Genomic DNA, 56,530 nt, shown 5'->3' on the forward strand with positions numbered 1-56,530 from the left:
GCCGCCGCCGACCACCACGGTCGAGCCGACCACCACCCCGCCGCCGGTCACCACGACGACGCCGCCCAAGACCACCCCGCCGGTCACCACCACCCCGGCGAAGCCCACGACCACCAAGCCCGACCGGTGGCCGTGGCCGGGCCAGGGCGGGGGCGACCTACCATCATTGCCAGTGACTCCCGGCGCGAATTCCGGCGGCGCGAATTCCGGCGGAGCGGTGAGTCCCGGCAGTAACCGCAGTCCGGTGTACGCACAGGACCCCTATTCATCCTCAGTCGCGCAGCAAGGATTGCCATGACGACCCCGAAGAACCTCTCCTCCCGCTACGAGCTGGGCGAGATCATCGGGTTCGGTGGCATGTCCGAGGTCCACAAGGCCCGGGATCTGCGGCTGGGCCGGGATGTGGCGATCAAGGTGCTGCGCGCCGACCTGGCCCGCGACCCCACGTTCTACCTGCGCTTCAAGCGTGAGGCGCAGAACGCGGCCGCCCTCAACCATCCGGCCATCGTCGCGGTGTACGACACCGGCGAGGCCGAGATCGACGGCGGGCCGCTGCCCTACATCGTGATGGAGTACGTCGACGGCGACACCCTGCGCGACCTCGTGCGCGGCAAGGGACCGCTGCCGCCGCGGCGCGCCATGGAGGTCGTCGCCGACGTGTGCGCGGCGCTGGACTTCTCGCACCGCAACGGCATCGTGCACCGGGACATGAAGCCCGCCAACATCATGATCAACCGGGCCGGCGCGGTGAAGGTGATGGACTTCGGCATCGCCCGCGCCATCGCCGACAGCTCCAACCCCATGACCCAGACGGCCGCCGTCATCGGCACCGCCCAGTACCTCTCCCCCGAGCAGGCCCGCGGCGAGCAGGTGGACGCGCGGTCGGACGTGTACTCCGTGGGCTGCGTGCTCTACGAGATCCTCACCGGCGAACCGCCTTTCACCGGCGATTCCCCGGTCGCGGTCGCCTACCAGCACGTCCGGGAGGATCCGCGGCTGCCGTCGCAGGTGCATCCCGGGGTGCCGCGCGAGCTCGACTCGGTGATCCTCAAGGCGATGAGCAAGAACCCGGCCAACCGGTATCAGACCGCCGCCGAGATGCGCGCCGACCTGATCCGGGTGCTGGGCGGGCAGAAGCCCACCGCCCCCATGGTCATGACCGACGAGGACCGTACCGGCTTCCTCGACGACGACCTGCCGCCGCCGCGCAGCTACCGCACCGTCGAACGCCGCGACGACACCACCGAACAGGAGATCGTCGAGGCCAACCCGCGCCGGCGCACCGCGCTCATCGGCATCCTCGGGGTGGCCGCGGTCGCGGTGGTCGGCATCCTGCTGTGGATGCTGGTCGGCCCCGGGTCACGGGCCGATCAGGTCACCGTGCCCGACGTCGCCAACCAGAACTACCAACTGGCGCAACGCGATCTGGAGAAGGCCGGTTTCACGGTCGCCATCCAGCAGAAGAACGACCCGAAGGTGGCATTGAACAATGTCATCGCCACCCAGCCGCTGGGCGGATCGCGGGTCGGCAAGGGCAGCACCATCACCCTGCAGGTGTCCGCGGGACCGCAGCAGGTGACGGTGCCGAAGCTGGCCGGGCTCACCCGGCAGCAGGCCGAGCAGACCCTGAATTCGCAAGGGCTGCGGATGAATCCCGACGTGAAGCGCGAGGCCTCCAGCGCCGACGACAAGGACAAGGTCGTCTCGTCGACCCCGGACGCGGGCCAGAAGGTCGACACCGACGGACAGGTCACCATCACCCTCGGTTCGGGTCCGGACAAGGTGGTCGTCCCCAATGTGGTCGGGCAGTCGATCGAGGTCGCGCAGTCCACGCTGGGCGACACCGCGCTGTTCAAGGTCGTGGTCCAGGAGGTGCCGAACAACCAGCCCAAGGGCACGGTCATCGCCACCAACCCGTCCGCGGGCACCCAGGCCGACAAGGGCTCCACGGTGACCGTGCAGGTGTCGAGCGGCGATCAGATCACCATGCCCGACCTGCGCGGCCTCACCCCGGCGCAGGCCGTGGACATGCTGCGCAAGAGCGGCTGGAACGGGCAGGTCAGCCAGAACACCATGAGCACGCTGAACGCGGGCGAGGTCGGGCGAATCCTGGCCCAGCAGCCGACCGCGGGCTCGTCGCTGGGCAAGTCCCAGACGGTGACCATCACGACCGGGGTGCTGTCGCTCGGCCCGCCGTGATTCGGATTCCATTGTGAGAACAGGGGTTCGCGGACGATCCGCGAACCCCTGTCTTGTTTCATGTGAAACCTCGCGCGGGCGAAACCTACAGCCGCAGATGCCGGTTCATCGACATGGCCTCCTCGGCCAGATCGGGCAGTTCGACCACCTCGACGCCGTGCTCGCGCAGCCGCTCCACCCCGACGCAGTTGTCCACGAAGGTGCCGGGTTCCCGCCAGGCGATCACCACGCGCCGGATCCCGGCCCGCAGAATCCGATCCGTGCAGGGCAGCCGATCCTGGCTCGCGCGCTGCGAACACGGCTCGAGGGTGCTGTACAGGGTGGCGTGCCGCAGCCGCGGATCGTCCGCGGCCAGCTTGTTCAGCGCCGACTCCTCGGCGTGCACCTTGTCGTCGGTCTCCCGCGACCACCCGTGCTCGATCTCCACCCCGTCCGCGCCCACGATCACCGCGCCCACCGCGAACGCGGTGTCGCTGTGCGGGCACAACCGCGCCAGACCGATGGCGTGCCGCATCCAACCGCGATCCAGCCGTGCCTCATCCGACATCGGAATCCTCCTTCGGCAGGTAGTGCAGCAGGGCGATATCCCCGATCCGGGCCACATCGGCCAGCTGCATGCGGTGACCGGTCCCGCCCGGGAAGGCGGCGGGTCCGAGGAAGCGCGGGGCGGCCGGGTCGCCGACCACCAAGGGCGCCACGGCCATCCAGATCTCGTCGACCAATCCGGCGGACAGGAAGGCGGTGTGGATGGATCCGCCGCCCTCGACCATCAGGCTCTCGACACCATGTTTGCCCAGGTCGTCGAGCAGGGCCGCGAAGTCGATCGCCGCGCCCAGGGAGATCACCTCGGCCAGACCGGCGAGCCGGTCGCCGAGGCGGGCGGCCCCGGAATCGGTGGTGTAGACCAGTCTTTCGCCGCCGCTCTGCCAGAAGCGCAGCTCCGGGTCGAGCTCGCCGCGCGCGGTGACGATCACCCGCACCGGATAGTCGGGCTTGCCCGCGGCGACCCGCTGCAGGCGGCGGTCCGAACTGTTCACGAGCAGCCGGGGATTGTCGCGGCGCAGGGTTTCCGCGCCGATCAGGATGGCGTCGGATTCGGCGCGCAGGGCGTCGACCCGATCGAAATCGGCGGCGTTGGACAGCAACAGGCGATCCGGGCTCGCGTCGTCGATGTAGCCGTCGACGCTGACGGCCACCGACAGCATGACCCGCGGCCTCACGCCGTATAACCGTTCATGACGCTGTCTCCATGTGGCATGAGCGGGGGGCCTGCGTGGTTACGCAGGCTGCCTCCTCCGGCCCCTGACCGCTCATGCCAGGGCCGCGACCTCCGCCTCCAAGGTCTGCACCAGCCCCTCCGCCGGCCGCTCGCCGCACACGCCCAGCCAGTTGGCGAGCATGCGGTGCCCGCCCTGGGTGAGCACGGATTCGGGGTGGAACTGCACACCGTGGATGGGCAGATCGCGATGCCGCAGAGCCATGACGATGCCGGATTCGGTGCGGCCCAGCACCTCCAGCTCCGGCGGTATGGTCTCCTCGAGGACGGTCAGGGAGTGGTAGCGGGTGGCGGTGAAGGGATCCGGTAGCCCGGCAAGCACGCCCGCGCCGATGTGGAAGACGCTGCTGGTCTTGCCGTGCAGCAGTTCGGGAGCGCGGGTCACGGTGGCGCCGAAGGCTTCTCCGATGGCCTGGTGTCCCAGGCACACGCCGAGCAGCGGGGTGGCGTGCTTCGCGGCGGCGTGCACCAGCGAGATGGAGGCGCCGGCGCGGTCGGGGGTGCCGGGCCCGGGGCTGATCAGCACGCCGTCGAAGTCCTGCACAACCTTGTCCACATCCGCGAGCTGCGGGTCGTCATTGCGCCAGACCTCGGCGTCCACACCCAGCTGTCCGAGATACTGAACCAGGTTGAACACGAAGCTGTCGTAGTTGTCGACGACCAGTACACGCATGATTCGAGAGTAGTTGGCGCGGCCGCCGCCGTCGCACGCAATACCGCCGAACCGTGTCGCCACAATCGCCCGCGCCCTCCCCAACGACACTTTCCCCAGGGTTCCCGGGATAATGTCTACGCAGACAGAACGCCGAAAACGAGGACGTCATGCCGAAGTCGAAGGTCCGGAAGAAGACCGATTACACGATCAACCCGGCCAGCCGCACCCCGGTGCGGGTGAAGACGGCTGGTCCGTCGCCGGTCTGGTACGTCTCCATCATGCTGGGCTTCATGCTCGCCGGTCTGGTGTGGCTGCTCGTCTACTACCTGGCCAACGAGCAGATCCACTGGATGAGCGATCTGGGCGCGTGGAACTTCCTGATCGGATTCGGCCTGATGGTGGTCGGTCTGATCATGACCATGCGCTGGCGCTGAATGCCCCGCACGGGTGGCCCGTTCCGCCGGGAATGTGGCTTACACCATTGTCATTCATGCACACCTGTGGATGAGCCTGTGGACAACTCGAGGAAAGAGTGGGGACAGTGAGCGCCACCGGCCCCGACTCCCGACTGTCCTGGTCCACACCCCCGGCCGCGCTCGTGGCCTGCGGCATCGGCGGCCTGGTGCTGGCCGTGGCCGCGATCGTGTCGACGGACGGCCCCGGCCGCCTGCTCATCGGTGTGGCCGCGGTGGGACTGCTCGGCCTGACCGCCCTGGGCGTGCGGCAACGGCCGCGGCTCGCGGTCGAACCCGGTGACCCTGTGCATATCGTGGTGCGCGGCCTGACCGGGCCGCAGCGCTACACACCCGAGCAGATCCTGCGGGTCCGGGTTGTGCACTACCGGCGACTGGGCCGGCGGATGCCCATGCTGGAGATGGATGTGGACAACTCCGGTGAGGAACGGCTGCTGATCTTCGGCCGCTGGGATCTGGGCACGCGCCCCGAGGATGTCCTCGAGGTGCTGCGCGCGCATCTGTCGCGTTAGAGGGTGGGCGCGGCCAGCACGGTGACCAGCACCGCGGCCACCGCCACCGCCGCGACCGCCGCCCAGCCGACGGTGAGCGCCTTCCGGGCGTCCCGGATCCCGATCCAGCGCGGCAGATACAGGATTCCCGTGGTGGCGAGCGTGCCGGCGAGCAGCCCGCCCAGGTGCCCCCACACCGAGATGCCGGGCACCGAGAAGGTGATCACCAGGTTGATCCCCAGCAGCACCGCGATCTGGGTGAGGTTCTGGCGGATGCGCAGCATGATCACCGCGACCGTGCCGAAGATCCCGAAGATCGCGCCCGAGGCGCCCGCGGTGGGGGTCAGGGGACCTGACATCGCCGTGACCGCGGCCGAACCGCCCAGCAGGGACGTGAAGTAGACCGCCACGAAGCGGGTCCGGCCCAGCGCCACCTCGCAGTACGGGCCCAGCACGTAGAGCGCGAACATATTGGCCAGCAGGTGGATCGGCCCGTAGTGCAGGAAGCCCGAGCCGAGCACCCGCGCCCAGCCGCCGTCGTAGCCGACGAAGCCCGGCACCAGCACCCAGTCGTAGAACAGCCGGGAACGCTGGTTGTCCATCAGGCTGTGCGCCTGCAGCGCGGTGACCGCGAAGACGATCACATTGACGGTGATCAGCGTGTAGGTGACGTACGGCTGCGAGATCCGTGACAGCGTCGTCCCGGCCGCGTTGCGGACCGGTCGGACGTCGTCACGGCCTTGCTGGACGCATTCCACGCAGTGCTGCCCGACCGCGGCCGCGGTCAGGCATTCGGGGCAGGCCGGACGCCCGCACCGGGTGCAGGCCAGACCGGTGGGCCGGTCGGGGTGGCGGTAGCAGGCCGGGGCGGGCGGCTGGGGCTGCATGGGAAGTCCTCTTCGAAGGCCGTTCGAGGGCCGTTTCTCAGGCGATGGTGATGGTGTTGATCACCACGTCGTCCTTGGGGCGGTCGCCGCGGTCGGTCGAGATGGTGGCTATGGCGTCGACGACCTTGCGGGAATCGGGGTCCACGACCTCGCCGAAGATGGTGTGGCGGCGGTTCAGGTGCGGCTGCGCGCCCACCGTGATGAAGAACTGGGAGCCGTTGGTGCCGGGCCCGGCATTGGCCATGGCGAGCAGGTAGCCGCGATCGAAGCGGAGGTCCGGATGGAATTCGTCCTTGAACTCGTAGCCGGGGCCGCCGCGGCCGGTGCCGGTGGGGTCCCCGCCCTGGATCATGAAGCCGTCGATCACCCGGTGGAAGATCGAGCCGTCGTAGAACGGCCCGGAGTCGGTGCCCGCGGCGTTCTTGGTGCTGTACGCCTTGGAGCCGTCGGCCAGGCCGACGAAATTGCGGACGGTGGCGGGGGCGTGGTTACCGAAGAGCGAGATCTTGATGTCGCCGTGGTTCGTGTGCAACGTCGCCACTGCGGTCTGATTCGGTGAGGTCACGCCGCCAGGATAGGTGCAGGGCGCGCGGCCGGGCCGAAGCGGCACACGCGAAGCCCTCGAAACCGCCGCGATATGTGATTCCCTGCCCGGATTCGGGCACAGAAGTGGCGGAAACGGTCCCGGCATGGCATGTTCGGTCGAGTGAATGACGGGGATCCGGTCGATCTGGTCCGCCATGTGGCGGCCTCCACCGGCCTGCCGCCCGCCGTCGCGGCCCGTGTGGTCGCCGATGTCGTCGGATACTTCGACGAGACCGCCGAGCAGTTCGTGCGCCGCAGACATGCCGAATTGCAGAGCCGTCAGGTCCGCAATGCCGAGATCTGGCAGCGCCTGGCGGCCGAGCTCGCGCAGCGCCGGGTCGCCGCCCCCGACTTCACCGAACGGCAACTGCGTCGCATCGTCTACGGGTGAGGAGTCCGTCCCTCAATGTGTGGAATCGTCGGTTATATCGGGCATCGTGAGGCCGTCCCGGTCCTGTTGGAAGGCCTGCACCGGCTCGAATACCGCGGCTACGACTCCGCGGGCCTGGCCGTGCCGCACCGCGGCCGCCTACGGGTCACCAAGACCCAGGGCCGGGTCCAGGACCTACGCAACAAGGCCGACGCCGAAGCCGCCCGGCTGCGCGGCAATGTGGGCATCGCCCACACCCGCTGGGCGACCCACGGCGAACCCTCCGACGCCAACGCGCACCCGCACACCGACGTCTCCGGCCGGATCGCGGTCGTGCACAACGGCATCGTCGAGAACGCCGAGGTGCTGCGCGCCGCGCTGACCGCCGAGGGCGTGGAATTCGTCTCCGACACCGACACCGAGGCCATCGCGCATCTGGTCGCCGCCGCCCTGGAGGAGTCCGAGACCCTGGAGGACGCGGTCCGCACCGCCATGCGCCGAGTCGAGGGCACCTACGGCCTGCTGGTGCTCGACGCCCGCCGCCCCGACGAACTGGTGGTGGCCCGCAACGGCTCCCCCATCGTGCTCGGTGTCGGCGACGGCGAGATGTTCGTGGCCTCCGACGTGGCCGCGCTGGTGCATCACACCCAGCGCGTGGTGTTCCTCGACGACGGCGAGCTGGCCACCGTGCGCGCCGACGAATTCCGCACCAGCACACTGGGTCTCGAGGCCCGGCGCACCGACAAGATCCCCACCACCATCGATATGGCGGCCGAGGACTACGCGCTGGGCGGGTACCCCGACTTCATGCGCAAGGAGATGGCCGAACAGCCCGACGCCGTCCGCCGGGCGCTGCGCGGCCGCCTCGACGAGCGTTTCGCCACCGCCCACCTGGGCGGCCTCAATATGGACGCGCGCGAACTGCGCGGCATCAGCAAGGTGGTGTTCCTGGGCTGCGGCTCCGCCTATTACGCGGGCCAGCTGGGCGCGCAGCTGGTCGAGGAGCTGGCCCGGATCCCGGCCGTCGCCGAGCCCGCCTCGGAGTTCCGCTACCGCAATCCGGTGGTGGACCCGGACGCGCTGTACGTGGCGATCAGCCAGTCCGGCGAGACCCTGGATACCCTTGCCGCCGTTCAGGAATTGCAGCGCAAGGGCGGCCGCGTCATCGGCGCGGTGAACGTGGTCGGCAGCGCCATCGCGCGGGAGTGCGGTGCGGGCGTGTTCCTGCACGCGGGCCCGGAGGTCTCGGTGGCCTCGACCAAGGCGCTCACCAATATGACCGTGTCCTTCGCCATGCTGGGCCTGTTGCTGGGCCGGGTGCGGGACCTGTCGGCCGCGGCCGGCGAACGCATCGTGTCCGGTCTGCGCGCGCTGCCCGACGCCATCGACGCCGTGCTGGCCGAGGAGGAGACGGTCGCCGATATCGCGTCCCGATTCGCCAAGGCGCGCAGCATGTTCTTCATCGGCCGGGTGCGTGCGTGGCCGGTGGCGCGCGAGGGCGCGCAGAAGCTGAAGGAGATCTCCTACATCCACGCCGAGGCGTACCAGGGTTCCGAACTCAAGCACGGGCCGCTGGCGCTGATCGACCCGGAGATGCCCTCCATCGTGCTGGTGCCCGGCGACGAGTTGCTGGCCAAGAACATCACCACCATCGAGCAGATCAAGGCGCGTGGCGGCCCGGTCATCGCGGTCACCAACACCGATCTGCCGGACGGGCTGGCGGATTCGGTGATCCGGGTTCCGGCGGTGTGCCCGGAACTGGACCCGATCATCCTCACGATTCCGTTGCAGTTACTGGCCTATCACACGGCCATGGCGCTGGGCCGGGACGTGGACAAGCCGCGCAACCTGGCCAAGAGCGTTACCGTCGAGTAACCGATCGGCGGCCCCGTCCGTGCACGAATTGTCTTGCTGTGCCAGCATGGTCGGATGGAGCTGGGGAGCGTTCGTAACAAGGTCATCGTGGCCGCCCTCGTCGCGATCGCGGGCGGTGTCATCGCGTTCTTCGTGAACAAGCGTCCGCAACCGGAGGCTCCGGCCGCCGAACCACCGCGCCTGGGCTACTCGCGCAACGGTTCGGCGCCCTCGCCGGACCTCGTCAACCACTGAAGCCCGCGGTGAGTCGCCGAACCACTCAGCGACTCACCGAGCGCTTGTACTGCTTCAGGGCGAGCGGCACGAAGATCGCCAGGATCACGACGATCCACATCAGGGTCGTCGCGACCGGATGCCGCATGGGCCAGACATCCGCGCTCGGTCCCATCGGCGAGGTGTTGCCGAACAGATCGCGCGTCGCCTGGGTCACGGCCGACACCGGATTCCATTCCGCCACAACGCGTAACACCGTCGGCAGGTTCGCGGTCGGCACGAAGGTGTTGGCGATGAACGTGAGCGGGAAGATCACCATGAAGCTGGCGTTGTTGTAGACCTCCGGCGCGCGCACCAGCAGGCCGACCACCGCCATGATCCACGACACCGCGTACGCGAACAGCAGCAACAGCACGTACGCCAGCACCGCGTCGAGGAACGAGCCGCGGATCCGCCAGCCCACCAGCAGACCGGTCAGCGACATCACCACCAGGCTCACCACATTGATGACCACGTCGGAGAGCGTGCGCCCGATCAGCACCGCCGACGGGGCCATGGGCAGCGACCGGAAGCGGTCGATGATGCCCTTCTGCATGTCCTCCGCCAGGCTCAGACCGGTGAACGTCGCGCCGAACACCACGGTCTGGGCGAAGATGCCGGCGATCAGGAACTCGCGATAGGACGTGCCCGGCAACTGGATCGACGAGCCGAAGACGTAGGCGAACAAGAGCACGAACATGATCGGCGACAGCGTCGAGAAGATCAGCACGTCCGGCACCCGCCGGATCTTGATCACATTGCGTTTGGTGATGGTGATGCTGTCGGTCACCACCATGGCCAGTCGCTGTGCGAGCGAAGGCTTTCCGGCGACGGCGAGCGCGGCGCTCATCGGGCGCCCTCCTTCTCCTCGGCGGATCGATTGCCGTTGATCAGTTCCTCGGCCTGGTGTCCGGTCAGGGACAGGAACACATCGTCGAGCGAGGGCCGGCGCAGCCCCACGTCGTGGATCTGCACCTCGTGCTCGGTCAGCTGCCCGATCGCGTCCACCAGCGCCTGCGAGCCGTCCTCGACCGGCACGATGATCCGCCGCAGCCCCGGCTCGAGCCGAATCTCGCCGTGCGCCAAGCCTTCCAGCGCCTGCCGCGCCACCGCGAGATTGTCGGCGTGATCGACGACCAGCTCGATCCGGTCGCCGCCCACCATCGCCTTGAGCTCGTCGGAGGTGCCCTCCGCGATCACCCGGCCGTGGTCGATGACGGCGATGGAGTCGGCCAGCCGGTCCGCCTCCTCCAGGTACTGGGTGGTCAGCAGCAGCGTGGTGCCGCCCGCCACCAGTTCCTCGATGACATCCCAGAGGTCCAGGCGCGCACGGGGATCCAGGCCGGTGGTGGGTTCGTCCAGGAACAGCACGGGCGGATTCGCGACCAGCGCGCCCGCCAGGTCCAGGCGGCGGCGCATACCGCCGGAGTAACCCTTGACCGGACGGTCGGCGGCATCGGCGAGGCGGAACCGGTCCAGCAGTTCGCGCGCTCGCTCCTTACTGCGCCGCACCCCCATGTGGTACAGCCGGCCCACCATCTCGAGATTCTCGAAGCCGGTGAGGTATTCGTCGACCGCCGCGTACTGGCCGGAGGTGCCGATGCGGGAGCGCAGCAGCTGCGGGTCCTTCAGGACGTCCACCCCGGCGACGACCGCGTGGCCGGCGTCGGGGATGAGCAGCGTGGTGAGCACGCGCACGGCGGTGGTCTTGCCGGCGCCGTTGGGGCCGAGCAGGGCGGTCACGGTGCCTTCGGGGACCGAGAGGTCGAGGCCGTCGAGGGCGACCAGATGGCCGTACCTCTTGACCAGCCCCTCGGCGACAATGGCGTCGGGCATGATTCTCCTGTTCCGAACTGCACGGATGCGGTCGAACACGATCGTCGGCGTCTGGCCAGTATGCCCGGATCGACGGAGTGAGTCATCCGAGTTTCACCAGTGCCGGCACGGGCGGCGGCCGGGATCGCGAGTCGTCAACTACTCGAACGTAATTCGGCGAAGGACGCATTTCGGTCACGCGGCCGAGCCCGCTGCCGAGAACCGCGCTTATTCCTCGAAAAAATCTTTGAACGCGATGCCCCGATAGCCACACAATCCGAATTCGTCGCGTAGGATCGTTCCCGTCGGCCCCTCCCCCCCGGGCCGACCTTACGCGGGCCTCGGCTAACTCCCCCCCTTCGCCGAGGCCCGCCCCCATTCCCGGAGCACGTCCTCGACAGGGATCACTCAGACCAGCGGTCGAATCTCATTGCGGCGCAGCACATGCCCGTACAGCCGGTTGATGCCCTTCACCCGCACCGTGGCCAGATGCCGCAGCGTGAAATCCAGATCCGCCTCGATGGCCGCGGCCGCCCCGTCGTCCACCAGCACCGTGCCCGGCCGGGCCACACCGGTGAGCCGCGCCGCGGTGTTGACCGTCGACCCGTAGAGATCGCCGAAGCGCTGCAACACCTCCCCGTAGGCCAGACCCACCCGCAGCTCCTGGGTGACGCCGTGCGAGGCGATGGCGGCCTCCTGCACCGCGAGCGCGATCCGCGCACCGTCGGTGGCCGTCGCCGCCGCGAACATGACCTCGTCGCCCACGTTCTTGATCACCCAGCCGCCATTGGCGACGATGGCGTTGCTGGTGGCCGTCTCGAAGGCCTCCAGCAGCGCCGACAGCTCATCGGCCTCCAGGTGGCGGGTCAGGCGGGTGTAACCGACCATGTCGGCGAATCCGACGGCCAGCACGCGAACCGTGTCCCCCGCCGCCGCTCCCCCGTCCAGCGACCGCGCCAGCGCGGCGTCCAGGTGCCTGCGGAAGGCGTAGCGCTGCAAGGTCTCGAATTCGGTGACCACCTCGTCGGTGGCGATGCGCGCGGCTTCCTTCGGATCGGTGTCCGGCTGCTCGCGCGTGATGGTCGTGATCCGGTCCAGGATCTCCTCGGTCACCAGATCGACCTGCCACTCCGCCAGCCGCGCCATGGACCGCCCCAGCGTCCGCGCGGCCGTGGTCTGGCGGTGCGTGTCGGCGGTGGCCAGCACGTGCAACTTGGCGAAGGTCTGGGCGGCCTCGATATCGGAGTCGCTGTATTCCACGGCTTCGTCGTCCGGATCGGCCGGGAAGCCCAACGCCACCCACAGGCGGCGGGTGACATTGTTGGGCAACCCGGTCAGATCCGCGACCTGATGCCGGTTGTACCGGCGCGGGCCGCTCAACAGATATGGCTCGACCACGGACTGCACCAGCTCGGAGATCTCAGTGGACGCCATCTCTCGACCTTACGGCGTGAATCGGATGGAAAACCGCCGCTTGTTCCGTGTCACAGCCAAATTCGAGGCGGTCAGCGCGTGGTGACCTCATGCCACAGGTCGGCGTCATTGCGCTGACGCAGTTTGCTGATCCCGAAAACGACGGCGGCGGCGATCACAATGGTGAGCACGATTTTCATGAATCCCACAGTACTGCAACGACAGAAGCCGCAGACCGAAGCGGTCTGCGGCTTGCGGGAGTGGAGCCTAGGGGAATCGAACCCCTAACCCCTGCCTTGCAAAGGCAGTGCTCTGCCAATTGAGCTAAGGCCCCTGGGAAGGCAGTTCGTTCTTTACCTGTGGGTGGGCCTAGGAGGACTTGAACCTCCGACCTCTTCGTTATCAGCGAAGCGCTCTAACCGCCTGAGCTATAGGCCCTTAGTGGGTGTTCGAAGTGTGTGACTCGAACGAGGCAGAAGATTACCGTACGTCGGCACCGATAACCAAAACGGCCGGTCAGCGGCTTGCGGAAGCAAGGCTGACCGGCCGTCGCAGGCGGATCGAAACAGCGGTTTCCTAGTCCGGATCGGACAGGGTGACCTGGACGCCGCCGACCAGATCGGTGCACTGGTTGTAGACGAACACCCCGACCGTGGACAGCGCGGTCAGCAGCACCACATTGATCAGGCCGATCACACCGGCGTAGCCGAAGACCGTGCCCGCGTCGATGAGCGCCGAGCTGGAGTTGTCCGAGACCATGTCGGTGAAGGTGGAGTTCAGGCGCTCCCAGACGCCCATGCCCTCCAGCACCAGGTACAGCAGGCCGACCGCCAGCATCCACACGAAGAACATGGCCACGCTGATCACCAGCGAGACCTTCAGCGTGGACCACGGGTCGATGTGGCGCAGCTGCACGGTGGCGCGCAGCGGCTCACCGGTCGCCGCGGCCTGCGCCACCGCCGCGGGGGCGGACGGCGAGACCGGACCGGCCGGCGCGATCGGGTCCGGCGGCGGCAGCGGGTGCCGCAGCTCGGACAGATCCGGCAGATCCTTGACCAGTTCCGGGCGGGAGATGCTGCGGGTCGGTCCGTCGATGCCGACGGACTTCACCATGGCCGCCTCCTTGCGCGCCGCCTTGGCCGCCAGGTCGGCGGTGGTGCGGGCATTGGAGACACCGGCGTTCAGGCCGCCGCCCTGCAGGCCGCCACCGCCGAGGCTCGGGTTGGTCCCCGGCCGGCCCGCCGCCGGGGCCTGGCCCGGGCGGTACAGGTTCGACTGCGGCTCCCGCTGCGGCAGCTGCGACCAGCCCTCCTGGAAGGGCGAACCGCCCTGCCCGTCCGCCGCCTCGGGGGCAGCGGGCGCAGCGGCGGGCGCGGGGGCCTCGGCGGCCGAATCACCGGACTTGTCCGGCAATTCGGAATTCTGCGGCGTTCCACCGTCCTGCGCGCCCGGCCGCGGAATGGGCCGCGGCGGAATCGGGGACGGAGCGATTCTCTCGGTCACGCCGTTGGCGTGACCTCGCTGGTCATTCGGCTGATTCGTGGTCAATGGTGAATCCTTCGATCCGTTGTGCCGCCGCTGCTGTGGAGAAACTACTGCTTCGCCGAACCGCTGGTGTCATCTTCGGCAACCTGGTCGGGCTCATCCGCGTTCCTAGCGATCGCGAGCAAAGTATCGCCCTCACCCAGGTTCATCAACCGGACGCCCTTGGTTTGACGACCCGCTTTACGAACCTGGTGCGCCAGTGTGCGAATGACACCGCCGCCGGAGGTGATCGCGTACAGCTCGTCGTCGTCATTGACAATGAGCGCACCGACCAGACTGCCACGCTTCTCGTCGTACTGAATCGTCAGCACACCCTTGCCGCCACGACCCTGCGCGGTGTACTCGTCGATGGCCGTGCGCTTGGAGTACCCGCCCGCCGTCGCGACAAGCAGATAGATGCCCTCCGCGTCACGAACCACGTTGAGCGACAACAGTTCGTCGTCGGCGTTGAAGCGCATGCCCTGCACGCCGGAGGTGGCGCGGCCCATCGGGCGCAGCACCTCGTCATTGGCGTTGAAGCGGATCGACTGGCCGTGCGCGGAGACGAGCAGCAGGTCGTCGTCGGCCGAACACAGTGCCGCGCCGACCAATTCGTCCTCGTCGCGCAGATTGACCGCCACGATGCCGCCGGTCCGGTTCGAGTCGAAGTCGGTCAGCTTGGACTTCTTGACCAGGCCCTTGCGGGTGGCCAGCACCAGGTACGGCGCGTCCTCGTACGACTTCAGCTGGATGACCTGGGCGATCTTCTCGTCCGGCTGGAAGGCCAGCAGGTTCGCCACGTGCTGGCCGCGCGCGGTGCGGTTGGCCTCGGGCAGCTCGTACGCCTTGGCCCGGTACACCCGGCCCTTGTTGGTGAAGAACAGCAGCCAGTCGTGGGTCGAGGTGACGAAGAAGTGCTTGACGATGTCGTCCTGCTTGAGACCCGCGCCCTGCACGCCCTTGCCGCCGCGCTTCTGCGAACGGTAGAGGTCGGTCTTGGTGCGCTTGGCGTAGCCGGTCTCGGTGATCGTCACGACCACGTCCTCGCGGGCGATCAGATCCTCGTCCTGCACGTCGCCGTCGGCCGCGATGATCTTGGTGCGCCGCTCGTCGCCGTACTTGTCGACGATCTCCGCCAATTCGTCCCGGACGATGGCGCGCTGCCGCTCCGGCTTGGCCAGAATGTCGTTCAAATCCGCGATCTCGGCCTCGATCTTGGCCAACTCGTCGAGGATCTTCTGCCGCTCCAGGGCCGACAGGCGACGCAGCTGCATGTCGAGGATGGCGGTCGCCTGGATCTCGTCGATCTCCAGCAACTGCATCAGGCCGGTGCGGGCGGTCTCGGTGTCGGCCGAACGGCGGATCAAGGCGATGACCTGGTCCAGCAGATCCAGCGCCTTCACCAGACCGCGCAGGATGTGAGCCCGCTCCTCCGCCTTGCGCAGCAGGTAGCGGGTGCGCCGGATGATGACTTCCAACTGGTGATTCACATACAGCCGGATCATCTGATCCAGACGCAGCGTGCGCGGCACCTTGTCGACGATCGACAGCATGTTGCAGCCGAAGGAGGTCTGCAGCTGGGTGTGCTTGTAGAGGTTGTTCAGCACCACCTTGGCGATGGCGTCGCGCTTCACGGTCACCACGATGCGCATACCGACACGGTCGGAGGACTCGTCGTGGATGTCGGAGACACCCGCGATCTTGCCGTCCTTCACCTGCTCCGCGATGGCATTGATGAAGTTGTCGGTATTGACCTGGTACGGCAGCTCGGTGATGACGATCGTGGTGCGACCGCGGCTGTCCTCCTCGATCTCCACGACGCCGCGCATGCGGACCGAACCGCGTCCGGTGGTGTAGGCGTCGTGGATGCCCTGGGTACCCACGATCAGGCCCGCGGTCGGGAAGTCCGGACCCTTCACCCGCTCGATGCACGCGGCGAGCGTGGCTTCTTCGTCGGCGTCGTGGTTGTCCAGCGCCCAGTAGATGGCGTCGGCCAGCTCGTTCAGGTTGTGCGGCGGGATATTCGTCGCCATACCGACGGCGATGCCGTTGGAACCGTTCATGAGCAGGGCGGGCACCCGGCTCGGCAGGACGGTCGGCTCCTGCGTCTTACCGTCGTAGTTCGGGACGAAATCGACCGTCTCGTGGTCGATCTCGCGCAGCATCTCCATCGCCAGCGGCGTCAGGCGGCACTCGGTGTAACGCATGGCGGCCGCGCCGTCATTACCGCGCGAACCGAAGTTGCCCTGACCGTCGACCAGCGGATACCGCAGCGCCCACGGCTGCGCCATACGCACCAGGGTGTCGTAGATGGCCGTGTCACCGTGCGGGTGATAGTTACCCATGGTGTCGGCGACCGGGCGCGCGGACTTCACATAGCCGCGGTCGGGCCGATACCCGTTGTCGTACATCGCGTACAGGATGCGCCGGTGCACCGGCTTCATACCGTCGCGCACCTCCGGCAGCGCGCGGCCCACGATCACGCTCATCGCGTAGTCGATGTAGGAGTTCTGCATCTCCTGCTGGATGTCGACCGGCTCGATGCGGTCGCCACCCGAAGGCGGAAGCGAAGTCTCAGTCATGAATTGGTCTCCGTCAGAAGTTGTGGGGGGTCCTCGCGGCGCGCAGGCAGCGACCCGGAAGGGCCGCTGCCGTCGCGAATTACACGTCGAGGAACCGGACGTCCTTGGCGTTCCGAGTGATGAAGCTGCGGCGAGCCTCCACGTCCTCACCCATCAGGATGGAGAACAGCTCATCGGCCGCGGCGGCGTCATCGAGGGTGACCAGGCGCAGGACCCGCACGCTCGGATCCATGGTGGTCTCCCACAGCTCCTTCGGGTTCATCTCACCGAGACCCTTGTAGCGCTGGATGCCGTCGTCCTTGTTGATCTTCTTGCCGGCCGCCAGGCCGCGCTCCAGCAGCCCGTCGCGCTCACGGTCGGAGTAGGCGAACTCCGGCTCCGAGCGCTGCCACTTCAGCTTGTACAGCGGCGGCATGGCCAGGTACACGTGACCGTGCTCGACCAGCGGGCGCATGAAGCGGAACAGCAGGGTGAGCAGCAGGGTCGAGATGTGCTGGCCGTCCACGTCGGCGTCGGCCATCAGCACGATCTTGTGATAGCGCAGCTTGGCGATATCGAACTCGTCGTGGATACCGGTGCCGAACGCGGTGATGATGGACTGCACTTCGGTGTTCTTCAGCACGCGGTCGATGCGCGCCTTCTCGACATTGATGATCTTGCCGCGCAGCGGCAGGATCGCCTGGTACATCGAGTCACGGCCGGACTTGGCCGAGCCGCCGGCGGAGTCACCCTCCACGATGTAGATCTCGGACTTGCTCGGATCCTTGGAACGGCAGTCGGCCAGCTTGCCCGGCAGGCCACCCAGATCGGTGGCGGACTTGCGCCGCACCAGCTCTCGCGCCTTACGGGCGGCGACGCGGGCCTGCGCCGACGAAACCGCCTTCTGCACAATCGTCTTCGCGTCGGCCGGGTTCGCCTCGAACCAGTGCGAGATGTGCTCGTTGCAGGTGCGCTGGACGAAGGACTTCACCTCGGTGTTGCCGAGCTTGGTCTTGGTCTGGCCCTCGAACTGCGGGTCGGCGATCTTCACGCTCACGATGGCGGCGAGACCCTCACGGATGTCGTCACCGGTGAGGTTGCCTTCCTTCTCCTTGAGGAGCTTCTTGTCCTTCGCGTACTTGTTCACCACCGTGGTGAGCGCCGCGCGGAAGCCCTCCTCGTGGGTACCGCCCTCATGGGTGTTGATGGTGTTGGCGAAGGTGTGGACGGACTCGGAGTAACCCGAGTTCCACTGCATCGCGACCTCGACCTCGTGGCCGGTGCCCTTACCGGTGAACGCCACGATCGAGTTGTGGATCGGCGTCTTGGTCCGGTTGATGTGCTTGACGTAGTCCTCGAGCCCGCCCGGGTAGTGGTAGGTGCGGGTCTTCACCTTCGGCTCGGCGGCCGGGGTGTTCTCGTCGATGTGCTTGGGCGCCTCGGCGGTCTCGCTGACCACCTCGTCGGTGACGTCACCCTCGGACACCCGCTGATCGGTCAGCGTGATGGTCAGGCCCTTGTTCAGGAACGCCATCTCCTGCAGGCGGCGCGCGACCGTCTCGAAGCTGAAGGTGGTGGTCTCGAAGATGTCCGGGTCCGGCCAGAACTTGATGGTGGTACCGGTGCGCTTGGTCGCGCTGCCCTGCACCAGCTTGCCCGGCTTGGAGTCCTTGTACTCCTGGGTCCAGTGGTACCCGTCGGTGTCCACATCGGCCTGCAGCCGGGTGGACAGCGCGTTCACCACCGAGATGCCGACGCCGTGCAGACCGCCCGACACCGCATAGGATTCGCCGTCGAACTTGCCGCCCGCGTGCAGCTGGGTCATGACCACCTCGATGGTGGGCACACCCTGAGCGTGCATCGCGACCGGGATACCGCGGCCGTCGTCGACCACCTCGACGCCGCCGTCGGCCAGCAGGGTGACATCGACCCGCGAGGCGTATCCGGCCATCGCCTCGTCGACCGAGTTGTCGACGACCTCCCAGATCAGGTGGTGCAGGCCGCGCTCACCGGTGGAACCGATGTACATACCGGGGCGCTTGCGAACCGCCTCGAGGCCCTCGAGGACGGTGATGGAGTCGGCACCGTACGACGTCGGCTTGCCTGACTTGGGCTGGGTCGAGCCGTCTGCGTTGGAGTCCATGGCAGCCACTGGTCGGTAGCTCTCCTTACTTGCTGATCCTCCCGGCACAGTGCGGTCGCACGCGTGAGGCCCACAGACACTGTCTGCCCGAGCTCCGGAACACTGTCTGCTCGAGAGTTACGGGGGCCCACGCGCGGGCGCTACGGAACGCGCCGGGAGGTATCGCCGCTAGTTACTCCCTCATCCTACTGGTACGACCGACAGAGAACCCACCTATGACACCCCTGAGTGGGCCGTACGGTCATGAAATCGACCAGCGATATGACCCGTTATGGGTCCGGGCGGTTCCGGGAGCCTCAGCGGTCGATGCGCCAGGGGACACGCGGGCGTTTGCGCGAGGGTTCGTCGTGATCTCCGAACGTTCCACGTGAAACCAGCGTGCGGACGCCGGGATTCGTGGCTCGGACCCCGGTGACAGCGGCCTACCCGTAGGTGTCGCGCGGGCCGCGGCCCTTGATGTGCCGCTCGCCCTTGCGCCAGCTCGGCGCGGTCGGGCCATTGATCTTGAGCTGCTTGACCACGCCGTTCCCGACCGCCGCCGCGATCTTCGCCAGGATCTGGGACTGGAACATGCGCAGCTGTGTGGCCCAGGCCGTGGACTCGGCCTGAATGCTCAACACGCCGTTCTCCAGCGAGATCGGCTGGGCATGGGAGGCGATGTCCTCCCCCACCACGGCCGCCCAGCGGCCGAACACCGTGCCCTCGGCGACCTTGGCCGACCAGCCGCGCCCCTTCGCCAACTGCATCGCCAGCGCGGCGAACGCCTGCGGATCCCGATCGTCGGGGCCCGCACCCGACCAGCTTCTGCGACCCCCGCGCAGTGCCCGGATACCGCCCTTGCGCGGCGCGGCCGGCGAAGCCCGCCCCTGCCCCACCGACTTTCCCGCCGCACGCGCCGCGGCCCGCGCCTCCTCCAGCGCGCGACGAGCCAGATCGACTCCGCGCAACTCCGGCTCGGCGCCCGGTCCGGTCGCACCCGCGCGTGGGGTGTGGTCGTCGGTTTCCGGCGACTCGGCCATCCACAACTCCTTCCACACCCGGGAATCCGGATGATCACCCTCGGTTCGTCACGTGATTCTGCCGCATGGCACCGACGACTCGGCGATTCCCGCCGCCGACGCACTCGGCGAACCTCACTCCGCGATCCGGGAGACCCGCCGATCCGCCTCCCCGGTCGTCTCCACGCGCTGCGGCGCGGCGTCGAGTTCGGGCGGAACGTCCTCCGGCACCGCCGCGGTGATCAACACCTGCTCCGCGCCCGCGGCCACCCGCGCCAGCGCGCTGCGACGGCGACGATCCAGTTCGGCGAAGACGTCATCGAGGATCAGCACCGGATCGGTTCCGGCGGACCGCAACAATTCGAACGCCCCGAGCCGCAGAGCCAGTGCGAAGGACCAGGACTCACCGTGACTGGCGAAACCCTTGGCCGGCGCGGACCCCAGCATCAGATCCAGCTCGTCACGGTGCGGACCGACCAGGCACACCCCGCGCTCCAGCTCCTTGGAACGCGCGGCAGCCAACTCCCGCAACAGGATCGCCTCGAGCGCCTCCTCGTCATCGTCCTGTGGAGAACGCGCGGAATCCAGGAGCTCCGGCGGCAGACTCGCACTGCGATAGCCGATCGACGCGGGCCGGGACTCGGGCGCGATATCTGAATAAGCCTGTGCAAGATGTGGATAAAGGTCGTGGACAAGTCGCAGCCGATGCGCGAGCAGCACCGCGCCGTGCGCCGCCAGATGCCCGTTCCACACGTCGAGGGTGCTCATCTCCGCACCCCGCGCCCCCGAACGGGCATTGCGCCCAGCCGTTTTCAACAGGGCCGACCGCTGCCGCAGCACCTTCTCGTAATCCGCGCGCACCCCGGCCAGGCGCGGCAGCCGGGCCGTGGCCAGCTCGTCCAGGAACCGCCGCCGCTCCCCCGGATCCCCGCGCACCAGCGACAGATCCTCGGGAGCGAACAACACCGTCTGCAGAATCCCCAGGATCTCCCGCGGCCGCCGCACCGGGGAGCGATTGATCTGGGCACGATTGGCCGCGCCCTGATTCAGCTCCATGTCCACCCGCAGCTCGCGGCCGGTGTTCACCACCGTCGCGCCGATCCGGGCCTTCTGCGCGCCGATCCGGATGAGCGGAGCATCGGCCGACACCCGATGTGAGCCGAGTGTGGACAAATATCCGATGGCCTCGATCAGGTTGGTCTTGCCGTTCCCGTTGGACCCCAGGAAAACCGTTCCACCGGGCGAAAGTTCGAGTTCGGCGGCCTCCCAGGACCGGAAATCGCGCAGTGACAGCGCACGCACGTGCATCCGGTCAGTCCACCGTCCCCGCGTTTTTCACAGGTTTGTCAACACTGTGCACAGGTGTGTCGTTCGCTCCGAAGCGATGGGTCGCCAAACCTGCTCAGCCCGGCAGCCGCACCGGCATCAGCAGGTAGATGTAGCTTCCGGCCAGCGCCGCGAAGGCACCCGACTCCAGCTGCGCGGGCTCCTCCTCCGGCGCGGGCAGGAACACCGCCGGGCGGCTGGGCGTGGTGAAGCCGAAGGTCACCCGGTCCGAATGGGCGGCGGAGAGACCGTCGAGCAGGTAGCCGGGGTTGAACGCGATGGTCAGCGGCTCACCGCGGAAATCGGCGACCAGCCATTCCTCGGCGCGACCGGCGTCGTCGCCACCGGCGGAGAGCAGCAGGCCCTCCTCGGAGAACTCCAGCCGCACCTGGGCGCCACGCTCGGCCACCAGGGCCACACGCTTGATGGCCTCGGTCAGCGCGCTCACCGCGATGGTCGCGAGTGAGGTGTGCTCCTTGGGGAGCAACTGGCGGAACTTGGGGAATTCCGCGTCGAGCAGTCGGGTGGTGGTGCGGCGGCCGCCGTTCACGATGCCCAGCAGGCCGTCGGTGCCGGTGCCGAACGCCAGCTGCACCGGCTGATCGGAGGCGCCGAGGGTCTTCGCGGACTCGGACAGGGTGCGAGCCGGGACCAGGACCGCGGTCTCCACATCCGCACGGCCCGGCTGCCACTCCAGTTCGCGCACAGCGAGCCGGAAACGGTCGGTGGCGGCCAGGACCACCTTCGGGCCCTCGATCTCCACACGGATGCCGGTGAGCATGGGGAGGGTGTCGTCACGGCCGGCGGCCACGGCCACCTGGGAGACGGCCTCGGAGAACAGATCCACGGCGAGCTCACCGGTCTGCGGCGGGAGCTCGGGAAGCTGGGGATAGTCCTCGACGGGCATGGTCGGCAGCGAGAACTTGGCGCTGCCACAGGCGATCAGCACGCGGGTGCCGTCCACCGACACGTCCACCGGCTTGTTCGACAGCGCCTTGGTGATATCGGCCAGCAGGCGGCCCGACACCAGCACCTGGCCCGGACCGGCGACCTCGGCGGCCACCCGCATCTGCGCGGAGACCTCGTAATCGAAACCGGAGACCGTCAGGCCGTCCTCGTCAGCCACGAGGAGTACGCCACCGAGCACGGGCACCGGAGGCCGCGACGGCAGGCTGCGGGCCACCCAGGCTACGGATTCGGCGAAGTCCTCGCGAGCGACCCGAAACTTCATGCTTGCAAGCTCCATCGCCCGGTCTGTCCTCTCCACTGGGGGTCGTTCGGATCTCGAAACGGTAATCGGCAGTCTCGCACACGGGGCCGACACCAAACCGTACCTGCGCGAGACCGACCCGCCTACGCCGACCCACCGAGCCTTTGCCCCGACCCCACCGAGGCTTCCGCTGCGGACCGCTCCCCTCCCTTCTCCTCCCTGCCTCCCGATCGGGTGTGGAGGAGCTGCCCATCGCACCGTGCCCTCCCAACCCGAGTTTCCACACACCCTGTTTTAGAAGAACCTTCTCTAGATGAAGAACTGAAGTAGTAGTAGGTCCTGTTAGTTCTGTGGACTTCGCCTGTTTCCGCAGGTCCGACCGGGCGGCGGCGTGGGGATGTCGTTGGGGTGGCTCGAGGATGAACAGCCGGTGCTTGTGGAGTCACCCGGAAACTCCCCAGCCATCCTCGAGTGATCCTCGAGTTGCTCCCCCGAAACGGGCCGGGATACCCACATGAGGATGGAACCGGGGACTACCCCGTGGATTCCTCGAGGACCTGACAGGGACTCCTCGAGGAATCCACAAGCCGAAAACCCCATCCGCGCAGCTCAGCCCTCGAGGATGAATTCACCTGTGGGATCTGTGGATCAACACCTGTGCACCACTGTGAGTAGCGACCTGTGCGCAACCCCGTGGACAACAGTGGGATTCCTCGAGGACTCCACACCCTTTCCTCGAGGACTCCTCGAGGAATCCACAACCCCGGAAAGCAAAGAACCCCACGTCAGACGACGTGGGGTCCTGTGGACTGTGGATCAGCGCGAACGCTGTTTAATTCGGGCTGTGAGTTCTTGAACCTGGTCGTACACACGGCGCCGCTCGGTCATCTCCTTGCGCACCTTCTTCTCCGCGTACATGACCGTGGTGTGGTCGCGACCGAAGGCCTGGCCGATCTTCGGCAGGGACAGGTCGGTGAGTTCACGGCACAGGTACATGGCGATCTGCCGGGCCTGCGCCAGCGGCCGCGCCTTACCCGGACCGGTGAGCTCCTCGAGCGTGGTGTTGAAGTACTCCGCGGTCACGGCCATGATCGTGGCCGCCGTGATCTCCAGCGTCGCGGTGTCGGGCATCAGATCCCGCAGCACCACCTCGGCCAGCGACAGATCCAGCGGCTGCCCGTTCAGCGACGCGAACGCGGTGACGCGGATCAGCGCGCCCTCCAGCTCCCGGATATTGCGCTCCACCCGGCTGGCGATCAGTTCGAGCACGTCGTGCGGCACGTCCAGGCGGTCCATGCGCGCCTTCTTACGCAGGATCGCGATGCGGGTCTCCAGCTCCGGCGGCTGCACATCGGTGATCAGACCCCACTCGAACCGCGTCCGCAGCCGCTCCTCCAGGGTGGCCAGCTGCTTCGGCGGCCGGTCGGAGGACACCACGATCTGCTTGTTCGCGTTGTGCAGGGTGTTGAAGGTGTGGAAGAACTCCTCCTGGATGCCTTCCTTGCCCTCGATGAACTGGATGTCGTCCACCAGCAGGATGTCGGTCTCCCGGTAGCGGCGCTTGAACGCCACCTTCCGGTCGTCACGCAGCGAGTTGATGAAGTCGTTCGTGAATTCCTCGGTGGACACGTACTTCACCCGCATGCCCGGGAACAGCCGCTGCGCGTAGTGGCCCGCCGCGTGCAGCAGGTGCGTCTTGCCCAAACCCGAAGCGCCCCAAACGAACAGCGGGTTGTAGGCGCGCGCCGGCGCCTCCGCGATGGCCACCGCGGCGGCGTGCGCGAAGCGGTTGGACGCGCCGATGACGAAGGTGTCGAAGGTGTACTTCGCGTTCAGGCTGGCCGAGGACGGCGCGGGCGCCGGCTCCCGCTCGGGCGGCCGGTTGAAGTAGGTCGGCCACGAATTGCGGACATTGACCACCGGCTCGTCGTCGTGCGGCTCGTCCACCGGACGGCGCGCCGCCGGTTCGTCGGAGTAGCGCGGCGCGGGCTCCTCGTAGCGGGCCGCCGGTTCGTCGGCATAACGCTGCGGGGCGGGCTCGTCCGCGTAGCGCTGGGGCGTGGGCTCGTCCGCATAGCGCTGCGGCGCGGGCTCGTCGGAATACCGTTGCTGCACGGGCTCGTCCGCGTAGCGCTGGGGGGAAGGTTCGTCGGCGTAGCGCTGGGGCGCGGGTTCATCCGCATAGCGCTGCGGCGCGGGCTCCTCGGTGTAGCGCTGCGGGGCGGACCGGACCGGTTCGTCCTCGGGATCCGGGGAGAACAGGGACTCCTGTCCCGGCGGCATGGGCGCGCCGCGATGGTTGTCCCGCCGCCGGTCGGGCCGCTGGCCCAGGGGCGCGGCGGCCGGTTCACCACCCGGCAACGGCCGCTCGGGCGCGGCCGGACGGTCGGCGGTGACGGGCGGCAACTCCTCCGCCATCGGCGGCTGCCCGTATTCCACAGGTGGATAAGCCTCGCGCTCGTCGTACTCGCCCGGGTAGTCCTGGGGAGGTAGGTAGCGCGGCGCGTACTCCGGCTGGGACTGGTACGAGGGCTGTGGACGCTCGGTCATCGGCGGCTCGGGCGCGTACGCCGGGGGCGTCGGCTCGGGCTCGCGGGGACGCTCCGGGCGGGAGGTCATGCGGGCGTGCCGGGGTGCGTTCGCGGACCGTCCGGCGGGCGGATTCTGCTGCGCGCGGATGCGCACGCCCAGGCCCTCGACCTGAAGTCCGCGGCGGGCGAGAGAGCGCAGGATGAGCTCCCGCAAGTCGCGTTCGACCGTCACCTGCGCCATCGTGCCGGGCACCGAGAGCAGGGCGAACCCCTGCGCGAAGGTGATCGGTTCGATAGTGTTCAGCCACGCCTTGTGAGCCTTGCTGACCGGTTGGATCTCCCCATCCGCGGAGCCACTCGCCAATTCGGCGATCACCTCCGGCCAGACAGCCGTCAGCACATTCTGCTCGTCGTCCACGAACGCAGTCCTCCCCGGATGTAGGTCGATAGGAGCAGACGGTTGCGCTGCTCGGCTCCCCCAGTCACCGGGCGTCGGCGGGTACCGTCGGCCCTACGAATATGCCACTCCAGGGGTATTTCCACACAATTATCCACAGATGTGGACAACCTGGGGATACACGCGTCCGCGTGTCTGATTCCTCGGATCCGGCGCGTACCTGCGGCTTCACAGCTACCAGCTGGCAATACCGCTCGCGGGGCGGAGGACGAGGCCATCCGCGGTCACCGGAAGGGACTGGGAAGGACCGTACACGACACCGGTGCTCCGACACGAACCCCCACCGAGCGCCACGCGGAACGATCGATCCAGTCCCGCGAAATCGGGCCTCGACCCCCGAGTTTGACCCTCGTCCAGGGGGTAAGTACCCTTCTACAGTCACCCTATGGTGCGGTGGCGGCTGTCTGCTGCCCGTGCCGACAAGGGTATTGCGCCGAGGGACTCCCGTCCGTCGAGAGCACCGTTTCACCGAACAGCTTCGGGCGTCACCGGACGCCCACCACCTAGAGGAGTGTTGACCGTGGCCAAGGGCAAGCGGACGTTCCAGCCGAACAACCGTCGTCGGGCGCGCGTCCACGGCTTCCGTCTCCGGATGCGGACCCGTGCGGGTCGCGCCATCGTGTCGGCTCGTCGTGGCAAGGGCCGCGCCAAGCTGACCGCCTGATTCGGAAACCCCGGATGCGGCGTCGTATGAGCGACTCGCCGTCCGGTCTCCGGTCCCCCATCCGCCCGCACTCCGCTGGACGCTCAGGTGCTGCCTGAGCCCTACCGGCTGCACCGGCGCACCGACTTTTCCCGGACGGTGCGCCAGGGCCGGCGGATCGGGAGACGGGACCTTGTTGTGCACGTACTGCTACACGACGATCAAGCGAACGGATCGACCCCGGCTATCCGGGTGGGCGGTCCGCGTTTCGGCTTGATCGTCAGCAAGGCGGTGGGTCCGGCGGTGGTACGCCACCGGGTGGCCCGCCGCCTGCGTCATATCTGCGCAAGCCTGACGGCCGAATTGCCCGGCGGCGCAGATGTTGTCATTCGCGCCCTCCCGGGTGCCGCCGACGCGCCCTCCGAAGAACTGCTGCGCCAGTTGCACAGTGGGCTGCGCAAGCTCGGCTCCCTCGCATGAACGCGCCGCATTCTTCTGCGGGCGCGCTGCGCGCGGCTGCCGGATTACCGGCCAAAGCTCTGATATTCCTCATCGAGCTGTATCGGACCTACATCTCCCCCACCCGCATGCCGGTGTGCCGATTCACTCCCACGTGCAGTGAGTACGCGGTGACGGCGTTGCGCACCCGCGGACTGTTCGTCGGACTCGGACTGGCAGCCGTCCGTCTGGCGAAATGTGCGCCCTGGCACCCTGGTGGGTGGGACCCCGTTCCGGAGCGCAAGCACCGGCACGCGGCATCAGCTTACGAAGGATCATCGCCCGCGGTGACCGGCGATACGAACGACGGGAGTGCATAGCGCCGTGCTCGACTTCATCTATTACCCGGTGTCGGCCATTCTGTGGTTCTGGCACCAGGCATTCGGGTATGTGCTGGGCAAGAACAGCGGATTCGCCTGGGCCCTGGCCGTGGTGTTCCTGGTGTTCACGTTGCGGCTGGTGCTCTACAAGCCGTTCGTGAAGCAGGTCCGCACCACCCGGCAGATGCAGGAGCTGCAGCCCCAGATCAAGGAGCTGCAGAAGAAGTACAAGAACGACCGTCAGCAGATGACGGTCGAGATGCAGAAGCTGCAGAAGGAACACGGCTTCAACCCGCTCATGGGCTGTCTGCCGGTGCTGCTGCAGGTTCCGGTGTTCCTGGGTCTGTTCCACGTGCTGCGGTCGTTCAACCGCACCGGCACCGGGATCGGGCAGCTGGGCATGTCGCCCTACGACAACGCCCACACCCCGAACTACATCTTCTCCGCGGGTGACGTCCAGTCGTTCCTGACCGCGCGGCTCTTCGGCGCTCCCCTCTCGGCGTACATCACCGAGCCGGCGAAGGTGCTGGAGTCCTTCGCCGATTACGGCGGCGTGCCGACCAAGCTGGCCATCGCGCTGGTCTCGATTCCGCTCATGGTGATCGCCGGTGTCGCGACCCACATGAACGCCCGCGCCTCGGTGGAACGGCAGTCGGCGGAGGCCGCGGCCAACCCGCAGGCCGCCATGATGAACAAGCTGGCGCTGTACGTGTTCCCGCTCGGCGTGCTCGTCGGTGGTCCGTTCCTGCCCGTCGCCATCCTGATCTACTGGGTCTCCAACAACATCTGGACCTACGGTCAGCAGCACCTCGTCTTCAGCAAGATCAGCAAGGAAGAAGACGAGAAGAAGGCTGCCGCGATCGAGCGCCGCGCCCAGAACGCCCCGAAGCCGGGCGCGAAGCCGGTCGACGTCCGCAAGAAGCAGTCCGGGACCAAGGTCGAGGACGCCGTGACCGATGCCGCCGACGACGCGTCGCAGAATGGTGTGACCCCCGCCAAGCCGGCCGCCGGCGCCAAGCCCGCCACCGGAAAGAAGCGGTCGGGCAACCGTGGTCGCGCCAACCAGAAGCGGCGTCGCTGAGACTTGCAACTCCAGATGAAGGAAACAACCATGACTGTTGAAACCGACGGAGGGGATCCCACTGTGACGTCAGCGACGGCCGCACCGGGCGCACCGGGCGACGCCGAGGAAGCGCTCATCGAAGAGGGCGAGATCGCCGGCGACTACCTCGAGCAGTTGCTGGATGTCCTCGACTTCGACGGCGATATCGACCTCGATGTCGAGGGCGACCGCGCCATCGTGAGCATCGACGGCGGCAAGGATCTGGCGAAGCTGGTGGGCCGCCGCGGTGAGGTGCTGGACGCGCTCCAGGAGCTGACCCGGCTGGCCGTGCAGCAGGCGACCGGCATCCGCAGCCGGCTCATGCTGGATGTGGCGGGCTGGCGGGCCGCGCGTCGTTCGGAGCTGAGCGCGCTCGGCACCGAGGCCGGCAAGCGCGTGCTGGAATCCGGCGAGCGCGAGGCGCTCTCCCCCATGACTCCGTTCGAGCGCAAGATCGTGCACGACGCCGTGGCCGCGATCGACGGTGTCGTGAGCGAGAGCGAGGGTGTCGAGCCGAATCGTCACGTGGTGGTACTCCCCGCCTGACACGCGGATCGCAGCGGTAGGGCCCCCGGGTTTCGGAAACCCGGGGGCCCTACTCTTTTAGCTATAGTCGTCCCCCCGGAAGGATGTTTCACGTGGAACCAGACACCGAGATGACCGCTCCGGGTCCGGTCGATCCGCCGCCCGCCGCCGCGGTCGTTTTCGGCGATCGGCTCGACAAGGCCCGGCAGTACTACACCGCGCTCGCGACCGCGGGTGTGGAGCGCGGACTGATCGGCCCCCGCGAGGTTCCCCGGCTCTGGGATCGCCACATCCTCAATTGCGCGGTGATCGGTGACCTCATCGCACCCGGCGCGCGCGTGGTCGACATCGGCAGCGGCGCGGGGCTGCCCGGCATCCCGCTCGCCATCGCCCGGCCCGATCTACGGATCACCTTGGTGGAGCCGCTGCTTCGCCGGACCGTCTTCCTCGCGGAGTTCGCGGCCGAGGCGGGTCTGGACAATATCGTCATCGTGCGCGGCCGGGCCGAGCAGGCGGGCGTGAAGAAGGAAGCGGGCGGCGCGGACATCGTCACCTCCCGTGCGGTCGCTCCCCTGGCGAAGCTCGCCGGATGGTCCATGCCGCTGGTGCACGAGCACGGACGGATGTTGGCCCTCAAGGGAATCAGCGCCGCCGAGGAACTCGAGCGCGATCGCGACGAGCTCACCAAGGCGGGCGCGGGTCACGCCGAAGTTCTGGAATGCGGTGTGGGAGTGCTCGAGACGCCCACCTTCGTCATCAGCGCGGAGCGGCTGGCCCGCGCCGAGCGTCGCGCGGAGCGCAAGGCGGGCAGTGCGGAACGCAAAGCGGCGAGTGCGGAGCGCAAAGCCGGGGGTCGTGGGACCCCGCCCTCGAAGCGTCACTGACGAAGCGATGTTTCCCGTGAAACATGCACCCCTTTGCGATCTTTGAGTCGCCTCGGGGTGTGTCGTGGTGCGAAGCTGTGCGTTCAACTTCCGTATTGTGTCCTCTACTGGCAAGCTAATGAACGTCGAGCAATGAACGACTTCCAGCCGATTCCAGCCAGCCCTCAGTGACAACGCAGTGACGCGGCTGCTGCTGCCAGGCGCGCGAATTTCAGCTCGGCCACGTGTCTTTGAGTTCTCGGGGTTAGGAGCCTGTATGTCCAACGGTCCGACGAATGTTTCACGGGAAACAACGTCTCGGGTTCCCGGCATGCTCGATAGCGGTCCCTTCGAAACGGACGAGTTCAGCCGCACCCCCTACGGCAACATCTCCGCCGACACCCCGATTGCCGCCGAGGCGCAGCGCGCCAGCCAGGTGCTGTCGGGAACCAATGCCCACATTCCACGTCCCAAAGAACAGCGCGTCATCACCATCGCCAATCAGAAGGGCGGCGTGGGCAAGACCACCACGGCCGTGAATCTGGCTGCCGCGCTCGCCATCCAGGGCATGCGGGTGCTCGTCATCGACCTCGACCCGCAGGGCAATGCCAGCACCGCGCTCGGCATCCCCCACCAGTCGGGCACCCCGTCCAGCTACGAACTCCTCATCGGCGAGTGCTCGGTCAGCGACGCCATCCAGCAGAGCCCGCACAATGAACGACTGCTCTGCATCCCCGCCACCATCGACCTCGCCGGCGCCGAGATCGAACTCGTCTCCATGGTCGCCCGCGAGGGTCGCCTCAAGGCCGCCATCCAGGAAGCGAACCTCGCCGGGTACGACATCGACTACGTGATGATCGACTGCCCGCCGTCGCTGGGTCTGCTCACCGTCAATGCCATGGTCGCCGCCAAGGAGGTGTTGATCCCCATCCAGTGCGAGTACTACGCACTCGAGGGCGTGGGTCAGCTGCTCCGCAATATCGGTCTGGTGCAGGCGCACCTGAATCCCGGACTGCACGTCTCCACCGTCGTGCTCACCATGTACGACGGCCGCACCAAGCTCGCCGATCAGGTGGCCGAGGAAGTCCGCTCGCACTTCGGTGACGCGGTGCTGCGCTCGGTCATCCCCCGCAGCGTGAAGGTGTCGGAGGCTCCCGGGTACGGCATGACCGTCCTCGATTACGATCCGGGCTCGCGGGGTGCGATGAGCTACCTCGACGCCGGTCGTGAGATCGCGTCGCGGAACTCGGCGCGCCAAGCGGCGCAGGTGCCCGCTTCGGACGCACAATCCGGTGTGTAGATAAAGAATCTCGGTGGCGGTGACGGTGAACAATGGAAGGGGTCGGTAGGCCGATGAGTCAGGCGAAGAAGGGTGGACTGGGGCGCGGCCTCGCGGCATTGATTCCGACCGGACCGGCCACCACACCGGGCGGGCTCGGCAGTGCCGCGGCCAATGTCGTCATCGGCGTCGATCCGAGCGGGCCGCAACCCGCGTCGGCGCACCTGCATCGGGTCCCCGATCCGGTCGAGGCGGTCGACGGCGCGGACCCGGGTGCGGTGTACCGGGAGATCCCGCCGCAGCAGATCGAGCCCAACCCGAAGCAGCCGCGCTCCGTCTTCGAAGAAGAGGCGCTGGCCGAACTGGTGCACTCCATCAAGGAATTCGGTCTGATGCAGCCCATCGTGGTGCGTCAGGTCGAGTCCGGGCCGGTCCCCCGCTATCAGCTCATCATGGGTGAGCGGCGTTGGCGGGCCAGCCAGGAGGCGGGGCTGGAGGCCATCCCCGCCATCGTGCGCGAGACCGCGGACGACTCCATGCTGCGGGATGCGTTGCTGGAGAACATCCATCGCGTGCAGCTGAACCCGCTCGAAGAGGCGGCCGCCTATCAGCAGCTGCTGGAGGAGTTCGGCGTCACCCACGAGGAACTGGCTTCGCGGATCGGCCGCTCGCGTCCGGTGGTGACGAATATGATTCGGCTGCTGAAGCTTCCGATTCCGGTGCAGCGCCGGGTGGCCGCGAACGTCTTGTCCGCCGGCCACGCGCGCGCTCTGCTGGCGCTGGAGGCGGGAGCCGATGCGCAGGAGGCGTTGGCCGCGCGGATCGTCGCCGAGGGCATGTCGGTCCGGGCCACCGAGGAAGCGGTGACGCTGGCGAACCGGAATCCGGATGCGGCCGCTCCCCCGGCGGCGAAGCGGAAGCCGATTCAGATGCCGGGTCTGCAGGATGTGGCGGAGCGGTTGTCGGAGTCGTTCGACACTCGCGTCACGGTCAGCCTCGGCAAGCGCAAGGGAAAGATCACTGTCGAATTCGGCTCCATCGACGATCTGGAGCGGATTGTCAGCATGATGGAGCAGTCCAGGCCCTAAGGAGGGCCCATCCCGGAGGTCACAGTGGAAACGTCACTGTGACGTTCGGGTTTACGGCCCTGGAGAGGCGTAAAGCGTTGATCGCTTATTCTTGCTGGCGAGCACTGTGTGATGCGGCGTGAGTGTGGATGAATCAGACAGCTGGAGGCTGAGCAGAGCAGTGTCGACCAGCGTGACCGCACTTACCCTCGGCGGACTCGACAAACTCCCGGTGCATGCGCGGCGATGCGTGTTCTGGGAGATCGATCCGGCGGTGGCGGCGGATTCCCATAGCTTCAGTGACCCGGTCTTCGAAAAGGAGGCCTGGCTCTCGACCGTCATGTTGCAGTGGGGGTTGTGTGGCCAGGTCGCCGTCATCGAGGACAAACCGGCCGGCTGTGCCATCTACGCGCCACCGAGTGCGGTGCCGCGCGCGGGTCTCTTCCCCACGTCCCCGGTGAGCCCGGATGCGGTGCTGCTGACCACGCTGAGCGCCGAAATCCCATTCCAAGGGGAGCAGGTTGGTCAGCAGCTGCTCCAGGCCGTGGTGGGCGATCTGGTACGCCGCGGTGTGCGGGCCATCGAGGCGTTCGGTATCCGCAAGGATCCGCCGACCAGTTCCATGCCCGCCGTCGGTTCCATGTCGCTGCGCGAGCGGATCGGTTCGCCGTTGCGCTCCCCCGCACCGTCGCCCTCGGGGTGCTCCCCCGAGAACTGCATGATCGAGGCGGACTTCCTGGAGGACGTCGGATTCAAGGTGGTCGCCTCGCATCACCGGTTCCCGCGCCTGCGGCTGGAATTGGATCACGAGCACCTGTGGAAGGAAGACGTCGAGCGCGCGCTCGATCAGCTCCTCGCGGCGGCGGCGCTCACCATGCCGACCCGCATCTCCACCCGCTGACCACTCCCCCGCCCGGTTCCACCACAACGAAAAACCCCGCCTCCCGGAAGTTCGGGAGGCGGGGTTGTTTCATGTGAAACATTACAGCCGGTCTGCGGCCGCCAACTCTTCGGCGAGCAGTTCGGCGAATGTGTAAGTCCCGGTGGGCTGGTCGTCCTGGCCCAGCAGGTACAGCCGCTTCACCGAGATCAGGATGGCCTCGGCGATGACGTCGCGCATGCGCGGGTTGGTCAGCACCGTCGCGTCGTAATCACTGGTGAGATAGCCGATGTCGACCTGCACGGTCGGCATCTTGGTGAGGCGCAGCAGGTCCCAGGTGCGGGCGTGGGTCCGGCAGTCCTGCAGCGAGGTGCGGGCCACGATCTCGCGCTGGATGAACCCGGCCAGCACCTGACCGATCATCGAGGTCGACCCGTGCGAGTTGCCGAAGTGGAAGCTGGCCACGCCGCTGGCGGAATCGTTGTCACTGCTGGCGCAGCGCAGCGAGATCATCAGGTCGGCGTCGAAGGTATTGGAGGTCTCCGCCCGCTCGGCATCGGAGGGGTTGGCCCCCCACGGCCGCGACAGGAAGGTCTCCATACCCGTTGCCGCCATGCGGCCTTCGAGCCGGCTGGCCAGATCCCAGAGGATCTCCGATTCGTAGACGTCACCGAATTCGGTCGGCACCGGCGAACCCTTGTCCGGCCCACCCAGACCCGGATCGATGACGATGCGCTTGCCGGTGAGCTGCGGCCCGGCCCGGTGCACCACCTCTTCCTCGGCGATCCGATGCGGATTGCCGCCGGTGACGCGGGCGCCCAGCAGATCCAGCGAGCGGAGCGTGTCCGGACCGCAGATGCCGTCCGAGGAGAGCCCGATCTCGCGCTGGAACGCGGTGAGCGCATCGTGGGTGTGCGGGCCGAAGTACCCGTCGACCCGGCCCACATAGAAGCCGAGATCCTGCAGCCGACGCTGCAGGGTGGCGACGTCGTCGCCGTAGAGCGGTGCGGAGAGCTGGTAGATGAGCGTACGGGCGCCGAGGCGGTACGAGGCCTCCTTCAGCGCACGGTAGGTGGCCGGGCCGACCACGCCATCGACCAGGAGACCGCGGTATTGCTGAAAAGCGCGGACCGCGGAGTCCAGATCATGGTCGAAGGTGGCGTCGGCGTCCTTCCAGTACTCCCCGTCCAGACCCGCCGGATCGCTGGTGGGATGAGTGTGCAGGAACCCGAGGCTTGCCAGGGTGCTCCGAACCTCTGCTACGGCTGGTCCTGTATCGCCGTGACGAAGTCGGTGCATGCGTGAGAGCCCTTTCCTTCCGCCAACCCGGGTACCCATTCGCGCGGTGGTTCACACCACCGCGCGACCGGAGCGTCGAACGATTGTTTCAGACCCGGACCGAATTTCGGCAACTGTCGAGTGCAGGGATACTAACCCCGGCGCCAGCGTCAGGGGCCGAAGGCGTCGCTCCGCCTCTCCGCGCTTGCCTGTGTAACCACGTAGGCCCCCGCTGGCGCCGAAATTCTATCCAGCGTCGCTAAAGAACTTCTTCGAGTTCGCGCAAGAGGGCGGCTTTGCCCTTTGCTCCGACGATCCGCTTGGTTTCCTTGCCCCCTTGGAACAGGACCATGGTAGGCAGCGACAGGATCCCGTAGTGCTTCGAGGTCTCCGGGTTGTTGTCGGCATCGAGCTTGGCGATGGTGATCTTGTCCGTGTTGGCGGCGATCTCCTCCAGCACGGGGGCGACCATCTTGCACGGGCCGCACCAGGCCGCCCAGAAGTCGACGAGCACGGGCTTCTCGCTGAGCAGTACTTCGTCGGCGAAGGTGGCGTCGGTCACCGTCTTGGTGGCACCGGTCTTGGCGTCGGACATTGCCAAACTCCTTAGTTGTTCACTTCCACCGGCTGACCGGCGTGATCGAGAGTGTTGCTGGTGATGTCACCCTGGTCGGCGAGCCAGCGCTCGGCGTCGATGGCCGCGCGGCAGCCGGTGCCGGCGGCGGTGATGGCCTGCCGGTAGGTGTGGTCCACCAGGTCGCCGGCGGCGAAGACGCCCGGCACCGAGGTGTAGGTGCTCTGGCCCTGGACCAGCACGTAGCCCTCGTCGTCCAGATCGACCTGGCCGCGCACCAGTTCGCTGCGCGGGTCGTGGCCGATGGCGACGAACAGGCCGGTGGCGGCCAGCTCGGAGGTCTCACCGGTGCGGGTGTCGCGCAGGGTCAGGCTGGTGACGCTCGAATCACCGTGCACCGCAGTGACTTCCGAGTTCAGGATGAAGCGGATCTTGTCGTTGTTCTTGGCCCGTTCGAGCATGATCCGGGAGGCGCGGAACTCCTCGCGGCGGTGGATGACGGTCACCGAGCTGGCGAACTTGGTGAGGAAGGTCGCCTCTTCCATGGCCGAGTCGCCGCCGCCGACCACCACGATGTCCTGGCCCTTGAAGAAGAAGCCGTCACAGGTGGCGCAGGCGCTGACGCCGCGGCCGAGCAGCTCCTGTTCGCCCGGGACATTGAGGTAGCGGGCCGCCGAACCCATGGCGAGGATCACGGCGTGCGCCTCGTACACGTCGCCGCCGACGGTCACCTTCTTGACCGGACCGGTCAGGTCGAGGGCGTCCACGTCCTCGGTGCGGATGTCGGTGCCGAAGCGCTTGGCCTGCTCCCGCATCTCCTCCATCAGATCGGGGCCCATGATGCCCTCGCGGAAGCCGGGGAAGTTCTCGACCTCGGTGGTGGTCATGAGCGCGCCGCCGAACTGGGTGCCCTCGAACAGCAGCGGTTCCAGTTCCGCGCGGGCGGCGTACACCGCGGCGGTGTAGCCGGCCGGGCCGGAGCCGACGATGATCAGGTCGCGAACAGGCGTGCTCAAGATGGCCCTCCGAAGCTGTAGTACAGAATCTCGATCGCTCGAGCGTGAGCGAACCGGTCAACAACAGCCTAAACGCTGTCATTCCCGGGCTTGATCGCCTCCGCTCGCTGCGGCGGGTTCGCGGACGGGCTAGCCGATATCGGTGCGGCCGAGGACCTGCGGATGGCCGGGCGCGCAGTTCGTTCCGAGCACGGCCGCAGTGATCTGTGGCGCTTTCGGGCCTTGGAGCAGGACCAGGACACCCGGGGTGCCGGAGAACACGACGCTGCGGCTACCGAGGACCTGGCGGTCCAGATCGGCGGCGCGTAGGCAGTCTCTGAGGGCGGTGCCCGCGGCCAGGGGGCCGGTGATGTCGTGGCGGCCCATGGCGGTCAGGACGACGCCGGGTGAGAGGGCGGGGTCCAGTTCGTCGGCGCTGGGCTGGGCGGCCGGGGTGGTCGGGCGGGTGCTCAGGGCGTCCACGGCGACGACGGCGCCCGCGGCCAGGGCGGCGGCGGCCGCGGCGGCGGTGAGCCAGCGCAGGCGGCGGGACGGGCGTTCGGTGAACTCGGCGGGCTCGGTCTCGTCCTCGTCCAGGTCCGGCGGGAGGAGCGGTTCCTCGAGTTCGCGGGGGTCGAGGCGGCCGGTGGCGAAGATGGAGCCGTCGAGGACCGGCATGGGTGCGGTGGGGATAGGGGTGTCCCCGGCCGCGAGGTCGTCGATCATGCGTTCCAAGCGGTCGGCCACGTCGGTGGGGATGGGGCGGGTGATGTTCTCGTCGCGTCCGAGTTCGCGCAGCCGGTCGTCGATGCCGTCGAGGGCCTCGAGGTAGCGCATGGCCTCCGGGTCGCGCCGGACCGCGGGCCAGAGCCGTGCGGCCTGCTCCGGCGGCAGGCTGCCGCCGTGCAGATCGGCCAGCAGCTCGGTGGAGAAGGTTTCCTCCATTGCCCCTCCAGGGCGTCGAGTGGGAATCACAGACCTGTCTTCGTATCGGACGTACGGGAACCGTACAAGGTTCCCCCAATAGTGCGGTGTTCGAGCGGAATTCAGGTGTTCATTGCCCGGCTGTGTCGGGGTGCAAACGTCCTATTCGCGAAGTTTCATCTCGAGCCTACGGCGGCCGCGGGCGCAGCGGCTCTTGACCGTGCCCTCCGGGATGCCCAGCAGGGCAGCGGCATCCGCGATGGAGTAGCCCTCGAGTTCCACCGCGACCAGTGCGGTGCGCTGGTCGGCGGGCAGCGTGAACAGTGCCGCGTCGACCAGTAGGCTGGCCTCCAGGGCCGCGAAATCGTCTCGCGGACAAGCGGGCTCGTCGGCGGTGTCCTCGGACAGCGGTTCGGTGCGGCGCAGTTTGTTACGGCGGATGCGGTCCAGGCAGGCGTTGACCACGATGCGGTGCATCCAGCTGCGGACCTCGGCGTCGCCGCGGAATCCGGCCGCGCCGCGATGCGCGGACAGCAGGGCGTCCTGGAGCGAGTCGGCGGCGTCCTCGGGACTGTAGGAGGCGCGTAGCGCGGTTTGGTAGAGGTGGTCGCGATGGCGGCGGAACAGTTCGGCGAAGGCGTGCGGTGCGCCCGCGGCGTGCGCGGCCAATAGTTCGCGATCGCTCGCGGTCGACGGTGACTCTGTCCTCGATGCTGACACTGCGTTCGGTGACGACAATGCATCCCCTCAGAGCGGCGAACTCCCCATGCCGAGAGTGTCAAGATCATATCGGGGACAACGGTTCAGCAGCGGTGAATCGCGCGAGAATGCGCAGGTAGCGGGCGTTTGGTTCGTATCAAGCGACCTGGTGGCGGTCAGCGCTGAGGACGTCGGAAGAGCCCGTCAGGCACTTGCTTCGAAGCGGATTTCGGCGATGGCCGACTGGAACTGGCCACCGTTGTTCGCGAGCTGGGTGATCCACAGGAGCACGTACCGGGCGGGCTGGTCGGCGCGCACCGGGATCTCGGTCGTACCCTCGCCGAGCACCGCCGACCCGACCAGCTGGGTCTGGTCGAGGGTCGGGGAGGCGGTCGGCGAGGTGCGGATCTCGACCTGCGTTCCGGGCGAAGGCGATTCGATGCTCACCTTGGTCAGCTTGGACGGGCTGCCGAGGGTGGCGAGCACGCCCACGCCCTTCTTGAGGGCCGGGAACTGCTGGAAGTAGGCGTCGCTGCGCCAGGTGGTGGTGGGGTTGTTGTCCAGCACGGCCCCGACGCTGCCCACATTGTCCGGGGTGCCCTCCGGGGAGAACACCGTCGCGCCGGTGACCGGCACCGGCACACCGCCGACGGGCGGCGCGCCAACCGGGGTCTGGGTGGCCGCGCCCGGGCTGGGCGGCGGCGTCGCCGAGGTGGTGAGGCCGATATTGCGCTGTTCGTTGAGCGGCGCGTTGGAGGAGCCGGGCGCGAACACGCTCAGCAGCCACCAGATGATGACGCCGACCACGAGCGCGGCCAGCACGCCGAGTCCGACCAGGATCCACATCATCCGCTGCGAGCGTTCCTTCTCGGCGGCGAGCAGTTCCGGATCGGCGAGGGTCTCGTCGGGTGCGCTGGGCGGCTTCTGCCCGAGCCGCAGCACCGGGATGAAGTCGGTCTTCTGGTCCACCACCGACGCCTGCTCCAGCACGTGCTGGACGGTGGCGGCGGTGCGGACGCCCTTGTTGGACTCCAGCGAGCGCACCGCGACCGCGGAGATCTCGAAGGGCACCTCGGGACGGATGTTGCGGGGCTCCACCGGGGTTCCGTCGGGCCCGAAATCGGCCAGTGGCAGTCCGCCGACGGTGATCGCGGTGCCGGAGATGCCGCCGGGGCGGATGGGCCAGTGCGCGGTGATGAGCGCGTAGAGCATGGCGCCGAGCCCGCGCACGTCGGACTGGGCGTCGGAGTCGGACAGGGTGCCGGGGAAGGCCAGCACGGCGTCGCCGGAGGCGCTGATCCGCACCCGGTCGGGGTGGTCGATGGACAGCGAGCCGCCGCCGCGGTGCGCCATCTCGGCCGCGGCCGCCAGCGCCCGGATGGCGCGGGCCGCGCCGATCGGGGACGGCACGGTGTCGGCCATCTCCTTGAGCGAGCGGCCGGGCGTCCATTCGGCCACCACGATGCCGCCGGAGGAGCCGCGCACCACGTCCAGGACGCGGGCCAGGCCGGGCGAGTTGATCCGGCCCAGGCGCAGGGTGCGGGACAGGATGGCCTGCGGTCCGTCGTGCCCGGAGTTCTCGGTGGCCTCCTGGTCGGCGTCGACGAAGGTGAGGGCCACCTCGCGGTCGAGCTTCACGTCCAGGGCCTGCCAGAAGCGCAGGCCGCGTGCGCCGCCGTGCCCGGCCAGCAGCCGGTAGCGGCCGCCCGCCACGGAGGCGCCGGGGGTCAGCTTGGGGCCGCGCTGGATCCGCTTGGTCGGCGATTCCACCCGCATGGGCGGCATCTGCGGTGAGATGGCCTCGTAGACACCGGTTTCGGGACCCGCGTGGTCCTGGTCCTCCGGTAGTTCCTCCGGTCCGCCGGAACCGCTCTTGCGGTCCGCGGACTCGGCTCTGACCCCGGGCTTTCCGCCGGCCTCGCCGGCCGGAGGGGTGTCCGTGGAGAGCCCGCCGCCCGCGGCCTGTGCGGATTCGGCGGCCGGAACACCGCCCGCCGCGTCGTCGCTCACCCTCTGTCCTCCTTCGCCCTCATATCTCGAAGACCGATGTGTCGGCGCCGGACCCGCCGCTGCGGCCTCCGGAGTAGTGCGGAAGCCGCCGTCGGGGTTCCGGGCGGCATCCGGCGCGCCGCGGGAGCTGTCCGCGGGCAGGCCGGTTTGGGCAGTTGCGTTTGCCTGCCGAACAGGGTACGGGAACTCCACCTTCTCGGTGAGTTCAACCGCATCGGGTCGGATGACCGGAAGCACCATGGTCTGCGCGTCGAGGTACGGATCGAAGCGGTAGTAGTACGGCGCGGCGCGCAGGTCCGGTTTGGGCAGCAGGGTGGTCTCGTGGAGGTCCTCGAGCGGGGTGCCGTCGAGGTCCAGATCCGGGGCCGGCGGCGTGAAGCCGAGCCGCCGCGACACGGCGACGGTGATGGCCACGATCTCGGGGATGCCGAGCAGGCGCATCAGCCCGAAGGCCACGCCGAACATGACGATCGCGGTGATGCCGACCCGGATGAGCGAGCCGAAGCCGCCGAAGGAGTCCGAGAGCCGGTGCAGGCCCAGCACCTTGTCCACGATGAGCAGCACCGCGCCGCCCGCCAGCGAGGCGAGCACGACGCGCGTGATGGTCTGGCCGACATTGGCCATCCGCAGATCGCCGAGGCTGCGGTGCAGCAGCCAGCCGCCGATCATCGCGCCGGTGACGAAGCCGAGCCCGCGGGCCACGCCGAGCGCGATGACCACGTGCTCGGGTGAGAAGAACACCGGCGCCAGCGCCGACAGCGTGATCTGCACGCTGGTGATGCCGAGGATGATCCAGGTGGGCGTCCACGCCTGTTCGCGGGCGTAGAAGACGCGCAGGTGGATCAGCACCAGCGCGTACGGGATCAGGTTGAACGCGGACCAGGACACGGCTTCGCCGAGGCGGGCCGCGTCGCCGCCGAAGCGGCCGTACCCGTAGATGGCCTCACCGATCTGGGTGCCGGCGAAGGTCAGGAAGGTGACGATCGGCACCAGCGCGATCATGGTGAGCCGGGTGGCCGCGCTCAGGTCGTCGACCACGGCCGGTGTGTCGTCGGCGGCGGCGTTGCGGCTGAGTCGCGGCATGATCGCGGTCAGCAGGGTCACGCCGAGCACGCCCCACGGCAGCTGCAGCAGCAGCCACGCGTTCTGGTAGATGGTCGGGCCCGCGACGTCGGCGTGCGAGGCCACGCGCAGGGTGAAGCTGAAGCCGATCTGGCTGATCAGCACGTACAGGATGATGGCCGCGGCCATGCCGCCGAACTGCTTGAGCCGGGCGTCGACGCCCCACAGCGGCCGCAGGTCGATGCCTTCGCGGCGGATGGCGGGCAGCAGGGTGGCGACCTGGACGGCGACGCCGACGGTGGTGCCGATGCCGAGCAGCAGCAGTTTGGGTTCGCCCATCCGGACCGGGTTCAGCGTCAGCTCGCCGGGTAGCAGGGCGTAGAGCCCGAGCACCACCAGGGCGACGCAGTTGTTGAGCACCGGCGCCCAGGCGCCGGGTTTGAACACCTGGTGGGTGTTCAGGATCGCCATGAGCAGCGCCGACATGCCGTACAGCAGCACGGCGGGCACCAACATGAAGGTCAGCGCCGTGGTGAGTGCGGAGTTGACCTTGCTGTCGCTGGACAGGAAGACGTGCTCGGTGAGCACCGGGGTCAGGATCAGCGCGATGACGGTTCCGGTGCCGAGCACGGTGAGCGCGGTGGTGAACAACCGTCGGACGAAGGCCGCTCCCCCGTCGGCGTCCTCGCGTTCGGCGCGGACCAGGGTGGGCACCACGATGGCGGTGAGCACCGCGCCGAGCAGCAGCTCGGAGATCATGTTGGGGATCGAGCTGGCGATGGTGAAGGCACTGGCGATGGCCGGGCCGAGCACGGTCAGCAGCAGCGCCTGTTTCGCGAATCCGGTGATGCGGCTGATCAGCGTCGCCAGCGCGAGCGAGCCGGTGTCGCGCACGAGTTTGGCGTTGGAGTTGTCCGGCTTCTCCTCGGCGCGCGGTGCGGTGACCACGGCCTGCCGGCCCGAATTGGCTTGCCGCTGTGGCCCGGTCGGCGGTCCAGGGCGCGGTGCGGCCATCGGGCGCGGATTCGACATGGGGGGCGTCGGGTAGCGCTGGGCGTCGGGTGGCATCGAGATGGGCCCGGTTCCGGGCGCGCGATTACCCGCGGCACCGGGATGTCCCCAGTGGTAGCGCTCTTCGGGCGGGACGTGGCCGGCGGCGGGTTCGGGGCGGCCCTGCTGGGGTCGTCGCATGATGGGCCCGGATTCGCCGGGCGCGGGGACGTGTCGTTGCGGACCGGTCGGTTGACCCGGATAGGGGCGGCCCGGAATGCCCTGCGGATTACCGGGAACCGCTCGCTGTGCTCCGGAGGCGGGGCCCTGCGGACCACGCGGTCCGGGGCGGGGCGCGCCGCGTTCCCACGGCGCGGAGGGGGCGCGGCGCGCCTGCTGCGGCCCGTCGGGCCCGTCCTGCCGCCCGCCCTGTCCTTCGTGATGTCCGGGGTGGCCCGCGGCCCGGCCCGATGAGTCCTCCGGTCGGCCGGATGAGCGTGGCCCGCCGTACTCGCTCACCGTGCCTCCTGTCGTTTCATGTCCTGCTTGCGCCCGCGGCCGTCCTGCTCGGGACCGTGGGCGGCGCCGGCGTCGAACCCCTCCTCGTCGGCCGGATCGGACTGTCCGCGGAAGCGGTGCCAGAGCCGGCGACCGACCAGCAGGAGCAGGAGTGCACAGGCGCTCGCCGTAATTATTGCCAACACCTGACCGTAGGCGTTGGATCGCACCGATACCGATACCGCGTTGCCGAGCGGCACGCCGTCCGGTGTGCTGAGTCCGATCGGAATGGCCAGGTTTCGGCTGTCGGAGACCTCGGTCGGGATCTGGAAGGACCGGTTTCCCTTGGCCGGCAGCTGCTGTTCGCCGATATCGGTGATATTCGTCTCGGCCGGTGCGTTGATCTTGAAGCGCACCCGGATGGCCACCGGCAGGTCGTTGCGGGCGACCAGCAGCAGCGGGCTCTGTTCGGAGGCGAGGGTGTAGACGCCGCCGGGCGGCAGCACGGTCACCGATCCGTACAGGTTGTTCATGGTTTTGGTGGTCTGGTCCAGCCGCCGCTGGGCATTGGTGTCGGCGGCGGCGCCCCCGGCCCGGCGGTCGGTCAGCGACAGCACCCGGATCAGGTCGTCGCGCAGCGGGGTGAGGAAGGCGCGCGGGCTGAGTTCCTGCTGCGGCACGTCCACCAGCGCGCTCATCAGTTCGGTGATGCGCTGGCCCTGCTGGTGCACGGGTTCGGCGTAGTGCGCGGGGACCGCGTCGTCGGCGGCCTGCTCCAGATAGTCGAGCGTGTAGGGCTGCGGATCGGGCTGTTGCGCAAGCAGTTCGGTGAGCGGTCGCGGAGTGGCGAGGTTGTTGCGCAGCTGCAGGTCCAGCAGGGCGAGAACGGAGGAGGCCTCGTCCCGGTTGGCCCCCCACTGCTGCGGCGGCACCAGCAGCGCGGAACGCGGACGGCCGGGCTGTGGGTTGAGCGCGGTCCAGGCGACGGCCCCGAGCGCGTCCTGCAACCGGGCGGCGCGCGAGTCGACGGTGACGTCGTAGCGGGCCTTGTCCGGGGTGAAGGGCGGGGTCGGCGGGTTGGATCCGATGGCGGCGAGCGCGGTGGCGGCCCAGATGTCGAAGGTGGCGGCGTGCGGCGCGGCCGGTGCGGGCTGCGTGGTGGTGCCGCCGGCGGGCGGCGGGCTGACGTCGGCCAGGGTGACCATGTCGGGGGTGCCGGGTTCGGGTGCGACGCCGGGCGCCGCGGGGGTCGCGGGCGGCGTCTTGGCGGTGAGCAGGTTGGAGCGGCCGTCGGCCGGTGCGACCGCGTTGTCGGCGAGCACGGTGGTGGTGAAGCCGTGGTGCGCGAAGAGCGCGGCGCCCTCGTTGTCGACGGTGCCCGCGTCCGGAATGGCCACGCCACGCACCGATTTCACGCCGAGTACGGAGTCGACGAGGTCGGCGGGCGCGTTGAGCGCGCGGTCGGCGAGCGTGACGTCCCCGGCCGCGGCCAGCGCGTTCGGGTCGACCTGCGCGAACGGCAGTGCGGTCACGCACATTCCGGGCGCGAGCGTGCGCAGTCGTTCCAGCCACGCCTTGGCGGCGCGGCCGCCGCTGCCGGACCGGGTGGGTCCTTCGGGGTCGGAGGGGCTGGCCAGCACCCGGTAGTCCCTGGTCATGTCGGACACGGTGATCAGCAGGTCCGGGTCGACGGCCAGGCAGACCGCGTTGATCAGGCTGCGATCGCGGGCGCTGTCGGGTTTGACGATGCTCTCCAGAGCCGAGAGCAGCTGGTCGAGCCGCCCGCCCTGGGCCAGTGAGGCGGCGAGGTCGTCGTCGGTGAGCAGGGCCTGGGCGTCGGGTGCGCCGGGCTGCCCGGCGACCAGGCGGGGCCGGTCGGCCAGCGGCCAGAGCAGGGTGGTGGCGACCGGCGGGGCGTCGACGACGGACGGGACGGGCTGGCCGGGCGCGTGTTTGGGGTCGGCGCCGCCGGGCACGCCGAGCACCGGCAGCAGGAAGCGGGCGTCGTCGAGCCGGGCCTGGCCGCCGTAGGCGGGTTGCCCGTTCACATTGAGCAGCAGCGGGTAGACGCCGGGCGCGTCGATGTTCAGCGACGAGATGTCGCTGGGCAGCTCGGTTCCGGAGTGCAGGGCGACGGTGACGCTGAACTGCTTGCGCTGTCCGGCGGTCAATCGGTCTGCGACGTCCTGGAATTCACCGGCGACGTCGTAACTGGCCTGGTCCAGGCGCAGCGTGGTGCGCAGCGCGCTGGGGTTGGTGACGGCCGCGCCGCGCTGGATGCGCACGCTGACGTCGTCGACCGGCCGGTCGCCGATATTGGTCACGGTGCCCGACACCACGAAGTAGGGGTCGCTGCCGGCCGTGATGGCGGTCGGTGTCACCGAATCCAGTGACAGTTTCAGGAATTTGGGTCCACTGTTCTGTCCGCTACCGCTGCCGGTGGGTTCGGCGGCGGCAATGGGCGTGCCGATTCCCGGGCCGATTCCCAGTGACGTGAGCACCGCCAGCATTACCGCGACGAGTGACAGCAGCGTGCGCCGCGATCCCGCACGCGTCATTGTCTGCCGTTCTCCATCCGGTCGATCAGCCGGTTGGCGACCTCGGCCAGCCTGCGTTCGTCAGCGTAGGCGAGCCGGGAGTCCAGCTCGCTCAAGGGAACCCAGGCCACCTTGGTGACCTCGACGTCGGCGTCGGAGAGCTCACCGCCCAGTGAGCGCATCAGGTAATGGTGCACGGTCTTGTGTACCCGCCGGCCCTCGGTGACGAACCAGTAGTCGATGCTGCCGAGTTCGGCGACCACGGTGCCGTGGATGCCGGTCTCCTCCTGGACTTCCCGGATGGCGGTCTGCTCGGAGGTCTCGCCTTCTTCGATGTGTCCCTTGGGCAGGGACCAGAGCAGGCGTCCGCGCCGGTCGGTGCGCCCGATGAGGGCGGCGCAGCGCTTCTCGCTGGGGCCGTCGAGGCCGTCCACCACGAGTCCGCCCGCGGAGGTCTCGCGGACGGTGCGCATGCGCGGTTTCGCCGCGCCGGTAGCTTTCGCCGCATTACCGGCCGAACCACGCCGCCGGGGCTGGCGGCGTCGACTGTTCGCACGATCGGCCGGGGACACTGCGTCAGTCTATAGGGGAGGGCGGCTCTGCCCGCCCCAGCGCGGTGGCTCCTATATATACAGAGCTCTCATAGCAGGTAGACACCGGTCGTGAGGCGGCACGCCGGATGCCCGCACCGGGTCGCGGGACACTATTCGGGAATTGCGCCCACGTGCGACTAAGCTGCGTCTTCGTGGTTTCGCCGAAGTCCGAGGAAGCAGCGCTCCGTCACCCCGCGCTTGTCGAGGATCGCCGTACTCGTTTGCTGGCGGCGGCGGCGATAACCCTCGGCAGGCTCTCGGAAGTGCTGACTCCCCTCGGCGAACTGTTCGCCGCGCACGGCCATCACCTGTATCTGGTCGGTGGCAGCGTCCGCGACGCGGTGCTGGGCCGGCTCGGCACCGATCTGGATTTCACCACCGACGCCCGCCCCGAGGTGGTGCAGGAGTTGATGCGCGGCTGGGCCGACAACCTGTGGGATACCGGCGGCCTGGCCTTCGGCACGGTGAGCGCGGCCAAGGACGGCCAGCAGCTGGAGATCACCACGTTCCGCAGCGACGCCTACGATCGGGTCTCCCGCAATCCGGAGGTCACCTTCGGCGACACCCTCGAGGGTGATCTGGTGCGCCGGGACTTCACGGTGAACGCCATGGCGGTGCGGATCGGCTCGCTGGGCGAGCTGGAGTTCGTGGACCCGCTGGGCGGTGTCGAGGCGCTGCTGGCCGGTGTCCTGGATACACCTGCGCTGCCGCAGGATTCGTTCGCCGACGATCCGCTGCGCATGCTGCGCGGCGCGCGGTTCGTCTCGCAGCTGGGTTTCGAGCTGGCCCCGCGGGTGCGGGCGGCGATCGTGGAGATGGCTCCCGAGATCGACCGCATCACCGCCGAGCGGGTGCAGGCCGAGCTGGACAAGCTGATCGGCGGCGAGTACCCGACCGATGGCATCGACATCATGGTCGAGACCGGTCTGGCCGAGCGGGTGCTGCCCGAGGTTCCGGCCATGCAGCTGGAGATCGACGAGCACCACCAGCACAAGGACGTCTACCAGCATTCGCTGACCGTGCTGCGCCAGGCCATCGATCAGGAGGAGGGCGATCCGGACCTGGTCTTGCGGTGGGCAGCCCTGCTGCACGACATCGGGAAGCCGCCGACCAAGCGCAATGAGCCCGGTGGCGGCGTCAGCTTCCACCATCACGAGGTGGTTGGCGCGAAGATGGTGCGAAAACGCCTGCGCGCCTTGAAGTATCCCAAGCAGTTCACCGAGGATGTGGCGCGGCTGGTGTACCTGCACCTGCGTTTCCACGGCTACGGCAAGGGTCAGTGGACCGATTCGGCGGTGCGCCGCTACGTGACCGACGGCGGCGACCTGCTCCCCCGCCTGCACAAGCTGGTTCGCGCCGACTGCACCACCCGCAACAAGCGCCGGGCCGCCGCGCTGCGTTCGACCTACGACGGGCTGGAGACGCGCATCGCGGTGCTGGCCGAGCAGGAGGATCTGGCGCGGGTGCGGCCGGACCTGGACGGCAACGCGATCATGGAGCTGCTGGATCTGAAGCCGGGCCCGGATGTCGGCAAGGCGTGGCGTTTCCTGAAGGAACTGCGCCTGGACCGCGGTCCGATGACCCGCGATGAAGCCGAGGCGGCCCTGGTCGAATGGTGGCCGACGCAGAAGTAGTGTCCGGCCCAGCGGTAAGGCGTTGCGTCAGAAGATGATCAGCGTCGTCCCCGCGACGATGGCCGATCGGATCTGCGCGAGATCGAACGAGCCGGTGATGCCCGGCAGGTCGATGCGGAAGAACACATGCTCGCCGACCAGTTCGGCTCGGCTGATCCGCGCCTGACTGGGTAGCCCGGTCAGCGGAATCGGGTTGAGCGTGGTGAACCGCTTGGGCGCGCGGACTTTTCGCCAGTGCGCGCGGTGCACGGTGATCGACAGGACGTTGTCGATGACCTCGGCGGCGGCCAGCGCCCGGATCCGGCGCCGCCGGTGCCGAGCCAGGATCAGTCCGTCGTCGGCGCGTTCCAGTTCCCAGTCGGGCTGCCAGCTGTTGATCCATTCCAACAGTGCCGCAAGGGTTATCACGCCGGTGAGGTCGAGCTGTGAGGTGCGGACCTTGGTGGGGACGCCGGGGATGAGCCGCAGCCCGTGGGCGATGACGGTCAGTTCCTCGATCGGGTGGGTGTTCCAGAGCAGTCCGGTGAGCACGGTCTTTGCTTGGAAGTGCGCGCCGCGCCGCCGCACCTTGAGCGTGTGCAGGGTGGCCCGCATATCGCTGCCGAGCAGGGTGGCGCTGACCTCCTGGCCGCCGAACTGGCTGAGGATGCCTTCGGACAGCAGGGTCATGAGGACATCGGGCATCAGCGCGGTGACGGTTCCGGACCCGAAGTCGGCGGCCGGTTCGAGCCAGGCGCTGGTGAAGCTCGTCCATTGCTCCACCCAGACCTGGTCGAACAAGCGTTTTCCGAGGTCCATGCCCAGGTCCACCGCGCGCAGGGGTGACCAGGCCTTCGGATCGAAATACGTGGCCATGATTGCTTCGAGCGTACTGGCCGCCGGTGGCGACACCAGGGTGGCGAAGGTGAACAGGAACACTCCCGGCGCCTCTTGTCATCCGTACTCGCGGATGTATCGGAACGCTAACGTGACCACCATGTCGCCGATCTTCGCCTCCCGTGCCGAGCGCATCGTCGATGCGCTGCTGACCGCCGATCCGCACCTGGCCGCCGAGGTCGGTGATCATCGCGCCGATGACCGGCTGCCGGATCTGTCGCCGGGTGCGGTGGCCGAGCGGGTCGCGCTGCTGCGCGACGCCTCGCACACGTTGGCCGAGGTGGATCCCGACGACCTCGCGCCGGAGGACGGCGTCGATCTGGCCTTGCTGCAGCAGCGGGTAGACGGCCTGCTCTTCGAGCTCACCGAGATCCGCGAGCACGAGTGGAATCCGCTGGTGCACAATCCCGGTCCGCTGCTGCATCACCTGATCGCCCGCCCGTTCGCGCCCGCCGAGGTGCGGCTGGAGGCGCTGCGTGCCCGGCTCACCGCGCTGCCGGACGCGCTGGCCACGGCGCGCGCGGTGCTCGGTGACATGCCGGGCGTCCATGCCGAAACCGCGATCGGCCAGTTCGCCGGGGTGGCCGCGCTGCTGCGCGACCAGGTGCCGGCGCTGGCCGCCGAGGCGCCCGGGTTCGTCATCGAGCCCGCCGCCGCCGGTGCGGTGTCGGCGCTGCAGGAGTTCACCTCCTGGCTGGCCGGTCGCCTGGACGGCGCGGACCGTGATCCGCGCCTGGGCCGTCGGTTGTGGGAGGCGAAGCTCTGGCACACCCTCGACACCGAACTGGGCTCGCGGGAGATCCTGGACCGCGCCCATCGTCATCTCGAGCAGCTGACCGGCGAAATCCGTTCGGCGGCGGGTGAACTGCTCGGCGTCGCGCACCCCGACGACGACACCGTGCGCCGCGCGCTGGAGCGGGTGTCGGCCGAGCGCCCGTCGAACGACACGGTGGTGGCCGTGGCCACCGACGCGCTCGCCGAGGCCACCGCCTTCGTCCGCGAGCACGACCTGGCGTCGCTGGTCGAGGACCCGCTGGTGATCCAGGAGATGCCGGAATTCGCGCGCGGGGTGGCGGTGGCCTACTGCGATTCGGTGGGTCCGCTCGAAACCGCAGAGCTCCCTACCTTCTTCGCCATCGCCCCGACTCCGGAGGGGTGGTCGCCGGAGCGGGCGGCGTCGTTCTATCGCGAATACAACGACCACATGATGCGCAATCTGACCGTGCACGAGGCCATGCCCGGCCACTATCTCCAGTTGGCGCGGGCCCGCCGCTTCCGCGGTTCGACCGCGGTCCGCGCATTGTGCTCGAGCGGGACCTTCATCGAGGGCTGGGCCGTCTACACCGAGAAGCTCATGGCCGACACCGGTTTCGGCGGGCTCCCGGTCCGGTTGCAGCAGTTGAAGTCCCACCTCCGCATGACCATCAACGCCATCCTGGACCAGTCCGTGCACTGCGACGCCATGACCGAGTCCGAGGCCATGCGCCTGATGCTCGACCGCGGCTTCCAGGAGGAGGGCGAGGCCGCCGGCAAATGGCGTCGCACCCTGCTCACCTTCACCCAGCTCTCCACCTATTTCGTCGGCTACACCGAGGTGGCCGCGCTGGCCGCCGCGCGCCCCGCCGCCACTCCCCTGCGGGACTGGCACGACGCGATGCTCGCGCACGGCTCCCCCGCGCCGCGCCACCTGGGCGCCCTGCTGGGAGAGCTGACGCCGTGACCGGGATCGAGGTGTCCGCCCGCCTGCACGACCGGGATGTCGGGTGGACGTCTACGCGTATTGATGCCTGGACCGCCGCCGGAACCGGCCGCACATTGCTGTGATCCATGACACAGTTTCTGTCGTGACATTCTTGTCGCCGGATGCGGGCGCGCCCACAATCGGATCACGACGACAGCGGGAGGACGCGGATGACGCTGGATCTGAACAGCGACCTCGGTGAGGGTTTCGGCGACTGGGCCATGGGCGATGACGCCGCCATGCTGGACGTGGTCACCAGCGCGAACATCGCCTGCGGCTTCCACGCGGGCGATCCGGCCATCATGCGCCGCACCTGCGCCCTGGCCGTGGAGAAGGGCGTCCGGATCGGCGCGCACGTGGGCCATCGCGATCTGGCCGGGTTCGGCCGCCGCGCCATCGCCGTCACCCCGGACGACCTGCGGGACGAGACGCTGTATCAGATCGGCGCGCTGGCCGGCTTCGCCGCCGCGGCCGGGGACCGGGTCCGCTACGTGAAACCCCATGGCGCGCTGTATCACCAGGCGGCCGCCGACCGGGCGCTGGCCGACGCGATCGTCGCGGCGCTGCGCGACTTCGACACCGATCTGGCCCTGCTGGGCCCGGCGGGCACGGAGCTCGAGCACGCGGCCCGGGCGGCCGGAACTCCGTTCGTGGGTGAGGGTTTCGCCGATCGCGCCTATACGCCGGAGGGTCTGCTCGCCCCGCGTGGGCTGCCCGGCGCCGTACTCGGCGCGGACGCGGCGGTGGCGCAGGCGCTGTCGATCGCGCGGGACGGCAAGGCGACGGCCGTGGACGGCGGCACGGTGGCGGTGACGGCGGCCAGCATCTGCGTGCACGGCGACACGCCGGCGGCGGTCGAGATGGCGCGCCGGATCCGCGCGGCACTCGACGAATCCGGTACGCCCGTGCGGGCTTTCACCTGATCGGGAATGGTGTGCCATGACCGATCCCCGGCAGATCGACGCCGCCGGCGAGGTGCGGGCGGCGGGTGACCGTGCGCTGCTGGTGATTCCACCGCACCACGCCATGGTCGCCGCGCTGGTGTCCGCGCTGGAGCCGCGGCCGCGTGGCGTGCTGGATGTCCTGCCCGCCGCCGAAACCGTGCTGGTGACCCTGGATTCGCCGCGGTCGCGGGAGCCGGTGCGAAAGCGGTTGCTGGCCTTGCTGAACCGGCTGGACTCGGCGGCCCGGGTCGGTGCCGGTGATCGGCGGTCACCGGCGCGGCCTTCCGCCCTCGACGGCTGGACTCGTGACGACGCCGTCGGCGATCGGGGTGAGCGGGCCGCGCCCCGCGAACCGGTCGTGATCCCGGTCCGCTACGACGGCGAGGATCTGCCCGAGGTCGCGCGCCTCCTCGGCCTGTCCGAGGCCGAGGTCGTCGCCCAGCACACCGGGACCGTATGGCATTGCGCCTTCGTGGGTTTCGCGCCCGGTTTCGGCTATCTGGAATCACCCGACGCCCGGCTGACCGTGCCGCGGCGCACCCAGTCGCGGACCGCGATCCCGGCGGGCGCGGTGGCCCTGGCGGGCGGCTATTCGGCCGTCTACCCGCGCCGCAGCCCGGGCGGATGGCAGTTGATCGGCACCACCGATTCATCGATGTGGGATGTGGACCGGGATCCGCCCGCCCTCGTGCGGGCGGGGACGCCGGTCAGGTTCGTCGACGCGGGGAGGTAAGTCATGAGCGCACTGCGGGTCGATCGGGTGGGGCCGCTGGCCACCATTCAGGATCTGGGCCGTCCGGGCTGGTTCGATTCGGGGGTGGGCGCGGCCGGGGCCGCGGACCGGGCCTCACTCCGGTTGGCGAACCGACTGGTCGGCAACTCCGAAGGCGCGGCGGGCATCGAAGTGCTGCTGGGCGGATTGGAGCTACTGGCCCAGCGGCATGTCACAGTGGCGGTGACCGGCGCGTCGGCCCCCGTCACCGTCGACGACCGCCCGATGGGCACGGCCAGCGTGCTCGAAATCGAGGAGGGCCAACGGCTTCGGCTGGGGCTCGCCGCCACCGGTCTGCGCAGTTATGTAGCGGTGCGGGGCGGGATCGAGGTCTCGCCGGTGCTGGGTTCCCGCAGCCGCGACACCCTCTCCGGCATCGGCCCCGAACCGCTGCGCCCGGGTGACCTGCTGCCGGTGGGCCCGCCGCCGCGCGCGCTGCCGATCGTGGACGTCGCGCCGGTTCCGGCGCTGGGCAACGACCTGCTCACGGTGCGCGCGGTGCCCGGCCCGCGGGCCGACTGGTTCACCGATGCCGCAGCGCTTTTCGCGGGCGAGTGGACGGTGTCGCCGGACACCGACCGGATCGGCGCACGGCTGGACCGGCGACGCGGGCCCGCGTTGCGGCGCAGCGTCGCCGGTGAATTGCCCACGGAGGGTATGGCCTTGGGTTCGGTGCAGGTGCCGCCCAGCGGTCAGCCCGTCGTCTTCCTCGCGGATCACCCGATCACCGGCGGCTATCCGGTGATCGCGGTGGTGGTGGACGCCGATGTGGACACGGTGGCGCAGGCCCGGCCGGGGCAGCCGCTGCGCTTCCGGCGCGTCGAGTGACCGCGCGGCCGCACGGATTCCGTTGCGCTACTTCAGTTTGGCGTGCATGAGGTACACGTTGTAGCTGTTCCACGCCGACATGGTGAAGTACAGATCGTTCCCGCTCGACCAGGGATGGATGAATCCGCCGTAGGTGGTGGGGTATTCGCCGGTGTTGACCAGCGTCACCGGATCGGTCCACGTCCCCTGCGGTTCGGCGGCGGTGCGCAGCACCAGCGCCCCCCGGTCGAGGTCCAGGTACAGCATCTGCCACCGCCGCGTCGACGCGTCGTAGCGCACCGACACCTCCCCGGCGGTTCCGGAAATCACCGGCGTGGCCAGTAATTCGTCGGGTCCGAACGCGGGTACCCAGGTGTTGCCGATCCAGTACTGGTACGCCGACTTGTCGAGCACCTGATCGCTGGGCACCCGGGCCAGCGCGATGGTGCCGAACCGGCCGTTGGGCGTGCCGAACATGTACGCGTACCCGTCGTGCGGGGTCATCGCCATGACCTGGAACCGCCCGAGTCCGAAAACGTTGTCCCAGCGCGCCCATTCGGATTTGGTCCAGGTGTCGCCGCCGTCGTCGGACCAGGCCAGCCCGCCCAGGGTGGTCCACCACATGCCGGGCTTCAGGCGGCTCCACCGCGCCACCGACATGTAGGTCAGGTACTGGCGGCCGTGCAGCGCGAATCCCGAGGTGGGGATGGTGGTGATCTCGAAGTTGTCGACCTTGCGGCTGGCCAGGATCTCGGCCGCGTGGCAGCGGCTGTCCTGGGCGAAGGTGTCCAGCACCAGGCCCTTGGACAGGTCGCGCTCGGTGCTGAAGGCGATGGCGTTGCTGCGCCAGTCCTGGTCGCCGTTGCCCGCCCCGACCGGCTCCCAGCCCTTGCCGAAGGTGTCGCCGAACACGACGGCGATCCGCCCGGGCTCGGTCTCCCACATGAGGCCGAGGTCGGTGCCGTCCACCGACCAGCGCATGTCGGTGCGGTTGCTGGAGCCGTGCCCGGTCACCTGGTTCACCAGCTCGAGTGCGTCGAGGGCGACGGGGGCGACGGGGGCGGCGACCGGCGCGGGCGCCGGCGACGGCACGGCCGGTGCGGGCTGCGGCTGCGGTTCGGGGGGCTCCCCGCCGGGGATCGGGATCGGAATGGTCTCGGGGACCTGATCGATCTGCAGCCGCGGCAACGGAATTCCGCCCGATCCGCTGTTGGCCGGCGGCGGGGGCGCGGGTTCGGGTGCCGGCTCGGTGGTGGGCGGCTCGTCGGTGGTGTCCTCGTCGTCGCCCGGCTCGGCGGGTTCGGTCTCGGGCGGGAGGTTCTCGGGCCGGGGGCTCTGGTCGGTGCGAATGTCCGGGCACGGGTTGGCGCACGGGTCCGCGGGCAGCGGCGCCGGGTCGATCCGGGTGTTGTTCTGGCGGGGTCCGGGGATCGGGACCGGCGTGAACTTCGGGACCGGGAGCTGGATGTGGATGGTGGTGTCCACCGGCGGGGGTGGCGGCGGCGGGAGGTCCGGATTCGGTTTCCGGGCCTGCGGATCGAATCCCGTTTCGCCGCAGGCGTTCAGCGGCGGCGGGGCCCAGGGCGCCAGGGCGTTCGCGGTGGCGGGCACGCCGGGCAGCAACATGACCCCGGCCATCGCCAGGCTGGAGAGTGCCAGTGCCGCAGGTGCTTCGGAGCGCCGCGCAGTCATTGAATCCACGGTATCGGGCCCGGTCGCATCCGCCAGAGCGCTGCCGCGTGTCGCCGGGCCGGTGTGATCGAGCCGATATCTATGCCGCGGACGGACCGGTCCGTCGGCGGCAATTCGCCCCGATGGCGACGATTCCGCAGGCGTAGACGGCGGCCGCGGCCACCACCACCGCGGGGGAGCGCCCGTCCGCCGGGATCAGCAGCGCGGTCCCGGCCAGCGCCAGCACGAAGGTGATGTTGAAGATCGTGTCCTGCAGCGCGAACACCTGGCCGCGGTGGGTGTCGTCGATCTCGATCTGCATGGCCGCGTCGCCGGTCAGCTTGATGACCTGCCCGGCCAGCCCGAGCAGGAAGGCCGCCGCGAGCAGCAGCAGTTCCGCCCGCCGCTCGGTCTCGCCGGTGGCGACGGTGATCGGCGTGACCAGGGTCAGCTGCACGATGATCGCGGCCACCAGGCAGCTCACCACGGTGCGCGGGCGGCCCAGCCGCGGGATCAGGAAGGGGGCCACCACGGCCGCGGTCACCAGTCCAGCCCCGGTCGCGGTGATGGCCGCGCTGAACTTGGCGAGGTGGGTGCCGACCGCGGACTCGTCGCCGCGGCGCAGCGCCAGCACCATGAGCAGGGTGTCCGCGCCGAACACGACGCGGTGCGCGCCGATCCCGAGGAAGGCGGTGGTCACGTCCCGCGATCCCCAGGCCGCGGTGGCGCCCCGGCGCAGTCCGGCCATGATGGCCCGCACGGTGGCGAGCCCGCCCGCGGTGTCGCCGGTGGGCCCGTCCCGGTCGGGACCCAGTGCCCGGGGCCGGAATCCGGCCACCACCAGCCCGCTCACGATCGAGCCCGAGGCGCTGGCGGCGGTCGCCACCGCGGACGCGAAGTCACCGGCCCCGATCAGCCCGATGAGCGAGAACCCCAGGCCCGCGCCGAGAATCGCGCATCCGGACGCCACGGTCGCCAGTACCGAGTTCATCGGGACCAGCCAGCGTTGGGACAGCACCTTGGGCAGCGACGCGGACACGCCCGCGCCGACGAAGCGGCTCACCCCGACCACGGCCAGCGCGCCCAGCAGGAGCGGCGTGGCCCGGATCCCGGCCAGCAGCCCGGCCGCGGTGGCCAGGATGAGCACCGCGCGCAGCAGGTTGGCGTACAGCAGCACCCGGCGGCGGTCCCAGCGGTCGAGCAGCGCGCCCGCGAACGGCCCGATGATCGAATACGGCAGCAGCAGCGCGGCGAAGCCCCCGGCGATGGCCAGCGGATCGGTCTGCCGCTCGGGGTTGAACAGGATCGCGCCCGACAGCGCGGCCTGGAACATGCCGTCGCCGAACTGCCCGGTGAGCCGGACCATGGTCAGGCGCAGGGTGCCCGGGTTGTCGCGCAGCGCGGCCGTCACCGCGGCGAGCCGGGTGCGCGGCTCGGCGGGCGGGGGCGCGGTCACCGCGACGGGTGCGTGGTCACCAGGGCGAACACGGCGGCGCGCATGTCATCGGCCATGGGCAGGTTGTCGACGCTGTCGGAATCGATCCACTGGTAGCGGTCGTGCTCGAGCGGGTCGAGCCGGATCTCGCCGGGTTCGGCCTCGACCACGAAGCTGTATTTGCGGACCCGCGACTTGGTGCGGGTGGCGTAGTCGAAGCCGCCCAGCACATCGGTGATGTTCACGACCCGCAGCCCGGTCTCCTCGAACAGCTCGCGGGCCACGCAGTCGGCGAAGGTCTCCCCCGATTCCACGCCGCCGCCCGGCAGTTCCCACATCCCCGCGTGCGAGCCTTCCTCGACACGCCGTACGACCAGGAGTTTGCCGTCCCGGAAGACGGCCACGCCCATGACGAAATGAGCGATCCCCTCGCTCTCGGCCTGCTGCCGGAGTTCGCGCTCGATGCCCGCGAGTACCTCGGGTCGCATCCCCCTGCTCTCCCTCCCGTTTCGCTTGCGGCACATCATGATACGGTCGCCGACCGAAACCCGCTGATGGTCGGGGCGGGATCCGGGAAGGTGGCGACCGGGCGACCGGACAATCGCCGAGCATTTGCCCGGGTCGATTGCCGGAAGCGTAGTACCTGGTCGGCGGCAGGTGGGGCAGCGCTGCCCGCACGCTAGAATTTAACCCGGAATTCAAGTTGGGCCGCTGTATCGGCCCCTACCCTGGAATCCGATCGGTGCTCGCCGGTGAGAGGAGTACGGCGGTGTCCACCCTCACGACACCACACATCGATATCCATCGTGGCGGCGACCGCATGAAAACCCGTGTGGCGTGGCTGGATTCGAAGCATTCTTTCTCCTTCGGAGAACACTACGATCCCGACAACACCCATCACGGCCTGCTGCTGGTCAACAACGAGGACATCGTCCTGCCCGGCGAGGGGTTCGAGACCCATCCGCACCGGGACATGGAGATCGTCACGTGGGTGCTGAGCGGCAGCCTGGTGCATCAGGATTCCCTGGGCCACAACGGCGTCATCTACCCGGGCCTGGCCCAGCGGATGAGCGCCGGCACCGGCATCCTGCACTCGGAGAAGAACGACTCCTGGCGGCTCAGCAATGCGCCCGAACACCAGGAGCCGGTGCATTTCGTGCAGATGTGGGTGGTGCCCGACGACTCCGGGCTGACCCCCGGCTACCAGCAGCTCGAGATCGACGCCGAACTCGCGAGCGGCGACCTGGTCACGGTGGCCTCGGGCCTGCCCCGCTACCGCGACCGCACGGCCATCGCCATCGCCAGCAGCCATTCCGCCATGCATGTGGCCCGGATGCCCGGTGAGGGCGCCGAGGTCCGCCTACCCGAGGCCCCCTACCTGCACGTTTTCGTCGCACGCGGCGAGGTGGAGATGGAGGGCGCGGGGACCCTGTACGAGGGCGACGCGGTCCGGCTGGCCCGCAGCGGCGGCCAGCGGGTCACGGCCAACCTGCCGTCGGAGATCCTGGTGTGGGAAATGCATGCCCGGCTCGGCGGGCAATAGCATCGGCCCATGAACCAGTACCCGCCGCCGGACCAGTACGGTCAGTACCCGCCGCAGCAGGGGCAGCCGGGAAACTACCCGCCGCAGCAGGGGCAGCCGGGGAACTACCCGCCGGGCGCGTACCCGCCGCCGGGCAACTATCCGCCGCCGGGCGGCGGGCAGTACTGGCAGGAGTCGCCGCAGCGCAAGGGCATGGCGATCACCGCCCTGGTCTTCGGCATCATCGGCCTGCTGACGTTCTGGACCGTCCTGTTCACCATCGTCGGCCTGATCTGCGGCGTGGTGGCCATCGTGCTGGGCCTGATCGCGGTGATGAAGGCGCGGCGCGGGGCGGCCGGGGGCTTCGGGATGGCGCTGACGGGCACGATCATGGGTGTGATCAGCCTGATCGGCGGTGCGGTGATCGGCGTGCTGGTGTGGACGGTGTTCAAGGACACCGGCGCCACCGACTTCCTGGACTGTGTCCGCGACGCCAACGGCGATCAGGCCAAGGTCGATCAGTGCCAGCGTGAGTTCGATCAGCGGCTGGAGGACAAGTTCAGCGTGACGCTCACACCGGTTCCGACGCGCTGACGCCGCCGGTGCTGGATCCGGCTGCCCCCGGGTGGCATTCGCGTACGGCCGCCAGCACTTCCGACAGTTCCGGTCGAAAGTCCCCTTCCGGCGGGTGAATCCAGGTGCGGTAGGCGTTGTGCTCGTCGGTGGGTGAGGGCAACACGATGGTGCTGC

Annotated in this window: 52 protein-coding genes and 2 tRNA genes (2 of these 54 only partly in view); 23 read left to right on the forward strand and 31 right to left on the reverse strand. The window is 68.8% G+C overall.

Going from position 1 to position 56,530, the window contains the following annotated elements:
* Both ACWEOI_RS05275 and pknB read left to right on the forward strand, forming a co-directional pair.
* Positions 1-298: the 3' portion of a protein kinase domain-containing protein gene (locus ACWEOI_RS05275; RefSeq protein ID WP_452359001.1), read on the forward strand. Its footprint begins 1,310 nt before the window's first position; the window shows 298 of its 1,608 coding nt (coding positions 1,311-1,608); the start codon falls outside the window, past its left edge; its stop codon occupies positions 296-298.
* Positions 295-2,199 (forward strand): Stk1 family PASTA domain-containing Ser/Thr kinase, encoded by a 1,905-nt coding sequence (pknB, locus tag ACWEOI_RS05280; protein ID WP_452359002.1) that lies wholly within the window; start codon positions 295-297, stop codon positions 2,197-2,199. The genes ACWEOI_RS05275 and pknB overlap by 4 nt, the downstream gene beginning before the upstream one ends.
* A gap of 85 nt (positions 2,200-2,284) precedes the next feature.
* Here pknB and ACWEOI_RS05285 read toward each other — a convergent pair whose 3' ends face one another.
* From ACWEOI_RS05285 to ACWEOI_RS05295, 3 genes are all read right to left on the reverse strand, one after another.
* The gene (locus tag ACWEOI_RS05285; protein ID WP_433669552.1) at positions 2,285-2,746 is read right to left on the reverse strand and encodes a dCMP deaminase; all 462 of its coding nucleotides are present in this window, start codon (positions 2,744-2,746) and stop codon (positions 2,285-2,287) included.
* Positions 2,736-3,419 (reverse strand): dihydrofolate reductase family protein, encoded by a 684-nt coding sequence (locus ACWEOI_RS05290; RefSeq protein WP_433669550.1) that lies wholly within the window; start codon positions 3,417-3,419, stop codon positions 2,736-2,738. The genes ACWEOI_RS05285 and ACWEOI_RS05290 overlap by 11 nt, the downstream gene beginning before the upstream one ends.
* 90 nt (positions 3,420-3,509) lie before the next feature.
* On the reverse strand, positions 3,510-4,148 hold the full coding sequence (locus ACWEOI_RS05295; protein ID WP_452359003.1) for an aminodeoxychorismate/anthranilate synthase component II: 639 nt from the start codon (positions 4,146-4,148) through the stop codon (positions 3,510-3,512).
* Between the two features lie 149 nt (positions 4,149-4,297).
* Here ACWEOI_RS05295 and crgA point away from each other — a divergent pair, with 149 nt between their 5' ends.
* Together crgA and ACWEOI_RS05305 are read left to right on the forward strand one after the other, a co-directional pair.
* The gene (crgA, locus tag ACWEOI_RS05300; protein ID WP_357088463.1) at positions 4,298-4,564 is read left to right on the forward strand and encodes a cell division protein CrgA; all 267 of its coding nucleotides are present in this window, start codon (positions 4,298-4,300) and stop codon (positions 4,562-4,564) included.
* 107 nt (positions 4,565-4,671) lie between these two features.
* On the forward strand, positions 4,672-5,115 hold the full coding sequence (locus tag ACWEOI_RS05305; protein ID WP_433669547.1) for a PH domain-containing protein: 444 nt from the start codon (positions 4,672-4,674) through the stop codon (positions 5,113-5,115).
* On the opposite strand, the gene ACWEOI_RS05310 is transcribed toward ACWEOI_RS05305, so the two are convergent.
* Positions 5,112-5,981 (reverse strand): rhomboid family intramembrane serine protease, encoded by an 870-nt coding sequence (locus ACWEOI_RS05310; protein WP_452359004.1) that lies wholly within the window; start codon positions 5,979-5,981, stop codon positions 5,112-5,114. The two genes, ACWEOI_RS05305 and ACWEOI_RS05310, sit on opposite strands and share 4 nt — an antisense overlap.
* 37 nt (positions 5,982-6,018) lie before the next feature.
* On the reverse strand, positions 6,019-6,546 hold the full coding sequence (locus ACWEOI_RS05315; protein WP_452359005.1) for a peptidylprolyl isomerase: 528 nt from the start codon (positions 6,544-6,546) through the stop codon (positions 6,019-6,021).
* A gap of 141 nt (positions 6,547-6,687) precedes the next feature.
* Here ACWEOI_RS05315 and ACWEOI_RS05320 point away from each other — a divergent pair, with 141 nt between their 5' ends.
* From ACWEOI_RS05320 to ACWEOI_RS05330, 3 genes are read left to right on the forward strand one after another with little or no spacing between them, the layout of a single operon-like run.
* Positions 6,688-6,957, forward strand: coding sequence for a hypothetical protein (locus ACWEOI_RS05320; protein WP_246598244.1), 270 nt, complete (start codon positions 6,688-6,690; stop codon positions 6,955-6,957).
* A gap of 15 nt (positions 6,958-6,972) precedes the next feature.
* Entirely contained in the window at positions 6,973-8,811 is a 1,839-nt protein-coding gene (glmS, locus tag ACWEOI_RS05325; RefSeq protein ID WP_452359006.1) for a glutamine--fructose-6-phosphate transaminase (isomerizing), read from the forward strand.
* A gap of 54 nt (positions 8,812-8,865) precedes the next feature.
* Positions 8,866-9,045, forward strand: coding sequence for a hypothetical protein (locus ACWEOI_RS05330; protein WP_433669542.1), 180 nt, complete (start codon positions 8,866-8,868; stop codon positions 9,043-9,045).
* A gap of 25 nt (positions 9,046-9,070) precedes the next feature.
* On the opposite strand, the gene ACWEOI_RS05335 is transcribed toward ACWEOI_RS05330, so the two are convergent.
* The 13 genes from ACWEOI_RS05335 to dnaA form a co-directional block, all read right to left on the reverse strand.
* Positions 9,071-9,913 (reverse strand): ABC transporter permease, encoded by an 843-nt coding sequence (locus ACWEOI_RS05335; protein ID WP_433669540.1) that lies wholly within the window; start codon positions 9,911-9,913, stop codon positions 9,071-9,073.
* Positions 9,910-10,899, reverse strand: a complete 990-nt coding sequence (locus ACWEOI_RS05340; RefSeq protein ID WP_452359007.1) for an ATP-binding cassette domain-containing protein — start codon at positions 10,897-10,899, stop codon at positions 9,910-9,912. The genes ACWEOI_RS05335 and ACWEOI_RS05340 overlap by 4 nt, the downstream gene beginning before the upstream one ends.
* A 387-nt stretch (positions 10,900-11,286) precedes the next feature.
* Positions 11,287-12,312 carry an adenylate/guanylate cyclase domain-containing protein gene (locus tag ACWEOI_RS05345; RefSeq protein ID WP_433669537.1) on the reverse strand — a complete coding sequence of 342 codons (1,026 nt, stop codon included), beginning with the start codon at positions 12,310-12,312 and terminating at the stop codon, positions 11,287-11,289.
* 71 nt (positions 12,313-12,383) lie between these two features.
* Positions 12,384-12,491, reverse strand: coding sequence for a DLW-39 family protein (locus ACWEOI_RS05350; RefSeq protein WP_357088480.1), 108 nt, complete (start codon positions 12,489-12,491; stop codon positions 12,384-12,386).
* 61 nt (positions 12,492-12,552) lie between these two features.
* A tRNA-Ala gene (locus ACWEOI_RS05355) sits at positions 12,553-12,625 on the reverse strand.
* Positions 12,626-12,655: 30 nt separating this feature from the next.
* Positions 12,656-12,729: transfer RNA gene (locus tag ACWEOI_RS05360), tRNA-Ile, on the reverse strand.
* A gap of 138 nt (positions 12,730-12,867) precedes the next feature.
* Positions 12,868-13,794 carry a DUF3566 domain-containing protein gene (locus ACWEOI_RS05365; RefSeq protein WP_452359008.1) on the reverse strand — a complete coding sequence of 309 codons (927 nt, stop codon included), beginning with the start codon at positions 13,792-13,794 and terminating at the stop codon, positions 12,868-12,870.
* An 89-nt stretch (positions 13,795-13,883) separates the two neighbouring features.
* Positions 13,884-16,397 (reverse strand): DNA gyrase subunit A, encoded by a 2,514-nt coding sequence (gene gyrA / locus ACWEOI_RS05370; protein WP_433669534.1) that lies wholly within the window; start codon positions 16,395-16,397, stop codon positions 13,884-13,886.
* 79 nt (positions 16,398-16,476) lie between these two features.
* On the reverse strand, positions 16,477-18,519 hold the full coding sequence (gene gyrB / locus ACWEOI_RS05375; RefSeq protein WP_387304781.1) for a DNA topoisomerase (ATP-hydrolyzing) subunit B: 2,043 nt from the start codon (positions 18,517-18,519) through the stop codon (positions 16,477-16,479).
* Positions 18,520-18,941: 422 nt separating this feature from the next.
* A complete protein-coding gene (locus ACWEOI_RS05380) occupies positions 18,942-19,538 on the reverse strand; it encodes a DUF721 family protein (RefSeq protein ID WP_433669532.1) in 597 nt (198 codons plus the stop codon).
* Between the two features lie 114 nt (positions 19,539-19,652).
* Positions 19,653-20,825 (reverse strand): DNA replication/repair protein RecF, encoded by a 1,173-nt coding sequence (gene recF / locus ACWEOI_RS05385; RefSeq protein ID WP_452359009.1) that lies wholly within the window; start codon positions 20,823-20,825, stop codon positions 19,653-19,655.
* A 94-nt stretch (positions 20,826-20,919) separates the two neighbouring features.
* Entirely contained in the window at positions 20,920-22,089 is a 1,170-nt protein-coding gene (dnaN, locus tag ACWEOI_RS05390; protein ID WP_357274908.1) for a DNA polymerase III subunit beta, read from the reverse strand.
* A 780-nt stretch (positions 22,090-22,869) separates the two neighbouring features.
* Positions 22,870-25,002: a chromosomal replication initiator protein DnaA gene (gene dnaA / locus ACWEOI_RS05395; protein ID WP_452359010.1), complete on the reverse strand. Its 2,133-nt coding sequence runs from the start codon at positions 25,000-25,002 to the stop codon at positions 22,870-22,872.
* 559 nt (positions 25,003-25,561) lie between these two features.
* On the opposite strand from dnaA, the gene rpmH reads away from it, so the two are divergent.
* The 9 genes from rpmH to ACWEOI_RS05440 all read left to right on the forward strand — a co-directional run bounded on the left by rpmH (position 25,562) and on the right by ACWEOI_RS05440 (position 32,239).
* A complete protein-coding gene (gene rpmH, locus ACWEOI_RS05400) occupies positions 25,562-25,705 on the forward strand; it encodes a 50S ribosomal protein L34 (RefSeq protein ID WP_033085250.1) in 144 nt (47 codons plus the stop codon).
* A gap of 87 nt (positions 25,706-25,792) precedes the next feature.
* Positions 25,793-26,164: a ribonuclease P protein component gene (gene rnpA, locus ACWEOI_RS05405; protein ID WP_357088500.1), complete on the forward strand. Its 372-nt coding sequence runs from the start codon at positions 25,793-25,795 to the stop codon at positions 26,162-26,164.
* A complete protein-coding gene (gene yidD, locus ACWEOI_RS05410; RefSeq protein ID WP_357088502.1) occupies positions 26,161-26,502 on the forward strand; it encodes a membrane protein insertion efficiency factor YidD in 342 nt (113 codons plus the stop codon). The genes rnpA and yidD overlap by 4 nt, the downstream gene beginning before the upstream one ends.
* A 4-nt stretch (positions 26,503-26,506) precedes the next feature.
* Positions 26,507-27,583, forward strand: coding sequence for a membrane protein insertase YidC (gene yidC / locus ACWEOI_RS05415; protein WP_452359198.1), 1,077 nt, complete (start codon positions 26,507-26,509; stop codon positions 27,581-27,583).
* 30 nt (positions 27,584-27,613) lie between these two features.
* Positions 27,614-28,150, forward strand: coding sequence for a Jag family protein (locus ACWEOI_RS05420; protein WP_452359011.1), 537 nt, complete (start codon positions 27,614-27,616; stop codon positions 28,148-28,150).
* 83 nt (positions 28,151-28,233) lie between these two features.
* Complete coding sequence (gene rsmG / locus ACWEOI_RS05425; RefSeq protein WP_433669527.1) at positions 28,234-29,013, forward strand: 16S rRNA (guanine(527)-N(7))-methyltransferase RsmG; 780 nt, start codon at positions 28,234-28,236, stop codon at positions 29,011-29,013.
* Positions 29,014-29,269: 256 nt separating this feature from the next.
* Positions 29,270-30,292 carry an AAA family ATPase gene (locus tag ACWEOI_RS05430; RefSeq protein ID WP_433669525.1) on the forward strand — a complete coding sequence of 341 codons (1,023 nt, stop codon included), beginning with the start codon at positions 29,270-29,272 and terminating at the stop codon, positions 30,290-30,292.
* A 53-nt stretch (positions 30,293-30,345) separates the two neighbouring features.
* Positions 30,346-31,359: a ParB/RepB/Spo0J family partition protein gene (locus ACWEOI_RS05435; RefSeq protein WP_433669523.1), complete on the forward strand. Its 1,014-nt coding sequence runs from the start codon at positions 30,346-30,348 to the stop codon at positions 31,357-31,359.
* Positions 31,360-31,519: 160 nt separating this feature from the next.
* A complete protein-coding gene (locus ACWEOI_RS05440) occupies positions 31,520-32,239 on the forward strand; it encodes a GNAT family N-acetyltransferase (RefSeq protein ID WP_433669522.1) in 720 nt (239 codons plus the stop codon).
* An 81-nt stretch (positions 32,240-32,320) separates the two neighbouring features.
* On the opposite strand, the gene ACWEOI_RS05445 is transcribed toward ACWEOI_RS05440, so the two are convergent.
* The 8 genes from ACWEOI_RS05445 to ACWEOI_RS05480 all read right to left on the reverse strand — a co-directional run bounded on the left by ACWEOI_RS05445 (position 32,321) and on the right by ACWEOI_RS05480 (position 44,357).
* A complete protein-coding gene (locus ACWEOI_RS05445) occupies positions 32,321-33,517 on the reverse strand; it encodes an N-acetylmuramoyl-L-alanine amidase (RefSeq protein ID WP_379271853.1) in 1,197 nt (398 codons plus the stop codon).
* A 238-nt stretch (positions 33,518-33,755) separates the two neighbouring features.
* Entirely contained in the window at positions 33,756-34,091 is a 336-nt protein-coding gene (gene trxA, locus ACWEOI_RS05450; protein ID WP_357088521.1) for a thioredoxin, read from the reverse strand.
* Between the two features lie 11 nt (positions 34,092-34,102).
* Positions 34,103-35,086 carry a thioredoxin-disulfide reductase gene (gene trxB, locus ACWEOI_RS05455; protein WP_433669519.1) on the reverse strand — a complete coding sequence of 328 codons (984 nt, stop codon included), beginning with the start codon at positions 35,084-35,086 and terminating at the stop codon, positions 34,103-34,105.
* 129 nt (positions 35,087-35,215) lie between these two features.
* The gene (locus tag ACWEOI_RS05460; RefSeq protein ID WP_433669517.1) at positions 35,216-36,010 is read right to left on the reverse strand and encodes a hypothetical protein; all 795 of its coding nucleotides are present in this window, start codon (positions 36,008-36,010) and stop codon (positions 35,216-35,218) included.
* A 141-nt stretch (positions 36,011-36,151) separates the two neighbouring features.
* Positions 36,152-36,709, reverse strand: a complete 558-nt coding sequence (sigM, locus tag ACWEOI_RS05465; RefSeq protein WP_452359012.1) for an RNA polymerase sigma factor SigM — start codon at positions 36,707-36,709, stop codon at positions 36,152-36,154.
* A gap of 183 nt (positions 36,710-36,892) precedes the next feature.
* On the reverse strand, positions 36,893-40,792 hold the full coding sequence (locus tag ACWEOI_RS05470; RefSeq protein ID WP_433673531.1) for a lipid II flippase MurJ: 3,900 nt from the start codon (positions 40,790-40,792) through the stop codon (positions 36,893-36,895).
* A gap of 473 nt (positions 40,793-41,265) precedes the next feature.
* A complete protein-coding gene (locus ACWEOI_RS05475) occupies positions 41,266-43,806 on the reverse strand; it encodes a DUF6049 family protein (protein ID WP_452359013.1) in 2,541 nt (846 codons plus the stop codon).
* Positions 43,803-44,357 (reverse strand): NUDIX hydrolase, encoded by a 555-nt coding sequence (locus tag ACWEOI_RS05480; protein ID WP_357088536.1) that lies wholly within the window; start codon positions 44,355-44,357, stop codon positions 43,803-43,805. Before ACWEOI_RS05480 ends, ACWEOI_RS05475 begins: the two co-directional genes overlap by 4 nt.
* A 173-nt stretch (positions 44,358-44,530) precedes the next feature.
* Here ACWEOI_RS05480 and ACWEOI_RS05485 point away from each other — a divergent pair, with 173 nt between their 5' ends.
* Positions 44,531-46,012 carry a CCA tRNA nucleotidyltransferase gene (locus ACWEOI_RS05485; RefSeq protein ID WP_433669512.1) on the forward strand — a complete coding sequence of 494 codons (1,482 nt, stop codon included), beginning with the start codon at positions 44,531-44,533 and terminating at the stop codon, positions 46,010-46,012.
* Between the two features lie 27 nt (positions 46,013-46,039).
* On the opposite strand, the gene ACWEOI_RS05490 is transcribed toward ACWEOI_RS05485, so the two are convergent.
* Positions 46,040-46,930: a hypothetical protein gene (locus ACWEOI_RS05490; RefSeq protein ID WP_433669511.1), complete on the reverse strand. Its 891-nt coding sequence runs from the start codon at positions 46,928-46,930 to the stop codon at positions 46,040-46,042.
* Between the two features lie 58 nt (positions 46,931-46,988).
* Here ACWEOI_RS05490 and ACWEOI_RS05495 point away from each other — a divergent pair, with 58 nt between their 5' ends.
* From ACWEOI_RS05495 to ACWEOI_RS05510, 4 genes are all read left to right on the forward strand, one after another.
* A complete protein-coding gene (locus ACWEOI_RS05495; RefSeq protein ID WP_452359014.1) occupies positions 46,989-48,608 on the forward strand; it encodes a DUF885 domain-containing protein in 1,620 nt (539 codons plus the stop codon).
* 191 nt (positions 48,609-48,799) lie between these two features.
* Positions 48,800-49,552 carry a 5-oxoprolinase subunit PxpA gene (locus tag ACWEOI_RS05500; protein ID WP_433669509.1) on the forward strand — a complete coding sequence of 251 codons (753 nt, stop codon included), beginning with the start codon at positions 48,800-48,802 and terminating at the stop codon, positions 49,550-49,552.
* Positions 49,553-49,568: 16 nt separating this feature from the next.
* Positions 49,569-50,306, forward strand: coding sequence for a 5-oxoprolinase subunit B family protein (locus tag ACWEOI_RS05505; RefSeq protein WP_452359015.1), 738 nt, complete (start codon positions 49,569-49,571; stop codon positions 50,304-50,306).
* A gap of 3 nt (positions 50,307-50,309) precedes the next feature.
* Positions 50,310-51,173, forward strand: coding sequence for a 5-oxoprolinase/urea amidolyase family protein (locus ACWEOI_RS05510; RefSeq protein WP_433669505.1), 864 nt, complete (start codon positions 50,310-50,312; stop codon positions 51,171-51,173).
* A 27-nt stretch (positions 51,174-51,200) separates the two neighbouring features.
* Here ACWEOI_RS05510 and ACWEOI_RS05515 read toward each other — a convergent pair whose 3' ends face one another.
* The 3 genes from ACWEOI_RS05515 to ACWEOI_RS05525 form a co-directional block, all read right to left on the reverse strand.
* Positions 51,201-52,844, reverse strand: a complete 1,644-nt coding sequence (locus ACWEOI_RS05515) for a DUF4185 domain-containing protein (protein WP_452359016.1) — start codon at positions 52,842-52,844, stop codon at positions 51,201-51,203.
* A 79-nt stretch (positions 52,845-52,923) separates the two neighbouring features.
* Entirely contained in the window at positions 52,924-54,279 is a 1,356-nt protein-coding gene (locus ACWEOI_RS05520) for a hypothetical protein (RefSeq protein ID WP_452359017.1), read from the reverse strand.
* Entirely contained in the window at positions 54,276-54,746 is a 471-nt protein-coding gene (locus tag ACWEOI_RS05525) for an NUDIX domain-containing protein (RefSeq protein ID WP_433669500.1), read from the reverse strand. The genes ACWEOI_RS05520 and ACWEOI_RS05525 overlap by 4 nt, the downstream gene beginning before the upstream one ends.
* Positions 54,747-55,027: 281 nt before the next feature.
* Between ACWEOI_RS05525 and ACWEOI_RS05530 the strand changes: the two genes are divergently transcribed.
* On the forward strand, positions 55,028-55,801 hold the full coding sequence (locus ACWEOI_RS05530) for a pirin family protein (protein ID WP_357088559.1): 774 nt from the start codon (positions 55,028-55,030) through the stop codon (positions 55,799-55,801).
* Positions 55,802-55,810: 9 nt separating this feature from the next.
* A complete protein-coding gene (locus tag ACWEOI_RS05535) occupies positions 55,811-56,374 on the forward strand; it encodes a DUF4190 domain-containing protein (RefSeq protein WP_433669498.1) in 564 nt (187 codons plus the stop codon).
* Here ACWEOI_RS05535 and ACWEOI_RS05540 read toward each other — a convergent pair.
* Positions 56,352-56,530 carry the 3' portion of a hypothetical protein gene (locus tag ACWEOI_RS05540; RefSeq protein WP_433669497.1) on the reverse strand. It continues 334 nt past the right edge of the window, so only the last 179 of its 513 coding nucleotides appear in the window; its start codon lies beyond the right edge, outside the window; the stop codon is at positions 56,352-56,354. The genes ACWEOI_RS05535 and ACWEOI_RS05540 overlap by 23 nt on opposite strands.

Source organism: Nocardia sp. NPDC004340 (assembly GCF_053602575.1).

What these genes read in the sequence shown, in the direction of transcription:
- gyrB (WP_387304781.1), bottom strand. Translation starts at nt 18,519, where the DNA reads ATGGACTCCAACGCAGACGGCTCGACCCAGCCCAAGTCAGGCAAGCCG.
- ACWEOI_RS05470 (WP_433673531.1), bottom strand. Translation starts at nt 40,792, where the DNA reads ATGTCGAATCCGCGCCCGATGGCCGCACCGCGCCCTGGACCGCCGACC.
- ACWEOI_RS05460 (WP_433669517.1), bottom strand. Translation starts at nt 36,010, where the DNA reads ATGGAGGAAACCTTCTCCACCGAGCTGCTGGCCGATCTGCACGGCGGC.
- ACWEOI_RS05310 (WP_452359004.1), bottom strand. Translation starts at nt 5,981, where the DNA reads ATGCAGCCCCAGCCGCCCGCCCCGGCCTGCTACCGCCACCCCGACCGG.
- ACWEOI_RS05525 (WP_433669500.1), bottom strand. Translation starts at nt 54,746, where the DNA reads ATGCGACCCGAGGTACTCGCGGGCATCGAGCGCGAACTCCGGCAGCAG.
- ACWEOI_RS05380 (WP_433669532.1), bottom strand. Translation starts at nt 19,538, where the DNA reads ATGGCCGAGTCGCCGGAAACCGACGACCACACCCCACGCGCGGGTGCG.
- ACWEOI_RS05435 (WP_433669523.1), top strand. Translation starts at nt 30,346, where the DNA reads ATGAGTCAGGCGAAGAAGGGTGGACTGGGGCGCGGCCTCGCGGCATTG.
- ACWEOI_RS05510 (WP_433669505.1), top strand. Translation starts at nt 50,310, where the DNA reads ATGAGCGCACTGCGGGTCGATCGGGTGGGGCCGCTGGCCACCATTCAG.
- ACWEOI_RS05495 (WP_452359014.1), top strand. Translation starts at nt 46,989, where the DNA reads ATGTCGCCGATCTTCGCCTCCCGTGCCGAGCGCATCGTCGATGCGCTG.
- ACWEOI_RS05350 (WP_357088480.1), bottom strand. Translation starts at nt 12,491, where the DNA reads ATGAAAATCGTGCTCACCATTGTGATCGCCGCCGCCGTCGTTTTCGGG.
- ACWEOI_RS05330 (WP_433669542.1), top strand. Translation starts at nt 8,866, where the DNA reads ATGGAGCTGGGGAGCGTTCGTAACAAGGTCATCGTGGCCGCCCTCGTC.
- ACWEOI_RS05285 (WP_433669552.1), bottom strand. Translation starts at nt 2,746, where the DNA reads ATGTCGGATGAGGCACGGCTGGATCGCGGTTGGATGCGGCACGCCATC.
- ACWEOI_RS05340 (WP_452359007.1), bottom strand. Translation starts at nt 10,899, where the DNA reads ATGCCCGACGCCATTGTCGCCGAGGGGCTGGTCAAGAGGTACGGCCAT.
- ACWEOI_RS05345 (WP_433669537.1), bottom strand. Translation starts at nt 12,312, where the DNA reads ATGGCGTCCACTGAGATCTCCGAGCTGGTGCAGTCCGTGGTCGAGCCA.
- ACWEOI_RS05420 (WP_452359011.1), top strand. Translation starts at nt 27,614, where the DNA reads ATGACTGTTGAAACCGACGGAGGGGATCCCACTGTGACGTCAGCGACG.
- ACWEOI_RS05445 (WP_379271853.1), bottom strand. Translation starts at nt 33,517, where the DNA reads ATGCACCGACTTCGTCACGGCGATACAGGACCAGCCGTAGCAGAGGTT.
- yidD (WP_357088502.1), top strand. Translation starts at nt 26,161, where the DNA reads ATGAACGCGCCGCATTCTTCTGCGGGCGCGCTGCGCGCGGCTGCCGGA.
- rsmG (WP_433669527.1), top strand. Translation starts at nt 28,234, where the DNA reads ATGTTTCACGTGGAACCAGACACCGAGATGACCGCTCCGGGTCCGGTC.
- ACWEOI_RS05430 (WP_433669525.1), top strand. Translation starts at nt 29,270, where the DNA reads ATGTCCAACGGTCCGACGAATGTTTCACGGGAAACAACGTCTCGGGTT.
- ACWEOI_RS05475 (WP_452359013.1), bottom strand. Translation starts at nt 43,806, where the DNA reads ATGACGCGTGCGGGATCGCGGCGCACGCTGCTGTCACTCGTCGCGGTA.
- ACWEOI_RS05515 (WP_452359016.1), bottom strand. Translation starts at nt 52,844, where the DNA reads ATGACTGCGCGGCGCTCCGAAGCACCTGCGGCACTGGCACTCTCCAGC.
- ACWEOI_RS05535 (WP_433669498.1), top strand. Translation starts at nt 55,811, where the DNA reads ATGAACCAGTACCCGCCGCCGGACCAGTACGGTCAGTACCCGCCGCAG.
- ACWEOI_RS05335 (WP_433669540.1), bottom strand. Translation starts at nt 9,913, where the DNA reads ATGAGCGCCGCGCTCGCCGTCGCCGGAAAGCCTTCGCTCGCACAGCGA.
- crgA (WP_357088463.1), top strand. Translation starts at nt 4,298, where the DNA reads ATGCCGAAGTCGAAGGTCCGGAAGAAGACCGATTACACGATCAACCCG.
- trxA (WP_357088521.1), bottom strand. Translation starts at nt 34,091, where the DNA reads ATGTCCGACGCCAAGACCGGTGCCACCAAGACGGTGACCGACGCCACC.
- recF (WP_452359009.1), bottom strand. Translation starts at nt 20,825, where the DNA reads ATGCACGTGCGTGCGCTGTCACTGCGCGATTTCCGGTCCTGGGAGGCC.
- gyrA (WP_433669534.1), bottom strand. Translation starts at nt 16,397, where the DNA reads ATGACTGAGACTTCGCTTCCGCCTTCGGGTGGCGACCGCATCGAGCCG.
- ACWEOI_RS05500 (WP_433669509.1), top strand. Translation starts at nt 48,800, where the DNA reads ATGACGCTGGATCTGAACAGCGACCTCGGTGAGGGTTTCGGCGACTGG.
- pknB (WP_452359002.1), top strand. Translation starts at nt 295, where the DNA reads ATGACGACCCCGAAGAACCTCTCCTCCCGCTACGAGCTGGGCGAGATC.
- dnaN (WP_357274908.1), bottom strand. Translation starts at nt 22,089, where the DNA reads ATGGAGCTTGCAAGCATGAAGTTTCGGGTCGCTCGCGAGGACTTCGCC.
- ACWEOI_RS05295 (WP_452359003.1), bottom strand. Translation starts at nt 4,148, where the DNA reads ATGCGTGTACTGGTCGTCGACAACTACGACAGCTTCGTGTTCAACCTG.
- glmS (WP_452359006.1), top strand. Translation starts at nt 6,973, where the DNA reads ATGTGTGGAATCGTCGGTTATATCGGGCATCGTGAGGCCGTCCCGGTC.
- ACWEOI_RS05505 (WP_452359015.1), top strand. Translation starts at nt 49,569, where the DNA reads ATGACCGATCCCCGGCAGATCGACGCCGCCGGCGAGGTGCGGGCGGCG.